Source organism: Corynebacterium sp. NPDC060344 (assembly GCF_042725215.1).
Taxonomy (GTDB): Bacteria; Actinomycetota; Actinomycetes; order Mycobacteriales; family Mycobacteriaceae; genus Corynebacterium.
Genome location: NZ_JBHXCS010000009.1, coordinates 1 through 57,671, shown reverse-complemented (window position 1 = coordinate 57,671; position 57,671 = coordinate 1). Strand labels below are relative to the sequence as shown.

Here is a 57,671-nt window from a genome sequence, read left to right as displayed (position 1 = left end):
GGCACGGGCCGCGCGTCGGCGCCCCACGGTTCCCGCAGGTAGTCGCGCCGCCGCCGCTGCGACTCGACTTCGGCCCACGTCGCGGTGAGCTCCTCGAGCCCGCGCGCCCACGCCAGCACCGGCGCCGCGGCGGCCTCCCCCACGTGCGCGAATTCGATGGGTTCCACGTCGTCGATGGCGGGGAATCGCGGCGCGACGAGCTTGTCCTTGCCGGGCTTGGCCTTTTCCTCGGCGACGCGGTCCTTCAGTTCCTGCACGTGCGCGCGCAGGGCGGCGACGGTCGCGGGCAGGTCGACGCGGGGCCCGGGGGTCTGCTTGACGACGTCCGCCTCCTCCCCCACGACCAGCACCGCCGCCCCGGCGAACAGGCTGGCCAGCGTGCCGGCGGCGGCGTCGGATGCGGGGTCGACGAGCCACGCGCCGGAGAGCCGGTCGCCGGTGAGCTGCGGCGCGAGCTGCACGTGCCACACGGCGATCTCGCCGGAGCCGTTCGCATCCCCGGCTCCATCGGCGCCCTCGGCGGCACCGGCACCACCGGCAGCGCCCGGCGCGCCGACGACGGCGATGGTGGTGGGAGAGACGGGAGTGGTGGCGGTGTTGTCGCTCATGACGGAGAGGATACTGTTTGCCCCATGTTCGGATTCCTGAGGAAGAAGAAGAAAGACCCCGTCTACATCGCCGCGGAGCACACGGACACGCCGATGTCCGGCGAGATGACGCGCCTGGTCGCCCAGGAGCTGCCGCTGCTCGACAGCGTCAGCCGCACGCGCGTGTACCGGCTCCTCGAGGACTACGACGGCCCCACCATCACCTCTCAGGAGGAGATGCCGGCCGAGCTGCGCGAGCTCCTCGACCTGTAGGTCGGCGTGTAGGCCCCTCCCGGGCTTTGCGACGACGATGCCCGCGCGGGCCGTCGTCAAGCAAGAAAGAAGCCGGGGATTCTCAGGTATTTCTACGCCCGCTCGCGGGGCGCGCCCCCCTGTGGACTCATGCCGCCGGGAGTAGCCTGTTCCGTGATGTCTGCACACAACAACGGCACGTCCAGCACCGACGCTTCGAACGGTGCCCCCGGAGCCGTCTCCACAGAAGCCAGGACCCTCACCGGCTGGGGCCGCACCGCCCCCTCGACCTCGGAAGTCCTGTCGACCTCCGACGTCACCGAGATCGCCGCAGCGGTCCGCGCCGTCGCCGAGCAGAACGACGGCAAGCCGCCGCACCTCAAGCGCGGCGTCATCCCCCGCGGCATGGGCCGCTCCTACGGCGACCCCGCGCAAAACGCCGGCGGCCTCGTCGTGGACATGCAGGCCCTCAACCACATCCACTCCATCGACCCCGACTCGGCCATCGTCGACGTCGACGGCGGCGTCACCCTCGACCAGCTGATGAAGGCCGCGCTGCCCTACGGCCTGTGGGTCCCCGTCCTGCCCGGCACCCGCCAGGTCACCATCGGCGGCGCCATCGGCCCCGACATCCACGGCAAGAACCACCACTCCGCCGGATCCTTCGGCAACCACGTCGCGTCGATGGAGCTGCTCGTCGCCGACGGCCGCATCCTCCACCTCGAGCCCGAGGGCTCCGAGGACGACCCGTCCGGCGAACTGTTCTGGGCGACCGTCGGCGGCATGGGCCTGACCGGCATCATCCTCCGCGCGAAGATCCGCATGACCAAGACGGAGACGGCCTACTTCATCGCCGACGGCGACCTCACCGCCGACCTCGACGAGACCGTGGCGTTCCACTCCGACGGCTCGGAGCACAACTACACCTATTCCTCCGCGTGGTTCGACGCCATCTCCCCCGAGCCGAAGCTCGGCCGCGCCGCCATCTCCCGCGGCTCGCTGGCCACCCTCGACCAGCTGCAGGAGCTCGCCCCGAAGCTGGCGAAGGACCCGCTGAAGTTCAACGCCCCCCAGCTGGTGACGGTGCCCGACATCTTCCCGTCGTTCACCATGAACAAGCTGTCCATGATCGCCATCGGCGAGCTGTGGTGGCTGAAGTCCGGCACCTACAAGAACCAGGTGCAGAATCTGACGCAGTTCTACCAGCCGCTCGACCTCATCGGCGAGTGGAACCGCGGCTACGGCAAGAACGGCTTCCTGCAGTACCAGTTCGTGGTGCCCATGGACGCCGTCGAGCCGTTCAAGGACATCATCCGGGACATCCAGAAGTCCGGGCACTACTCGGCGCTCAACGTGTTCAAGCTGTTCGGCGAGGGAAACCGCGGCCACCTGTCGTACCCGATGCCCGGCTGGAACGTCTGCGTCGACTTCCCCATCAAGCGCGGCCTCGGCCCGTTCCTCGACGAGCTGGACAAGCGCGTCATGGAGTTCGGCGGCCGCCTGTACCTGGCCAAGGAGTCCCGCACCTCCGCGGAGAACTTCCACGCCATGTACCCGCAGATGGGCGAGTGGCTGCGCATCCGCAACGACATCGACCCCACCGGCGTGTTCCAGTCCGACATGAGCCGACGCCTCGAGCTGCGCTGACCGCGCGTCCCCGAGCAGCGACAACAACTTAGGAGCAACGAACATGATCAACGCCGTGGGCGTCCCCCAGTCCATCCTGGTGCTCGGCGGCACCAGCGAAATCGGGCTTGCCATCACCGCCGCTTTCCTGGAGAAGGGCCCGGCCAAGGTCACCCTCGCCGCGCTTGCCGACGACCCCGGCCGCGAGGCCGCCGTCGCCCAGATGCGCGCCGCGGGCGCGACCGACGTGCGCGTCATCGATTTCGACGCCATCGACTTCGACTCGCACCCCGACGTCGTCGACGAGGCGTTTTCCGACGGTGACGTCGACATCTGCATCGTCGCCTTCGGCCTGCTCGGCGACGCCGAGGAGCTGTGGCAGAACCAGCGCAAGGCCGTGCAGATCGCGCAGATCAACTACACCGGCGCCGTGTCCATGGGCGTGCTCGTGGGCCAGAAGTTCAAGGCGCAGGGCCATGGGCAGTTCATCGCCATGTCGTCGGCGGCCGGCGAGCGCGTCCGCCGCTCGAACTTCGTCTACGGCTCCACGAAGGCCGGGCTCGACGGCTTCTTCCTCCTCCTCGGCGAGGCGCTGGAAGAGTACGGCGTGAAGTCCCTGGTCATCCGCCCGGGCATGGTGCGCACGCGCATGTCCGCCGGCGTGAAGGAAGCGCCGCTGACGGTGAACAAGGAGGACGTGGCCACGCTGGCCGTCCGCTCCGTGGAGTCCGGCAAGTCGCTGGTGTGGGCGCCGCCGACGTTCCGCTGGGTCATGATGATCCTGCGGCACATCCCGCGCCCGATCTTCCGCAAGCTGCCGATCTAGGCGTTCCGCCGCGCGGGCCCGGGCAGCGCTCCGGCGCGCGGGCCCGGGCAGCGCTCCGGCGCGCGGGCCCGGGCAGCGTTCCGGCGTGCGGGGTCCGGGCAGCGTTCCGGCGCCCGGGGTCCGGGCAGCGTCCCCGCTCACCCCGGCCCCGCTCACCCGCCCCGAACCGCTAACCCACCCCGAATGGCTTAACCCACCCGTTGCAGCTGGTGGGTTAAGCCATTCGAGGTGGGTTTGCTCATGTGGAGCGAGGTCGGGGTCCGCGGCATATGCCAAACTGGGGCGCATGGCAGACAGCACCCCGGCGCCCACCACCGCGTCCACCCCCGACCCCGGCGCGACGGCAACGGCGACGGCGAGCCGGGCGCACCACGGCGGCTCCTTCGCCACCGACCCGGTCGGCGAGGTGTTCGCCGACGACCAGCTGTCCCTGAAGCACGCGGCGATCGGCATGGTCGCGGCGACGATCGGCGGCGCGGCGCTCGCATTCGTCGCATGGTTCGTGCTGCGCAGCATGTCGCTGCCCGCCTTCGGCGGCTCGATGGTCACCCGGGCGATCTCGTCGGCGGTGACCGTGGTCCTGCTGCTCGCCGTGACGGTGCTCCTCTACTTCTGGGCCACCCGTGGCGCAGGCGCCCGGCCCCGCTGGATGGAGCTGCTCACCTACGCCGCCGCGTACCTGTCGCCGGCGGCGCTGGTCGTGTCCACGCTGGCCATCCCGCTGGGCTCGACGCGGCTCTACCTCGACGGCATCAGCATCGACCAGGAGTTCCGCACCGAGTATCTGACCCGCATGACCGCGGAATTCGGGCTCAACGACATGGCGTACATCGACGTCCCGTCGTACTACCCCGCCGGCTGGTTCTTCGCGGGCGGCCGTCTGGCCAACCTGCTGGGCATGCCCGGCTGGGAGATCTTCCAGCCGTGGGCCCTGATCACCCTGGCCGCCGGCGGCTGCCTGCTGGTGCCCGTGTGGCAGCGGCTGTCCGGCTCCCTGCCCGTCGCCGCGGGCATCGCGCTGCTGACGACGGCCATCACCATCTCCACCACCGCCGACGAGCCCTACGCCGCCATCGTGGCCATGGGCCTGCCGCCGCTGGCGATCATGGCCCGCCGCGCACTGGCCGGCGCCTGGTCCGCGCTCATCGGCGTCATCGTCTTCCTCGGATTCTCCGCGACGTTCTACACCCTCCACACCGCCGTCGGCGCGCTGATCGTGATCACGCTGACTGCGGCGGTGTGCGTGGCGGAAAGGTCGTGGCGTCCCGTCGTCAAGCTTGTCGTGATGGGCGCGGGATCCATGCTCATCGCCGCCACCGTGTGGGCCCCCTACCTGTGGGCGACGCTGACCGGCGCGCCGTCCTCCGGCGCGACCGCCATGAACTACCTGCCCGACAACGGCGCCCGCGTGCCGCTGCCCATGTTCGCCGCGTCCGTCATCGGGCTGATGTGCCTGCTCGGCCTGATCTGGATGCTCGTGCGCGTGCTCGAGCCCGACACCCGCGCCATGATCATCGGGCTGGCCGTGATGTACGGGTGGGTCGTCGCGTCGATGATCGCCACGCTGGCCGGGCGAACCCTGCTCGGCTTCCGCCTGGAGACGCCCATCACCCTCATGCTGGCCACCGCCGGCGTCTTCGCCATCGCCGACATGAAGCTCAACGGCGTGGAAAAGCTCTGGCCCGAGGCCATCCGGCCCTCCGTCGCGCGGGCCATCAGCGCCGTGCTCGCCGCCGTGATCTTGCTCGCAGGAGTCGGCTACGCGCAGTCCATCCCCAACCGCCTCCACGGGCCCATCGACCTGGCGCACACCGACACCGACGGCTACGGCGAACGCGCCGACCGATTCGCCCCCGACGCCGGCGCCCACTTCCCCGCCGTCGACGCCGCCCTGCGCGAAGCCGGGCTCGACCCCGCCCAGTCCGTGGTGCTCACCGACGAACGCAACTTCCAGGCGTTCTTCCCCTGGTACTCGTTCCAGGCGCTGACCAGCCACTACGCCAACCCTCTCGGCGAGTTCGACCGCCGCAACGGCGCCATCGGCGAATGGGCGGACATCACCGACCCCGACGAGCTCATCGCCGCCATGGACGCCGACCCGTGGCGCGGCCCCGACGCCATCATCGTGCGCGGCGACTCCACCGACCCGGATTCGCCGTACACCCTCGACGTGGCCGACGACATCTACCCCAACAACCCCAACGTCCTCTTCCGCGGCGTCGCCTTCGATCCGGCGGCGTTCGAGGGCCGCTGGAGCACCACCCAGGTAGGCCCGTTCGTGGTCCTGATTAGGCAATAGGGGGCTTTTCCGTAAACTGGGTTTCCGTGTCTGCCGAAACCAGTGAAATCAAACGGAGCCCGGACCCGGACGAACCCGTGGTCACCGTCGACCGCATCGAGCGCCCGCCGATGGACGGCCCGAAGCCCCCGCAGGGCGTTCGGATCGCCGCCATCGCCGCGGGCATCATCGGTTTCCTGTGCTTCGTCGCGCTCCCCTTCCTCCCCGTCACCCAGACGCAGTCGACGCTGAACTGGCCGCAGAACGGCAGCCTCAACTCCGTCGACGCGCCCCTGATGGCGCAGGCCCCCGTGTCGCTGGACATGGACGTGCCGCTGTCGCTGGTGGACGAACTGCCGGAGGACCGCTCCGTGCTGGTCGGCACCCTGCCCCCGATGTCGAAGAACCCGACGGCCGAGGGCATGCAGGTGCGCCGCACCGACAACACCGTCGACGTGATCTTCCGCGACCGCGTCGTGCTGTCGCTCAACGAAGAAGAGGTCGGGGCCAACCGCGGCGGCGTCATCACCATCCGCTCCACGCACGAGGCGACCGAGGCGTTCATCGCCGGCGCCGTCGATGCGGAGGGGCAGCCGCTGCGCGGCGTCGTGGAGGAGGACGTCCGGCCGCAGACCACCGGCGTCTACACCTCCCTGCGCGCCGACGGCGACGCGGCGGCCGCCGTGGCCTCCGGCCTCGACGTCACCGTCGAGATCGACAGCCGGTACACGTCGAAGCCGACGGTGATCAAGTACATCGTCATGTGGCTCGGCCTGCTGCTGGCGCTGGTGTCGTTGTGGACGCTGTGGCGCATCGACAAGGTCGACGGTTCCTCGCCGACCCCGTGGCTGCGCAAGGACGCCTGGCGCGTCCGCCCGCTCGACGCGCTGGTCGGCTTCATCCTCGTGGCCTGGCACTTCATCGGCGCGAACACCTCCGATGACGGCTACATCTTCACCATGGCCCGCGTCTCCGACGAGTCCGGGTACATGGCCAACTACTACCGCTGGTTCGGCGTTCCCGAGTCGCCCTTCGGCGCCCCGTATTACGACCTGCTGGCGCTGATGGTCAAGGTGTCCACCGCCTCGGTGTGGATGCGCCTGCCGGCGCTCATCGCCGCGCTGGCCATCTGGTTCGTGCTCTCGCGCCTGATCATCCCGCGCCTGGGCAAGGACATCGCCGAGCGGCGCGTGGCCTACTGGTCGGCGGCCGGCGTGCTGCTGGCGTTCTGGCTGCCGTACAACAACGGCCTGCGCCCCGAGCCGGTCGTCGCCCTGGGCGCCCTGCTGACGTGGGTGTTCATCGAGCGCGCCATCCTCACCCGCCGCCTGTTCCCGGCGGCCATCGGCGTGGTCATCGCGACCCTGTCGCTGAGCTGCGGCCCCACCGGCCTCATGGCCGTCGCCGCGCTGCTGGCCGGCTTGCCGATGCTCGTGCGCATCGTCGTCGAGCGCCACAAGGCCCTCGGCGGCGGCGCCGCGGCCCCGCTGATGCAGACGGTGCCGTTCCTGGCCGCCGGCACCGCGATCCTCGTGGCCGTCGTCGGCGACCAGACGCTGGCGTCGGTGCTCGAGTCGACCCGCGTGCGCGGCGTCATCGGCCCGTCGATGCCGTGGTACGAGGAGCCGATTCGCTACTACTGGCTGATCCTCCAGTCCGTCGACGGCTCGTTCACGCGCCGCTTCGCCATGCTCGCCGCGCTGATGGCGCTGGTGATCACCATCGCCGCACTGCTGCGCCACCGCACCGTCCCCGGTGCCCTGGCCGCGCCGTCGATGCGCCTGGTGTTCATGTTCGCGGGCACCATGTTCTTCCTGACGTTCACGCCGACGAAGTGGACCCACCACTTCGGCGTCTACGCCGGCATCGGCGCGGCGCTGGCCGCCCTGGCCGCGATGGCGATTTCCCACTGGGCCGTCGGCTCGCGCCGCAACCAGGTGCTCTTCGCGGGCGTGGCCATCTTCATGCTGGCCTTCTCGCTGATGGGCATCAACGGCTGGTGGTACGTGTCGTCCTACGGCGTGCCGTGGTTCGACAAGACCGTGCAGCTCAAGGGCATCGAGGCCGGCAACATCGTCATGGCCATCGCCCTGATGGTGCTCGCCGCCGGCGCGGTGCTGCAGTTCATCCAGGAGTTCCGCGGCAAGGACCGCAAGCCCTCGACGCTGGCCGCGCGCCTGCGCCTGGGCACCGTGGCGGCGTCGCCGTTCGCGGTGGTCACCTTCATGGTGGTCATCTTCTCGGTGCTCAGCCTGGGCAAGGGCTTCGTGTCCCAGTACCCGGCCTACTCGGTGGGCCTGGGCAACCTGCGCGCCCTGACGGGCCAGACCTGCAACCTGGCCGAGGACATCCTCGTCGAGCCCAACGCCAACGACGGCTACCTCACCCCGGTCGGCGGCGTCTCCCTCGGCGATTCCCTCGATCCGGAGGGCAACGCCCGCGGCTTCGACGCCAACGGCCTGCCGGCCGAGATGACCGCCGACGCGGTGTGGGTCAACGATGGCCAGGCGAACACGGACCGCAGCGAGAACCCGGATTCCAACTGGGTCTCCGGCGGCGAGAACGCGTCGACCGACGGCGGCGTCGAGGAGGAGGCCGGCGTCAACGGTTCCCGCGCGTCGCTGCCGTACAACCTCGATCCGAAGCAGATCCCGGTGCTGGGCTCCTACTCGGATGAGATCCAGGTCCCGGGTTCGCTGGAGACGTCCTGGTACGAGCTGCCGGAGCGCTCCGAGGACGAGCACCTGATCGTCGTCACGGCCGCCGGCCGCATCTACCACCACGACATCAACGGCGTGGAGCAGAAGGGCCAGAAGCTGGTCGCCCAGTTCGGCCGCTGGACCGGCGCCGAGTGGGAGACGATGCACGAGGCCGAGCCGCTGGACATCGGCCCCGCCCCGACGTGGCGCAACCTGCGTTTCCCGGTGGATCAGGTGCCGGAGGGCGCCACCGCCGTCCGCCTGGTCGCCGAGGACAAGAACCTGTCGGGCGACGAGTGGATCGCGGTGACCCCGCCGCGCCTGGCGCAGATGCAGACGATGGGCGATTACATCGGCGCGGACACGCCGACGCTGCCGGACTGGGCGGTCGCGTTCCAGTTCCCGTGCCAGCGCCCGTTCGATCATTTCGCCGGCGTCGCGGAGATCCCGCGCTACCGCATCATGCCGGATCGCGAGCTGAAGGTCTCCTCCACGGATACGTGGCAGGGCCAGGCGGCGGGCGGCGTGCTGGGCATGGTCGACGTGGTCAACCATGCGGTGGCGCTGCCGACGTACCAGATCCACGACTGGGCCCGCGATTGGGGCTCGATCGAGGAGCTGACCACGCGCGCCAACGGCGATGACGTCCGCCCGGATGTCGCGGTGATCGACCACGAGCGGATCACGCGTTCCGGCCTGTGGTCGCCCGGCCCGATGATCGCGGAAGAGGAGTAGTCCTCCCGGGCGCGGGTGTTGCTTGACGACGCCCACGTCCCCGCCCCCGGCCCCGAGCCCGGGTGCCCCGTTTTCCGCGGGGCGCCCGGGCTCCGGCGTTTCCGGGGTGTGGCGGGGAATGCGGGTGGGCCGGGTGCGGCGGGTGCGGCGCCCTCTCGAGTCCGGCCTCGTGTCCGGCGGCGGCGCCCGGTTTCGCGGACAATGGGGCGGTGAGCAACTTCGACGGCAGTGGATCTGATGGCATTCGGGACGGCGGCGCCGGATCTGACGGCGCCAATGGAGAAGGCGCCGGAGGAGAGGGTGCCGGAGAGAACGGCCGGGCGCCCATCGTCGTCGCGGCGGTGGTGGTCACCGATGATCGCGGCCGCGTCCTGACGGTGCGCAAGGCCGGCACCGACCGCTTCATGCTCCCCGGCGGCAAACCCGAGGTGGTGGGCGAAGGGGGTGGGGGTGGACGTCGTGAAGCTCCCGCCGAGACCGTCGTCCGAGAGTTCCGCGAGGAACTCGGCGCGGACCTCGACCCCGCCCACCTGAGCGACTGGGGGGTCGTCGCCGACGCCGCGGCGAACGAGCCGGGGCACGTGGTGGTGGGGCATCACCAGCGCTACCTCGGGCCCGTGCCGGAGGTCGCGCCGCGGGCCGAGATCGCCGAAATCCGCTGGATCGACCCGCATGTGCCGACCGGGCGGCTCGCGCCGATGCTGGAAAACCACACGCTGCCGAGGCTTCGCGACGGCCACCCCGCCCGCGTCATCTCCGCCGTCACCGTGTTCGCCGGATCCGCCGACGGGACCGACCCCGCGTGGCGCGAGGCGGCGACGGCACTGGGCGCGGAACTCGGGCGCGAGCGGGTCGAGCTGGTCTACGGCGGCGCGTCGATAGGCCTGATGGGCGCGGCCGCCGATGCCGCGCTGGAGGCCGGCGGCGGCGTGACCGGGGTGATCCCGACGCTGCTGCGAGACCGCGAAATCGCGCACCGCGGCCTGACGCGCCTGGAGACCGTGGAGACGATGGCCCAGCGCAAGGACCGGATGTACGCCCTCGGCGACGCGTTCGTGGCGCTGCCGGGCGGGGCGGGGACGCTCGAGGAGTTTTTCGAGGTCTGGACCCGCCAGCACATCGGCATCCACCAGCAGCCCGTCGCGCTGGTCGGGCCCGGCGGGTTCTGGAGGCCGCTGGTGGCGCTGCTCGAGTCGCTCGTCGACGGCGGGCTGGTGCACCGGAAGCACCTGGAGTCGCTCGTCGTCGTCGAGGATCCCGCCGAGCTGCTGCCGGCGCTGTGCGCGTGGCGGGCGCCCGGCACGAAGTGGGCGTAGGCGGGCGGCCTTGAGCGGCCCGCGCCGCCGCCCCCTCCCGACTCCTCGCTGACCCCTCGCCGCCGCCTCGCCGACCCCTCGCCGGTGCCTCGCGCCGCCGCCCCGCGCAGAGAAAGAGGTCCAGTGAACACTTAGACGTGGTTGACCACCACTTTCTGTTCACTGGACCACTATTTGTGCGGAGATCCCGACCCCTCGCCGACTCCTTCCACTCCTTTCCGCCTCTTCCCACGCAGAAACCTACGTTCCGTGCAGATACCCACGTTTGAACGTAGGTATCTGGCCGAAACGTAGGTATCTCCGCGATCCGCGCGGGTCCGCGCCGCCGGGGTCCCTTCCCCAGGACCCCGGCGGCGCGGTGATGCGGTGATGCGGTGGTGCGTCGGAGCGGCGGCGAGCCTCTCGTGCTCGCCCCGCGAACCGGGGCCCCTTCCCCAGGGCCCCGATCTCGCGCGGTCGGGCGGATGCGGTCGGGCGGATGCGGTCGGCTCGTGCTTCCCGACGATCGCCGTTTAGCGGTTCGCCCCCGCCAGCAGAGCGACGACGTCGGAGTAGGTGGCCAGGGTCTGGACCTGCTCCGGCTTCGAGTCGGCGTCGTCGCCGGCCTCGCCCACCTCATCGGCCTCGTCGGTGGCCGGGGCGGTCTCGGCGATGTCGCCGAGCTGGCCCTCCGGAACGTCGCCCGACTCGATGGCGCGCTCGAGGAAGGCGATGAGGGTGTCGATCTGATCCTCGTCAAGGCCCGCGGCCTCGGCGGCGGAGCGCACGGCGGCGATGGAACCGGCGTTGTCGGTGCCATTCGCGCCATTCGCGCCGTCGGTGCCGTCGGTGCCGTTGCCGTCATCGGAGCCGGCCTCGATGGCGGCGATGATCGCGTCGACGAGCTCGGACGTGGCCAGCGGGGAATCCGCCGGGGCAGTCGTGTCACCGCCGATGACCTCGGCCTGCTCGCCGGCGCCAGCATCCGCGCCGGTACCAGCACCGGCATCCGTCCCAGCCCCGTCACGGTCGCCGCCGATGATCGCGTCGGTGCCCAGACTGCCGGCGCCGTTGGCGGCGCGGCCGGTCGGCGGGGAGACGGCGTCGGCGCCGACTCCGGTGTCGTCCTCGACGGTGGCGCGGCGGGCGCCGGCGGCCTCGGCGTCGGTGGTCGAGTCGGTGGTGTCGGTGCCGGTGGTGGCGGGCTTGTCGCCGCGGGCGATGCCGTCGAGCTGGGCCTTGGTGCCGTTGAAGGTGTTCAGGTCGACGGGGGTGTTGATGCCCGGCACGCGGCCCGTGCTGGAGCGCTGCCAGAACAGGGGCTCGTCCCAGCCGCCGGGCACGTCGGTGGGCGGCTGGTCCTGGTAGGCGGCCAGCCACAGCGGGTAGCCGTTGAGGGCGGTGGAGTTGCCCATCTTGTTCACCCAGAACCACCGGTAGGTGTAGATCATGGGCGTGGTGCCGGTCTTCAGCTCGACGCGCTGCATGAACGCCGACGCCCACTTCTCCAGGGCGGCGGGCGTCATGCCGGCGTCGAGTTCGAGGTCGAGCACGGGCGGCAGCGCCAGGGAGCCGGCGGGCTGCAGCTTGAGGGCCTGCGCGTAGGCGTCGGCCTGGATGATCGCGTCGCGGTCGGGGTGGGCCTTGTGGTAGCTGCCGATGATCAGGCCGGCGTCGTGGGCGGCCTTGGAGTCTTCGGCGAAGTAGGGGCTCAGGCCTTCGGCGCCGTCGGTGGCCTTGATGAAGGCGAACTTTTCGCCGGATGCCGCGACCTTGTCCCAGTCGAGCTTGATGCCGCCGGGGCGCTGCCACTTGGACACGTCGATGCCGGTGGGGGAGGTCGCGGTGAAGGCGTCGGCGGGTGCGGGTGCCACGAGGCCGAGGGCCATGGGCAGGGCGGCGGCGAGGGCGACGAGTGCGCCCGCGCGGCCGCGCCGGGTGCGCCGCAGGGACTCGGGGAAGGTCGCGGTGCGGAGGTTCATGACTGGTGACTATACGGCACTTTTGCCCCATTAGTCACACAAGTAACATGAGTAACATGCCCCACCCAGTATTCAACCTGGGCTTTTCCACAACATTTTTGCTTAATGACGCTTACGCGCCCCCCATCCGGCCCCATTCACCCGCCAGGCGTTTCGCGGAAATCCAGCACCAGATCAGCGCCGCCAGCCACAGGAACCACATGACCCCGAACGGCCACGCGCCCCACTCCGAGGGCCACGCATAGTTCCACAGGAAGTGCATGACGAACGCCGCAAACGTGGCTCCGAGGCCGATGAGCCAGCGGGTGGGCGTCGTCAAGCGGGGATGCAGCAGGGCCACGCCGACGCCGAAGCCCGCGACTCCCGAGAAGAAGACGTGCAGGCCAGGGCCGGCGACCGCGCGCACGAACCACATGAACAGCATGCCGTCGGCGTCGGAATTGGCGTCGGCGAGCGCGCCGGCGGCGCCGTACTGGACGGTTTCGATGAGCTCGAAACCCAGGCCGACGAAGATGCCCACGAGCAGGCCGTCCCACGGGCGGTGCCACAGGCGCGGCAGGGCCAGGAGGATCAGTGCGATCCCGAGGGTCTTGCCCACCTCCTCCGGCCACGCGCCGGCCAGCGACCCTTCGGCCGATTCCCAGCCGATGCCGCCGGCGATGACGGTCATCGCATCGCCGGTGACGGCGATGAAGACGAAGGAGGCGAGGGCTCCCCACGCCAGCGGCAGCAGCGGCCACGCGCCGGCCGGGCGCCACAGGCGGCTGCGCGAGAGCAGCCACCACAGTACCGCGATGACCAGCACCGACACCGCCGTGCCGAACGCCAGCGACATCGGCGTCGCGCGGCCCAGGACGAACATGGTCAGGGCGTTGACCGCGAGGCCCGCGGCGATCAGGGGCACGAGAATGAGGAAGGACCAGCGGATTCCAGAGTGGGCGCGGTCGGTCATCGGGCACCGCCTTCGCGGACGTCAGCGAGGATCGTCGCGGCAGCATCCTCGACGGCGCCGTACGGGTCGTCGATGTCGGGGTCGGCCGAGATGACCGCGACGAGGGCCTCGCCGCCGGGAGCCTCGTCCGAATCGGAGTCGGAGTCAGAGTCAGAGCCCTTGTCGGAGCCGGTGTAGGAACCGGCACCGGACTGGGAGTCAGCGGCGGTTGCGGGATCGGTGTCGTCGCCAAGCACGATGACGGCGTGGACGACGCCGTCGGAACCCTCGACCGGAGAGCCCGACCAGGCGATGAGGCCGGGCGCGTGCGGCGTTTCGGCGGGGCTCATGTCGGGGGCGGGATCGTCGGCGAGGATCTTCGCGCGGACGGCGCGGATGCCGAAACGCTCCAGGTCCTCGACGTTTCCGGCCGAGCGGGTCTCGATGACCACGTCCCCGCACGCGAACTGGTGCGCCCCCACGGTCAGCGAGAACTCGCGCTCGCACTCCGGGTCGCCGTCGCGGACGTCGAAGGTGGCCTCGAATGCCGCGTCGTCGCCGCCGAGGGTGACGGAGCGGGTGGTCTCGATGGCGTGGCCGCCGCCATCGTCGCCGGCGGACATGCCCTTGGCGATCGCGATCGGCGCCACCGTCGCGGCCAGCGCCACGGCCGTCAGCGCCGCGACCATGCGGCCCGTGGAGACGGTGCGGGCCGTGGATCTGAATCGGTTCTGGTTCATTGGCTCATAATGCCACGTTCTTGCCCGGAGTTGATCACCGTTCGATTGTGAAACTTCCCGGCCAGGGCGTTTTCGAACACCCGATCCGGGGGCGTCCCTACACTGGGCCGCATGACAGACGAGAACGTGAACGCCGACACCGCCGCCGACAACAAGGGCGCCGCAACCGCCGACACCTCCGCCGCCGCCTCCGCCGACACCATGGGCGCCGCGACCGCCGCCCCCTCCCCCGCCGACGACCTGTACCGCCACGTCAACGGCGAGTGGATCGACTCGCACGTCATCCCCGCCGACCGCGCCGTCGACGGTGCCTTCCACAAGCTGCGGGAGGATTCGGAGGCCGCCGTCCGCGCGATCGTGGAGGATGCGCCGGTGGATTCGCGCATCGGCACGCTCTACGGCGCGTTCATGGACGAAGCGGCGATCGAGGACGCCGGCATCGACGCACTGGCGCCGGACATCGCCGAGCTCGACGTCGACGACCGCGACGATCTCGGCGAAGCCCTCGGCCGCCTCGACCGCAGCGGCGTCACCGGCCCGGCGGCGTTCTGGGTGGAGAAGGACTCCAGCTCCGACGAAGCCATGCTCTACCTGGTCCAGGCCGGTCTCGGCCTTCCGGACGAGGCCTATTACCGCGAGGAGTCCCACGCCGAGACGCTGGCCGCCTACCGCGAGCACGTCGAGGCGATGCTGCAGCTCCTCGAGGATTCCACCGTCTCCGCAGGCAACTTCGAGGGCTTCGACGGCCTCGATTCCTTCCCGCTGCACGACCTGCCCGACGCCGCCAAGCGCATCGTCGACTTCGAGACGAAGATCGCCTCCGGCCACTGGGACGTCGTCGCCAGCCGCGACGCGGTGCGCACCTACAACCTCACCGACATGACCGACCTGCCCGCCGGATTCCCCTGGGCGCGCTGGTTCGCGCAGATGGGCGTCTGCGCCGAAACCGGTGGTGAGGGCGAAAAGGGGGTCGACCGGATCGTCGTCATGCAGCCCACCTACCTGGAGCACCTGGCGGGCCTGTGGCGCGAGACCGACCTCGACGACCTGCGGCTGTGGGCGCTGTGGCGCGTGCTCAAGGCCCGCGCGCCGTACCTGGGCGCGGCGTTCACCGAGCAGAATTTCGAGTTCTACGGCAAGACCCTGTCCGGCGCGGAGGAGCTGCGCGCCCGCTGGAAGCGCGGCGTCGGCCTCGTTGAGGGGGCGCTGGGCCAGGAGGTGGGCAAGGAATACGTCGCCCGCCATTTCCCGCCGGAGCACAAGGAGCGGATGCTCGAGCTCGTCGACTACCTCACCGCCGCCTACCGCGAGCGCATCACGGACCTCGAGTGGATGACGCCCGCCACCCGCGAGCGCGCACTGGAGAAGCTCGCCCAGTTCAAGGCCAAGATCGGCTACCCGGACACGTGGCGCAGCTACGAGGGCCTCGAGTTCACGGGGTCCCTGCTTGACGACGTCCGGCGCGCATCCGCCTTCGGCCACGACTACGAAGTGGCCAAGCTGGGCAAGCCCGCGGACCGCGACGAGTGGTTCGCCACCCCGCAGACCGTCAATGCCTTCTACAACCCCGTGGTCAACGACATCACGTTCCCCGCGGCGATCCTGCAGCCCCCGTTCTTCGACCCGGACGCCGACGCCGCCGACAACTTCGGCGCGATCGGCGCGGTCATCGGCCACGAGATCGGCCACGGCTTCGACGATCAGGGCTCGCAGTACGACGGCCACGGCAACCTCAACCAGTGGTGGACGGACGCCGACCGCGCCGCGTTCGAGGGGCTGACGGACAAGCTCGTCGAGCAGTTCGACGGCCTGGTGCCCACCGGCCTGCGCGAACGCGGCGAGACCGGGGTCGGCGTCAACGGCAAGTTCACGCTCGGCGAGAACATCGGCGACCTCGGCGGCCTGGGCATCGCGGTCGTCGCCTACCGGCGCTGGCTCGCCGACCAGGGCCGGGAGACCGACGTCGCCAAGGATCCGGCGGCCTACCGTGGGCTGTTCCTGTCGTGGGCGCTGGTGTGGCGCACCGCCATCCGGCCCGAGATGAGCCGCCAGTACCTGGCCATCGACCCGCACTCGCCGGCAGAGTTCCGCTGCAACGTCATCGTCGGCGACATCGACGAGTTCCACGCCGCCTTCGACGTCCAGCCGGGCGACGGCATGTGGCGCGACCCCGCCGAGCGCGTGACCATCTGGTAGCAGCACGTTCGTTCCGGCGCCCGGCCCATCCCCCCAGTTGGGCACCGTTTTCCACGCCTCGCTCCCGAGCGTTTACAATTGTTCGGAGAGATGCCGGAGGGGGCGGCGGGCCGTCGCAAAGCAAAAACCTGACGCGACGCCCACCGCCCGCGCCCCCGCCCGGCCGACGAGGAGGACCCGTGGACGCCCGCGACGTGCAGGCCCTGGCCGCGGTGAAGCTGTACTACGGCGAGGGGCTCACGCAATCCGACGTGGCCAAGGAGCTCGGCGTATCCCGGCCGACCGTGTCCAAGCTGCTGACGCTCGGGCGCGAGCGCGGGTACGTGTCCATCACCATCCACGACCCGCGCGAGGAAGCGTCCGAAGCCGGCGGGCGGCTGCGCGACCGGTACGGCCTCGCCGACGTGCGCCTGGCCCAGCCCGCCCGGCCCGGGTCCGACGTCCTTCTGCGCGAACTCGGGCGGATCGGCGCGGAGCTTCTCGACGAACTCGTCGTCGACGGCACCATGCTCGGCGTGTCGTGGGGGCGCACCATGTACGCCGTATCGCGGCAGCTCAAGCGCAAGGACGTGCAGGGCGTCGAGATCATCCAGCTCAAGGGCGGGATGAGCCACTCCGACAAATCGACCAACGACATCCGCACCATCGGCGGCTTCTGCACCGCCTTCGGGGCGTTCGCGCGGACGCTGCCGCTGCCGGTCATCTTCGACTCCGTGGAGACCAAGCGCATCGTCGAGCAGGACCGCCACGTCGCCCACATCCTGCAGCTCGGGCGCGAGGTCGACATCGCGCTGTTCACCGTCGGCGCCATCGAAGCGGATTCGCTGGCGCTGAACCTCGGGCAGCTTTCCGACGTCGAACGCCAGCTCCTCCGCGACCGCGCCGTCGGAGACGCCTGCTCCCGGTTCTACCGCGCCGACGGCGGCGTCGCACTTCCCGAGGTCGACGCCCGCACCGTCGGCATCACCCTCGCCGACCTGCGCCGCGTGCCCACCAGGGTGTTGGTCGCCGGTGGTTCCGACAAGACCGAGGCGATCGAGACGGCGCTGCGCACCGGGCTTGCGACGCACGTCGTCATCGACGAGGCCACCGCCGCCCGAGTCCTCGAGGCGTAGCGGGGCGGGGGCGGGGCCGCGGGGGCGCTCGCCTCGCCTCCCGAGGGCCGGCCGGTCCGGGGCGGTGATGGCACGGTGGGCCCTTCTTCGCTCCAGATAGACATCCAGCGACCGTCGTAACGCCCCTCCTTCCCTTCCATCTCCGCAAATAGACGCCCAGTGACCAGAAAGACGTGGTTGACCAGGTCTTTCTGTCCACTGGGCGTCTATTTGGGTTGGGCACGGTCGAAATGGAGCTCCGGCACGGCCGGGGAGAAGCTGATGTGCGGCTGGTGGGGCGACTGGGGCCGCTGGGGCGAGAATCGTGCAGGAGCGCAGCCTCATGGCCCCGCCGTTATCCGCGCATCCAATGGAGTCCGGCTCCATTATCCGCACATCCGATGGAACCGAATGCCGCCGAACCGCGTCTAACACGATGGGCCCCTCCCGATGGGGCCCGTCGCGGGGGGACGGAGGCGTCGTAAAGCAGACCCTCCCGAGCCGACCTCGGCCCACCACCCGCGCGACCAACCGACGACCGGGGGAACAACCACCATGACCACGACCGAAACCTCGATGCAGACCCACCCGAGCGGCCTGATCCTTCGCCGCGACCAATCCGACCTGGGCGCCGACGAGATCCGCCGGCGATTCCGGGCGGGCGAGATGGTGCGCATCGCCCGGGGCATCTACATACGGCGGGCGAAGCTCCCGCGCCACGAGGATTTTCGGCTGCGGGCGGCGGCGGCCGGGCTGCTGCATGAGGGGAGCATCGTCACGGGGCCGGGCGCGGCCTCGCTCTACGGCGTCGCGACGCTGTACCCGCCGAAAATGATGATCGACGTCCTGTCCCCGAAGGTCGACGGCACCGCCACCAGCGGATTCTGCCGCCTGCGCGGCACGACGGGCGACGAGGCAGCGCACACCGCCCGCGGCATCCGAGTGACCACGCCCGCGGTCACCGCCATGGAAACGGCTCTATTGCACGGGGCACGGATGGGGCTCGTCGTCGCGGAGTCCGTGCTGTGGGCGGGTCGATGCACCAAGAAAGAGCTTGCCGACGCCTACGCCCGAACCGCCCGCCGCAAAGGTCGCGGCGCCGCACGATTCGTCGCCGAGTCGGCCGACGACCGCAGCCAATCGGTGGGTGAAACGCTGACGTACTGGTGCATCCGGCAAGCCGGGTTGCCCGAACCGCTCCAGCAGGTCGAGATCGTCGATGAGGCCGGGGAGTTCGTGGCGAAGGTGGACTTTTTCTGGCCCGAGTTCGGGATCATCGTCGAGTTCGACGGAGACGTGAAGCTGTCCGGGGAATACGGCGATCCGGAAACCGTGGCGCTGAAACGATTGGAGCGGGACACGGCCTTGACGAACTTGGGGATGCGGATACTCCACGTCAAGTGGGCCGAGGTGTTCTCCGGGGCCGGGGCGAAAACGATCCGCGAGTTCTTCATGCATTTCTCGAAACTCCGAGGCGGTTACCTCGGCGGGTGGAGGCTCGCCGATCTCAAGCGGTAGGCGTCGGCGAGGTAGGTCGCGGCGGGACTGGCGGGGTCGGGGCTGGCGGGGTCGGGGCTGGCGGGGTCGGGGCTGGCGGAGTCGGGCGGAGCCAGGGCTGGGGACGGACGGCGCCTGGCGGAGCCGGGCGAAATTGGACGGAGTCGGGGCGGGGGCCGGGCGAAGTTGGACGGAGTCGGGGCGGGGGCCGGGCGAAGTTGGGGCATCCAAGGCAATTGGCGTCCGGAACGGCCGGTGGCGCGGCTCCCCGATCACAAAATAGACGTGGAGTGGACAGAAAGAGCTGGTTAACCAGTACTTTCTGTCTACTCCACGTCTTTCTGCGGGGTGAGGGGTGGGAGGGGCCGCCAGGATCCGGGGCCGCGCCCCGGGGGGCCGCGCCGAGCCCCGGGCCGCCGTGCCCGGCCGGCGCCCCGCGGCTAGAAGGCGATCACACCGACGATGGCCGCGTTGAGCAGGTTGACGCACAGGCCGGCGAACAGGGCCAACGGGCCGTTCTTGGCCACCTCGCCACGACGCTCCGGGGCCAGCGCGCCGATCGAGCCGATCTGAATGGCGATGGACGACAGGTTGGCGAAGCCGGCGAGGGCGAACGTCGCGATCATCACGGACTTCGGGTCCAGGCTGTCGACGTGCTCGCCGAAGGAGGTGTAGCCGACGAACTCGTTGAGGATCGTCTTCTGGCCGATGAAGTTGCCCACCAGCCCGGCGTCGTCCCACGGCACGCCGATCAGCCACGCCACCGGTGCGAAGATGGCGCCGAACAGCCCCTCGAGGGACCAGTTGTCCTGGCCGAACAGCCCGCCGATGCCACCGAGCATCGCCGACAGCATGGCGATGGTCGCGATGAACGCGATGAGCAGGCAGCCGACGATGACGGCGATGCGGCCGCCGTTCATGGCGCCGGCGCCGAGGGCGTCGATGACGTTCTTGGATTCGGTGTCGCGGACGTCGCGGACGGAGGCGTCGAGGTCGGATTCCTCGGTCTCGGGCCAGAACGCCTTCGCGATGATCAGCGAACCGGGCGCGTTCATGATCGACGCGGCCAGCAGGTACTCCAGCGGCGCGCCGAGCAGGGAGTAGCCGATCAGGGTGGAGCCGGCGACGGAGGCGAAGCCGCCGGTCATGCAGGTGAACAGTTCCGACTTGGTCAGCCGCGGCAGGTAGGGCTTGATCACCAGCGGCGCTTCGGACTGCCCGAGGAAGATGACGGTCGACGCCCACACGGACTCGACCTTCGACGTGCCCAGGATGAACTTCAGGGCCGTGCCGACGTAGTCGACGAAGTACTGCACGACCCGCAGGTAGTACAGGGCGCCGAGGATGGCGCCGAGGAAGATGATCACGGGCAGGACGTTGAGGGCGAAGACGAACCCGTTGTCCTCGCCGAACAGGCCGCCGAACACGAACGATGTGCCCTCGCCGGTGAAGTCGATGAGTTTCTCGATCGCGTGCGCGGTGCTCTTCAGCGCCTGGAAGCCGGGCTCCCATTTCAGCACGAGCAGGGCGAAGGCGACCTGCATGAGCAGGCCGACGCCGAGGGTGCGCCAGTTGATGGCCCTGCGGTGCTTGGAGATGGTGATGGCGACGCCGAGGATCAGGATGATGCCGAGCAGGCCCTGTAGCCGTTCCATTGTCTCGTCCGTTCTGTGGAGGGTGGTGCTCTGGTGGGGGTCCCGGAGGCGGTCCGGGGGCGGGCCCGGGGAGGGGTCCCGGGGGTTACTTCAGGTCGTCGGGCCCGAAGGCGTACGGGAGGATCTCGGCGAAGTCGATGCTGATGGGGGCTCCGGGCTTGACGACGCCCACCTCCCCGCCATCCGCCGCCGCCGTGGGGGCGCCGTCGCCGGGCCGGGGGCCTTCGACGATGACGCGCTCGCAGCCGAATTCGTTGAGCACCTGGCGGCAGGCGCCGCAGGGGTGGCACGGCGCGGCGTCGCGGCCGACGATGGCGCAGGCGACGATGCGGGAGTCCGGGCCGTGCTCGGCGACCATGCGGAACACGGCGGTGCGCTCCCCGCAGTTGGTCAGGCCGTAGGAGGCGTTTTCGACGTTGCATCCGGTCACCACGGTGCCGTCGTCAAGCAAAAGCGCCGCACCCACCGGAAACCCGGAGTATGCGACGTACGAGTGCGCCGTGGCGGCGCGGGCGCGTTCCAGCAGTTCGGCGTCGGTGATGGACATGACTGCCTCGATCCTTTCGGGGAAACCGTTGCGGGATTCCGTTCGGGAAGGGCGCTTGCCGTGCGGCGCCGGCGGGCGGGGGTCGGACCCCGTGACGTGCACCACATTAGAACTATTGGAAAACGCCCTGTTGACAATTGTTCTAGGCCCCACGATAATCGAACCCGAACAAGTCCACAAGACCAAAAAACCGGGCACCCGCGAACGGTGCGCGGCCGCCGGACACCGGCCGCCGACGACTCCCGCGCCCGCCCGGCCGAGCATCGGAGGAGCGAGGACGATGGCTGAAAAGTTCGACGTCGTAGACGTGATCAAGGTCAAGCGCGATGGCGGGGTGCTGCCGGACGACCAGATCGACTGGGTGGTCGACGCCTACACCCGCGGCATCGTCGCCGACGAGCAGATGGCGGCGCTGGCGATGGCGATCTTCATCAACGGCATGGAGCGCCCCGAGATCGCCCGCTGGACCAACGCGATGATCCGCTCCGGGGAGACCATGGACTTCTCCTCGCTGGGCAAGCCGACCGCCGACAAGCACTCCACCGGCGGCGTCGGCGACAAGATCACCCTGCCGCTGGCGCCGCTGGTGGCCAGCTTCGGCGTCGCCGTGCCGCAGCTGTCCGGCCGCGGCCTCGGCCACACCGGCGGCACCCTGGACAAGCTCGAGGCCATCCCCGGCTGGCGCGCCGACCTGAGCAACGACGAGCTGATGGCCATCCTCGGCGATCCCGGCTGCGTCATCTGCGCCGCGGGCTCCGGCCTGGCGCCGGCGGACAAGAAGCTCTACGCGCTGCGCGACATCACGTCGACGGTCGACTGCATCCCGCTGATCGCCAGCTCGATCATGAGCAAGAAGATCGCCGAGGGCACCGATTCGCTGGTGCTCGACGTCAAGGTGGGGTCGGGCGCGTTCATGAAGGACGAGGCCATGGCCCGCGATCTGGCGCGCACCATGGTCGATCTGGGCAAGGACGCCGGCGTGGACACCGTGGCGCTGCTCACCGACATGTCGGTGCCGCTGGGCCGGTGCATCGGCAATGCGCTGGAGGTCCGCGAGTCCGTCGAGGTGCTGGCGGGCGGCGGTCCGGATGACGTCGTCGAGCTGACGCTGGCGCTGGCCCGGGAGATGCTGTCGGCTGCGGGCCAGCCGGATGCGGACGTGGAAAAGGCGCTTGCCGACGGTCGCGCGATGGACACCTGGAACGCCATGATCCGCGCACAGGGCGGGGATCCGGAGGCGGCGCTGCCGACGGCGCGCCACACCCACGACGTGGTCGCCGAGTCCGATGGCGTGGTCACGCAGCTCGACGCGCTGGCGCTGGGCGTCGCGTCGTGGCGCCTCGGCGCCGGCCGCGCCCGCAAGGAGGACCCGGTGCAGGCCGGCGCCGGCATCGAGCTCCACGTCGACCTCGGCGAGACCGTGACCAAGGGCCAGACGCTGTTCACCCTGCACACCGACGACGAGGACCGTTTCGACCGCGCCCTCGAGTCCGCCATGCCCGGCGTCGCCGTCGAGGCCGGCGGCACCGCCCCAGAGCGCACGGTCATCATCGACCGGATCTCCTAGGCCCCAGAAAACGTAACCCTCATTCGCGCGGCCGCCGCCGCGCACCACGAAAGGACTTCCCCCATGACTTCCCGAGCCGACGTCGCCCGCATGATCGACCACACCCTGCTCAAGCCGGAGGCCACCCCCGACCAGGTCAAGTCGCTGATCGACGAGGCCGCCGAGCTGAACTGCTTCTCCGTGTGCGTCTCGCCGAACCAGCTGCCGGTGTCCACCCCGGAGGGCGTCGCCGTGGCCACGGTCGTCGGCTTCCCGTCGGGCGCCCACAAGCCGGAGATCAAGGCCGCCGAGGCCGCCCGCGCGGTGGAGGATGGCGCGGACGAGGTCGACATGGTCATCAACCTGTCCAAGGCCGCCACCGGCGATTGGGATGCGGTCGAGGCCGACATCCGCGCGGTGCGCGAGGCGATCCCGAACGCGCTGCTGAAGGTGATCATCGAGTCCGCCGTCCTCGACGACGACGCGATCGTCGCGGCGTGCCGGGCGTCGGAGTCGGCGGGCGCCGACTTCGTGAAGACCTCCACCGGTTTCCACCCCGCCGGCGGCGCCTCGGCGCACGCCGTGAAGATCATGCGCGACACCGTCGGCGACCGCCTGGGCGTGAAGGCCTCCGGCGGCATCCGCGACGCCGCGGCCGCCGAGGAGATGATCGCCGCGGGCGCCTCCCGCCTGGGACTGTCCAGCTCCGCGACCGTGCTCGAGGGTCTGGAATAAGCGCCGATGACGGACACCGATCCCCGCACCGCAGATAACGCCACCACCAACACCCCGGCCGACGCAACCACCACCGATAGCGCCACCAACGCCGCCACCATCACCGACCCGGCGGTCCTCGCCGCCGCCCGCGAGTGGCTGGCGCACGACCCCGACGACGCCACCCGCGACGAGCTGTCCACGCTGATCCAGCGCGCGGAGTCGGGCGGGTCGGCGCCCGCCGAAGACGCCAAGGCAACCGACTCCTCCGACGCCGCCGCCGAGCTCGCGGACCGGTTCTCCGGCCCGCTGACCTTCGGCACCGCCGGCCTGCGCGGCGAGGTCGGCGCCGGCGAGTCGCGCATGAACCGCGCCACGGTCATCCGCGCCACCGCCGGCTTGTGCGCCCACCTGCGCGACATCGTCGGCGACGGCTTCACGGTCGTCGTCGGCTGCGATGCCCGCCACGGCTCGTCGGACTTCCACCGCGATGCCGCGGCCGTCATCGCCGCCGCCGGTGGCCGCGCCCTGGCGCTGCCGCCGCAGCTGCCCACGCCCGTCACCGCCTTCGCCGTCCGCCATCTCGGCGCCGACGCCGGCGTGATGGTCACGGCCAGCCACAACCCGCCGCGCGACAACGGCTACAAGGTCTACCTGGGCGGGCGCGCCGTCGATTCCGACGAGCGCCGCGGCGTCCAGATCATCGCGCCCCACGACGCCGCCATCGCCGCGCACATTGCCGCAGCTCCCCCGGCCGACGAGGTCCCGCGCGACGAGGCCGCCGTCGAGCACCTCGGTTCTTCGCTTGTCGACGACTACGTCGCCCGCGCCACGTCGCTCGCCACCGCAGGGGCGGATGCGCGTGCGGCGGTGAGCGTCGTGGTCACGCCCATGCACGGCGTGGGCGGCGAGACCATCACCCGCGTGCTGCGCGAGGCCGGGTTCACCGACGTCGCCGTGGTCGAGGAGCAGTTCGCGCCGGACCCGGACTTCCCGACCGTCGCGTTCCCCAACCCCGAGGAGGACGGCGCGCTGGACCTGGCGTTCGAGCTGGCCCGCGAGCGCGGCGCCGACGTCATCATCGCCGCCGACCCGGATGCCGACCGCTGCTCCGTGGCCATCCCCGATGCCGGCGTCGACGGCGGCTGGCGGCAGCTGTCCGGCGACGAGATCGGCGCGCTGCTCGGCGAGATGGTCGCAGCGCAGGTGGAGGCCGAACACATGGGCGCGGGGTCGTCGTCAAGCAATGGCGACGCGCAGCCGGCGCTGGCGAACTCGATCGTGTCCTCGCGTCTCAACGCGCGCATCGCCGCAGACCACGGGCTCGCGCATGCGACGACGCTGACCGGCTTCAAGTGGATCGCCGGCACGCCCGGCATGGTCTTCGGCTACGAGGAGGCCATCGGCTACTGCACCGATCCGACGCAGGTGCGCGACAAGGACGGCGTCACCGCGGCCGTTCGCGTCGCCGATCTGGTCGCCGCGCTCAAGGCCGGCGGACGTGGCCCGGCCGATCTCCTCGACGACCTCGCCCGCGCCCACGGCCTGCACAAGACCGCGCCGCTGACGTTCCGCGTCGACGACGTCGCCCTCATCGCCGAGGGCATGGCGCGGCTGCGCGCGAACCCGCCGGCGACGCTGGCCGGGTCCGAGGTCACCGCCGTCCACGATCTTTCCGACGGCTGGAACGGCCTCCCCCCGACCGACGGCCTGATGCTGCTCACCGCCGACGACGACCGCGTCATTGCCCGCCCGTCCGGCACCGAGCCGAAGCTGAAGTGCTACCTCGAGGTCATCGTGCCGGTGGAGGGTGCTGGTGCCTCGAGTGGCGACGATGCTGCCGTCCCGGTCCCCCACGACGAGGCCGCCGCCCGGTTGCGGACCATCGCCGCCGAGCTGTCGGAGGTCCTGGGGATGTAGCGCGGATTCGCCACGCCCCGCTGCCCGCGGCGCCCCGACCCAAATCCGGTCGGATTCCAGCCGAATTCCGGGCTGATTCCGGGCCACCCCGACATGAACGACACTAACTGCCGACGCTTCCGCGATTTCGTTGCATCAAATCGCGGAAGCGTCGGCAGTTAGTGCCATTTACTACGGGGTCCGCCGACCACTCGGCGATCTACTGGCCGTTCACCCGAGGGAGGGCCGCCGTTGCCCGCTGCCTGCGCCAACCCGAGGAGGGGCCCCGCTGCCCGCGCCTATCCCAGGTGCGGGCAGTACTGCTTTCCGGCACCGGCCGCCGCTGCCCGCTGCCCGCACCTAACCCAGGTGCGGGCAGTACTGCTTTCCGGCGCCGGCTCCATCCAGGCCAGCCCCGTCCGCGCCGGCCTCATCCCCGCCCACCTCATCCGCGGCGGGACGGTGGCGTTCGTCGAGCGCGCGGAACAGCGCCGTGTTCATGTGGAACGCGAGGACGGCCTCGGACAGGATGCGGTCGCGGACGTCGTCGTGAAGCACGAGGGCGTCGAGACGATCGCGGTACGCGTCGCGGTAGGGCTTGATCTTGCCCAGGGCGGCGAAGTCGTAGAAGCGGGCGCCGTCGCCGTCGATGCCGTAGTGGTCGCGCAGCTTGCGGGCGATGATCTGCCCGCCGGACAGGTCGCCGAGGTAGCGCACGTAATGGTGCGCGAGCAGCGCCGATGCGTCGCGGCGCCGCGCCAGCTCGGTGAGCCGGTTGACGTAGGCGGCGGTCGGCGGCAGCGCCTCGATCGACGAGCGCCAGCGCGGACCGACGAGGAATTCCAGGTCGCGCTCGATCGCGTCGACCCGTTCCAGGCGCACGTCGCGGATCGCCTCGCCCTCGGGGGTGTCGGCGATGGCGCGCACGGCGTCCTCGAGCGCGCCGTAGATGAACCACAGCTGCCCGGCGAGGTCGGCGGTGGCGCAGGCGCCGAGGTCGCCGTAGTCGCCGTCGAGCAGGGCGGTCATGAAGCCGGAGTTCTCGGCGTCGTCGTGGGCGGCCGCGGTGGCCTCCCGCAGTCGTGCGGTCAGGCTGTCGGTGGTCGTCTGGAGCATGTCGCCCCTCCTAGCTGGTGGTTGTCGGTTGATTGGTTGGTTGGTTTCTCGCTTGACGACGAACCGGCACGATCACCGGATTACCTCCGGAGTCGGCCAGCACTTCGACGTCGAGGCCGTAGACCTCGCCGATGAGTTCGGCGGTGAGCGTCTGCGCCGGTGGCCCGGCGGCGACGACGCGGCCACCGTCGAGGACGATGACGTCGTCGGCGTGCGCCGCCGCTGCCGCCAGATCGTGGAGCACCACGACGACGGCCGCCCCGGCGCGCGCCCGGCCGGCGATGACCCCGAGCATCGACTCGGCATGCCGCAGGTCGAGGGCGGCGGTGGGCTCGTCGAAAAGCAGCACGGGGGTGTCCTGCATGAGCACCCGCGCGCAGTGCACGCGGGCGAGCTCGCCGCCGGACAGGACCGTGACGGGCCGGTCGAGCAGATGCGCGACGTCGCATTCGGCGACGACGCGGGCGCGCAGCCCCGGGTCCGGCTCGCCCCACGGGCTGCGGCCGAATTCGATGACCTCGCCGGCGGTGAACGGCACGGTCGCGGGGTGCGATTGGGGCAGCACGGCGCGCACCCGGGCGCGGTCAGCCATCGCCATGAGGTGCAGGTCCGCGCCATCGAAGGCGACGGTCCCGGCCTCCGGCGCATCGTCGCCGGACAGCGCCGACAACAGCGTCGACTTGCCTGCGCCATTCGGCCCGACCAGTGCGGTGACGCGGCCGGCGGATGCGCGGAGGTGGACGTCGTCAAGCAACACCCGTCCCGCCCGGCGCACCGTCACCGACCGCGCGACCAGGCCCTGACCGGACGCGGACGCCGGCGCGGCGGGCAGGATCTCGCGGAGATCGGGGGCCCTCATCGCCGCACCGCCCGTCCGCCGCGCAGCAGCAGCCAGAAGAACAGCGGGCCGCCGACCAGGGACGTCAGCATGCCCAGCGGCAGGTCGGCGCCGATGACGAGCGTGCGCGCGGCGAGGTCGGCGAGCGTGGCCTCCAGCGCGCCGCCGAGCAGCGACGCCGGCAGCAGCGCCGAATGGCCGGGCCCGAGGATCAGCCGCAGCGCGTGCGGCACGACCAGGCCGATGAACACGATGATGCCCGAAAACGCGACGCCCACCGCCACGACCAGGGCCGTCAGCACGATGACGATGCGCCGCAGCTTCACGACGTCCACGCCCAAATGACCCGCCTGCGCCTCCCCCAGGCCGAGGAGGTCCAGGCGCCGGGCCAGGGCCCACATCACCGCAGCGGCCGGGAAAGTGACGGCGGCGACGATGGCCGCCGAGGTCCAGTCGCCGCCGGCGAAGCTGCCCATCTGCCAGAAGACGATGCGGTCGCGGGCGGCGGGCTCGGCGATGAACGTCATGCCGGAGACCAGGCCGCCGCACACGGCGTTGACGGCGACGCCGACGAGGATGATGCGCGCGACGTCGCGGCCGCCGCGGGCGGTGGCGGCGACGATGGCGGTGGCGATGGCCCCGCCCGCGAAGGCGCCGGCGGCGATCGCCCAGTCCGCCGCCGCGGCGCCGAGGGCGGCGGGCAGCGCGGCACCGCCGGCGACGGTCACCGCGGCGGCGCCGACGGCCGCGCCGGAGGAGACGCCGACCAGGCCGGGTTCGGCCAGCGGATTGCCGAACACCGCCTGCAGCGCCACGCCCGCGATGGCCAGGCCGGCGCCGACGAGCAGCGCCAGGGCGATGCGGGGCAGGCGGACCTGCCACATCACCACGTCGGCGTCGCCGCCGGCGCCGATGATGGACTTCAGCGAATCCACCGCGCCCGTGCCGAACTGGCCGATCGTCGCCGACCACAGCACCGCCCCGACCAGCGCCGCCGCGAGGACGGCGTGGACGATGGCGGCCTTCCGGCGGCGGGCGGCCGCGGCACGGTCGATGCCGTCGGGGCCGGAAGTCGTGGGGCCGGAGTTCATGGCGGCGGGAGTCACGGGGGCGGGAGTCACGGGGGCGGTGCCGTCGGAGCGCCCGGAATCCGCGGCGCCACCGGAAGAGGCGGCGGAGGCGGGGGCGGCGGGCCGTCGTAAAGCGGAACCGGTCGAGGCGGGCAGGACGGAGGTCATGAGCCCGCCTTCCCGTAGAGCGCGTCGGCCATCGCGGCGACGACGCGCGGGGTGTCGGGGCCGAAGGACAGCAGCTGCGAATCGGGGACGTCGAGGACGCTGGTGCTCTTGCCCGCGGGCGTCTGCGCCATACCGGGCAGCGAGGCGAGGCCGGCGGGGCCTCCGATGGAGTCGAGGCCGTGGCTCATGACGATCACCGTGTCCGGCGCCGCCTTGACCAGCGCCTCCGGCGTCAGCGGCGTGAAGGAGCCGTCGATGCCCAGGCCTTCGGCGGCGTCGGTGCCGCCCAGGCGCTCGATCAGTGCGGACGCGCCGGAATCCGGGCCCGCGATCATCGCGACGGTGGTGCCGCGCAGGTAGAGCACCATCATGCGGCGGCCGTCGGCGCGGTCGCGGGCGTCGCGGGAGGCCGCGTCGAGCTTTGCGACGATCTCCCGCCCAACCTCGTCCGCGTGCTGCCCCAGGCCCACCGTCGTCGTAACCTGCTCGGCGAGGGTGGCGATGGTGTCGGGCGTGCGCTCGTCGGGGATGCGGACCACGGCGATGCCGGCGTCGGCGACGGTGTCCAGGACGCGCGAGGGGCCGATGGAGCCGTCGGTGATGATGACGTCCGGGCGCAACTTGAGAATCGACTCCGCGTTGATCGTGTGGCCGCCCGGCGTGACCTGCGGGAGGTCCGCGGCGCCAGGGAAGTCGGTGGCGGTGTCGCGGCCGACCAGGCGATCGCCCAGGCCCAGCGCCCACACCATGCGGGACAGCGCGCCGGCGCGGTCGAGGGTGAGGATGCGCTCGGCCGAGGCGACCTCGACCGGCGTCCCGTCCCAGTCGACGGTCACCGGCAGCTGCGGCGACGGATCGTCGACGAGGACCTCCGGCGCGGCCGGCGGCAGCTGCGCCGAGACGTGGCCGGCGGGGGTGGCGGCGGAGTTGGCGTCGCTCGAGCCGGAGGTGTTGCCGGAGTTGGAAGCGGCGGAGTTGGCGGCGGCACCCTCCCCCGCTTCCGTGCCGTTGGCGTTCGGGCCCGCGCAGCCGATGAGCCCCGCGATGAGCACCAGGCACACCAGTGCGGCGGCGATGGCGCCATTGCGCCTGGTCAGTGACGTCGGCATGGGGCTCCTGTATCGGGTCGGTTGTATCGGATCGGATGTGGCGGGCCGGGCGTATCGGGGCCGATGTAACGAGGTGGATGTAGCGGGTCGGATATAGCGGGTCGGGTGTATCGGGTCGGTGGATGGCCACGACAACAGCGAGGTGAAGGACCAGCGGTTCAATCGTGACCCACCCAACAAATGCACAGCCTACGCTTAGTTAGGCTTGCCTTGCCGGTGGATGTTAGCATGAGCGTCGCTTAAGTCACACCACATCGAGGAGAACCCAATGAAGAACACCGCCGCCGCCCGATCCGCCCGCACTTCCCGCGCCTCCCGCGTCTCCCGCGCCGCTCGTGCGCGTCGCGGACTGCTCGCCGCCCCGGCCATCGCCGCCGTCGCGCTGCTGGCCGCCTGCTCCGGCGGCGACGGTGACGCTTCCGCCGATGCCGGCGCCGAGACCTCCGCCGACGCCACCACCTCTGCCACTGCCTCGGCCGCCGCAGCGGAGAGCACCTCCGCCACCGAGTCCACCGGCGCCAATGCCGCCACCACCGCCGAGGCCAGCGCCAACGGAGTCACCGCTCAGGTCTCCCCGGCGCAGGACATCGCGGACGGCTCCGAGATCACCATCACCCTCTCCGGCCTCAACCCCGCTTACGGTGGCTACTACCTGGGCATTTGCGGCGACCGTCCCGAGGGTTCGCCCGCCCCCTCCTGCACCGGCGACCGCGCCGTGCCGGGCACCCAGGCGTGGCTGTCCAACCGCGGCGGCTCGCAGCCGGTGCCGGAGAACGGTGAGGCGTCGGTCTCGCTGACCGCGAAGGCCGCCGGCGAGAACCTCGATTGCCGCACAGATTCCTGCACCCTCAAGGTCTTCGGCGATCACTCCGAGGGCTTCGAAGACATCGTCGACGTGCCGGTGACCTTCGCGAAGTAGCCACTGGCGGCGCCGCGGCCGCCAAACCCCGACATGAACGACACTAACTGCCGACGCTTCGGCGATTTGATGCAACGAAAAGGCCGAAGCGTCGGCAGTTAGTGCCCTTCACCCCGATTTCTTCGTCGCGCCGGACCGGATATCCGGGCGCTCCTATGCTCGACAGCATGAGCCCCGCCGCCGCCGACCCCACTCGAGCCGCCGCCATCTCCACCGACGCCGACGCCACTCGAGCCGCCAGCTCCCCCTCCGCCGACACGCCTCGCCGCCACTCGATTGTGCTGCTGCCCGGCGACGGCATCGGCCCGGAGATCGTCGACGCCTGCCGGCCGGTGCTCGCGGCGGCCTTCCCCACCTGGGATTTCACGGACGCAGCGATCGGTTGGCAGCGGTGGTGCGCCGACGGCGATCCCGTCCCCGCGGCCACGTGGCGCGCGCTCGAGAACGCCGACGCCGCGCTCATGGCGGCGATCACCTCCAAGCCCGCCCGCGAGGCCGACGCCGAACTCGCCGCCCACCTCCGCGGCACCGGGCTCACCTACCGCTCCCCGGTCTTGCAGCTGCGCCAGCGCCTGGACCTCTTCGCCAACGTCCGCCCCGTCGAGGACCTGCTGGGCGCCACCGCCCGTGACACCACCACCCCGCAAGCTACCCCCCGCTTCGGTTTCACCGTCGTCCGCGAGAACACCGAGGGCCTCTACTCCCACGATTTCTCCATGCGCGGCGCCGATTGTGCGGGGCTGTGGGACGTCGTCAAGCACGACCCCACGGTGACCCGCTCCACGCCCGCCGACACGGCAGTCGCCCTGCGTGTGACCACGGCTTTTGCTTGGCGACGGCTCCTCCGCACCTCCGCGGCCCTCACCGGCCGGGCGGCCGACCCGTCGCTGCGGCGCGTGACGGTGGCCGACAAGCCGAACATCCTGCGCGAATCCGGGGCGATCATCCGCGACGCCGTCGACGAGGTCGCCGCCGAATTCCCCGGCGTCGAATTCGAGATCGCCAACGCCGACGCCGTGGCCATGCGGATGATCACCTCGCCGCGCAGTTTCGACGTCATCGCCGCCGAGAATCTGCTCGGCGACATGCTTTCCGACGTCGGCGCCGGACTCATGGGTGGCCTGGGCCTGCCGTCGTCGGGCAACATCGGCGCAGATCACGCCGTGTTCGAGCCCGTGCACGGGTCGGCGCCGGACATCGCGGGACGGGGCATCGCCAATCCGGCGGCATTCTTGCTGTCGGCCGCGATGTGCGCCGAGCACCTCGCGGACAAGACTGCGACGGAAAGAACAACGGCACCCGGGACGGCGGGAGCGGCAGCAAACGAGGCGACGACCCCGGACGGCGCCGCCGACCTGCGCGACGCTGCATCGCGCCTGCGCAGGGCCGTCATCACCACGCTGCGCGAGGATCCGACACCCGATCTCGGCGGGACCAACACCACGGCGGGCTTCGCGGCGGCGGTTCGCGATGGGGTGGCCGGGACGTCGTAAAGCAACCGCCCTCAACAGCCGCAAACCCACCCGGAATGTCCTAACCCACCCGGTATGACGGGTGGGTTAAGTCATTCGAGGTGGGTTAGCCGGGCGGGGCTACTGGAACTGGCTGAGATCGATGCTCTGCAGCGGATCGGACTCGCGGGCGTCATCCTCCGGCGGCAGCGGGACCTCGCACAGGACCGTCGTCGCACCGGAAGGATCGGCGATCGTGGCCAGCGGGCCGAACTCGGTGTCCTGCACGGGAACGAGCACCTCGCCGCCGAGCTCCTGCGTGCGCAGGACGGCCTGGCCGATGTTCTCCACGCCGAGGTACGCGAGCCAACCGGTGAAGGAACCCTGGTCGCCCGGGCCCGCGGCCTGCGGACCTGCGACGAGACCCGCGAACGGCGCGCCGGCCTCCATCGCGATGGCGTAAACGCCCTGCTCGGTGCGGGCGCGCACGGCGACCTCCCAGCCGAAAAGCTCGTGGTAGAAGGACACGACGTCATCGAAACCCCCGACATCGCCGGCGATGAGCTCGAACCACACCGGGGCGCCCGGCTCGCCCGCCGCGACGAACGCCTGCTCGCCCGGCTGCTCCAGCAGGCCCACCAGCGCGCCGGCCGGATCGACGATGACCGCCATCGCGCCACCGTCGACCAGCGCCACCGGCTCGCGGACGACGTCGGCGCCCAGGCCGCGGGCCTTCTCCACGACGGCCGCAACATCGTCGACGTGGAAGTTGACGCGCCACTGGTCGGCGGTCGCGGCCGCGGCGGAATCAGCCTGGTCAGCGGCCTGATCGCTGGCCTGATCGGCGCCGAAAAGCACCGACACCGGCATGCCCATCAGCTTGGCCACACGACGGCCCTCGCCCTCGCCGGCCGCCGCGAACTCCCACCCCATCAGCTCGCGGTAGAACCGCTCCGACTTGCGGGGAGCGCTGGAGACCAGATCGACGCGGACGGGCATTCCGAACTCGGCGGGGAAAGCGGGCATGAGGATCCTCCACGGGTACTGCAGACACATCTGCGCGGGGGTTCGCGCACGTCGGGCCATGCTACCGGAGGCCCCGCCGCACACGGCCCGCAGCCGTGGGGACATCCGCCACGCGTACACGGCCCGCAGCCGCGTCGACTCCCGCCACGCGTACTCCGGCACCGGCCGACGGCGCTGCGGGACACACAGCGCCGATTTTACGTTTTCGCTGGTCAAGGACGCGGTAACCGTCGTCAAGCAAGCCGGAACGGACTGCGGGGAGAACCTGAGAGGGACCTATTCAATAACGTCCCGTGCGTGGCCGTCGAACGAGCCACGCACGGGATGAGATTGAACTTTTGGCCCCTCGATTCTTCAATCTCAGCCCGTACGTCCCCCTGGAACGAGCCACGTACGGGACGAAATTGAATCGATGGGGTGCCACCAACGGTTTATCGGGGTTGATCCGGGACGGTGGCGGCGAACAGGAGAGGTCGCCGCCTAGACCTGGACGTTGCGCCACTTCTCCGGATCGAAATCGTCGTCGGCGGTGGCCTCGTCGAAGTAGTCGTCGTCGATGTCCTCCGGGCGCGCGACGCGGGCGGCGGCACCGGCGACGGACACGACGTCGCCCGGGTGCAGCTGGCGGCCGCGGCGAGTGTCGACCTCCCCGTTGACCTCGACCTGCCCCTCGGCGATGACCTCCTTGGCCAGGCCACCGGTCTCGACGAGGTTGGCCAGCTTCAGGAACTGGCCCAGACGGATGGACTCGTCGCGGATGGCGACATCATAAGGTTCCATGCCCCCAGCATGGCACGCTTTTCGGGCCGCGAGCGACACACGGCCGAGCAGGCGCCGGCGCCGATAAGTAGACCACCCGGTTCGTATTTGCGGGAACTTGTTTGCCCATCAACCAAACGCGCAGTTCCACCCCTTGCCGCCGTGTCGGAAGTTGACAGACCGTTCGGTCTATTCAAAGATGAGGGCCATGTCTTCCGCCGTCTCCACGACACTCAGCGCCTTCCCCGCCGACGCCACGGCCGCGTCCACCGGGAACACCGGCGCCGCATCGTCGACGGCACCGACCCTGACCACCCACGCCCCGGTAACGACGCTGCCGGTCGCCGACATCGACCCGACCGCCGCGTTCCGCCTGCCCACGTCGCCGGCGGCCCGGCTGCATCACCAGATCCGCCTGCAGTGGCCGATCACGCGCCCCGAGTTGGCGGCGTCGACGGGCCTGTCGCAGCCGACGGTGGCGCGCGGGGTCACGGCGCTCATCGACGCGGGCCTGGTCGAGGAGCGCCCCGACCTGATCACGGGCACCGGCACGGGCCGCCCGCGCACGCCGCTGGCCCCGGCGAAGTCGCCGTGGCTGCACGTGGGCGCGCATTTGGGGCTGCGCACGACGCACATCGCCATCTTCGACACGGTCGGCCGCGTCCTGCGCGAGACGGATCTGGATCTGCCGCTGGACGCGCTGGGCCCGGACGAGGCCATCGATTCGATCATCGCGGGCATCCACCGCCTGCGCACGGGCATCGCGCGCCCGCTGCGCACGGTCGGCGCCGCCCTGTCGGGCCATGTCGCCGCGGATGGCTCGGTGACGTCGCGGTCGTACGGGTGGGGCAAGACGGACCTGGTCGGGCTGCTTTCCGACGGTCTCGGCCTCCCCGCCCTCGCCGCCCCCGACGTTGCGGCCATGGCCGCGTCCGAGCTGGCCGCCACTCCGCTGCGCCCCGGCGGCGGGCACTTGCCGACCTCCCTGTACTTCTACGCCCGCGAGCTCATCGGCCTGGCGTGGACGGTCGATGGCGCGGTGCATCGCCCCGCGCACGGGGATGGCTCGATCAGCCACCTGCGGCCGTCGGAAAGCGATCTGCTCGGGGGCGCGACGCTGCGCGAGGCCGTCGGCTCGACCGGCGTGCTCGCCTCCGCCCGCGAGCACGGCGTGCGCGCGGGCACGATCGCCGAGCTCATCGCCGCCGCGAACTCTGACGCCACCGCCCGCGCCATCCTCGACGAGCGCGCGCGGCTGCTGGGGCTGGCGGTGGCCGGCGTCGCCGACATCGTCGATCCCGCCCACGTCATCCTCGCTGGCGCGGCGTTCACGGACGATGCCGTTGGCCTGCGCGTCACCGCCCGGACCATCGCCGCGAACTCCCCGGTGCGCCGCGACATCCGCGTCTCCCGCGCCCGCGGAACCATCACCCGCGACGCCGCCCGCGCCGTGGCACTCGACCCCCTGCACACCGACCCGCTGAGCCTCGCCTGAGCCGCGTCCGGCACAATTGGCGCCCATGTCCGAGGAAAACGCTGGACCGTCGCCGGCGGCGAACCCGCCGTCGCACGGCACCGACTGGGGAGTGCCGGACACCGACGGCAGCCACAGCCGGCCCCCGAGGCGCACCAACCGGGTCGCCGCCGCCTTCGCCACGTTCGCGTCCAAGTCGCCGGAGCGGCCGCCGCTGCTGCACATCCTCACCGCCACCGTTGCGGTGACGCTGCCGCTGCTCATACTCGGCGCCGCCGCCGACGCCACCCACCTGGCGCTGCTCATCCCGCCGATGGCCGCCACCGCGGCACTCATCGTCGGCGGCCCCGACCTGCCGCTGGCGCAGCCGCGCAACGTGATGCTGGGCCACTTCATCGGCGGCATCATCGGCCTGGCGCTGGCCGCGTGGTTCGGCGGATCGGTGCTGGTCGGCGGGCTCGCCGCGGGCGTGGCCTTCGGCGTCATGCTGCTGCTGCGCTGCGCACACTCGCCCGGCGCGGCCACCGCCATGCTGGTGGTCACGCTGCCGCCGGAGTTCCCCGCCCGCTTCATGCTCGTGCTCATGGCCTCGGGCGTCATGGTGATCACCGCCGGGCTCGTGGCCAACCGGGTCCGACGCCTGCAGTACCCCGCCTACTGGTGGTGACCCCTCCCGCACCGTCGTGAGGGGGCGGGGCGGTGGGCGTCGCAAAGCAACGGCCGGGCAACAACCCAGGGAAGTTTGCCACCCGAAACCGTGAACGGGTCTACGCTGGCGCCCACAGGCCGTAAGTCCCGTTCACCTCGCGGATGCGGGACCGGCGGCGAACCAGCCCCGACTCCGGAAGCGACGGTGATCGACGTGTCCGCCAGCAACGACCGCAAGAAGAAGAACAAGAAGGCGCAGGCCAAGCCCAAGAAGGTTCAGGCCAAGAACAAGGCCGAGCCCAAGCCCAAGAAGAAGGCCCCCGCCCACGACCCCGCGGCCATGCGCCCGGGCGTCCCCGGCCCCGAGCCCGCCGCCTACGCCGAGCCGACCGACCCTCGTGCGCCGCTGCCGCCGAAGGACGACCAGACCTCGCCGAAGCCGGCAACGCCCACCGGCTGCCCGGTCCACGCCGACCGCCCCGACTTCGCGCAGCAGGGCGAGTACCTGACCACCCCGCAGGGCGTCCGCCGCGCCGAGACCGACCACTCGCTCAAGGCCGGCGCCCGCGGCCCGGTGCTGCTGCAGGACCACCACTTCCAGGAGAAGCTGCAGCACTTCGACCGCGAGCGCATCCCGGAGCGCGTGGTCCACGCCCGCGGCGCCGGCGCGCACGGCGTGTTCCGCTCCAATGGCAAGGCCGCCAAGATCACGCGCGCGGGCTTTCTCAAGGAGGGCGCGGAAACCCCGGTCTTCGTGCGCTTTTCGACGGTCGCCGGCTTCCGCGGTTCCATCGACACCGCCAGGGACACCCGCGGTTTCGCGGTGAAATTCTACACCGACGAGGGCAACCACGATCTGGTGGGCAACAACATCCCGGTGTTCTTCATCCAGGACGGCATCAAGTTCCCGGACGTCGTGCACTCCGTGAAGCCGCAGATGGACCGCGAGATCCCGCAGGCGCAGTCGGCGCACGACACCTTCTGGGACTTCGTGTCGCTGCACACCGAGACGACGTTCCACACGATGTGGAACATGTCCGACCGCGGCATCCCGCGCTCGTACCGGATGATGGAGGGCTTCGGCGTCCACACCTTCCGCCTGATCAACGACGCCGGCGAGACGTCGCTGGTGAAGTTCCACTGGAAGCCGAAGCTCGGCGTCCACTCGCAGCTGTGGGAGGAGGCGCAGCTCTCCGGCGGCGCCGACCCGGACCTGCACCGCCGCGACCTGGCCGACGCCATCGAGGCCGGCGCCTTCCCCGAGTGGGACCTGGGCGTGCAGGTGTTCCCGGACACCCCGGAGGAGACCTTCGAGGGCATCGACCTGCTCGACCCGACGAAGCTGGTGCCGGAGGAGCTCGCGCCGGTGGAGATCATCGGCACGATGACCCTCAACGGCAATCCGACGAACTACTTCGCAGAGACCGAGCAGGTGGGCTTCTGCCCGTCGAACATGGTCCCGGGCATCGAGACCACCAACGATCCGCTGCTGCAGGGACGCCTGTTTTCCTACAAGGACACGCAAATGCACCGCCTGGGCGGGCCGAACTTCACGCAGCTGCCCATCAACCGGCCGCATGCGCCGGTCAACGACATGCAGCGCGACGGTTTCGGCCAGCATGCGGTGCCGGGCGGGGCCAGCGCGTACCACCCGAATTCCGTCGACGGCGGCTGCCCCTTCCTCGCCGACCCGGAGACCGCGGGCGGCTACATCGAGGTGCCGCAGGAGATCGCCGACGCGATCAAGACGCGCGAGAAGCCGGCGAGCTTCCACGATCATTTCTCGCAGCCCCGCCTGTTCTGGAAGTCGCTTTCCGACGTCGAGCGCGACCACATGATCGACGCCTACACCTTCGAGCTGTCCAAGTGCTTCGACGAGACCATCCGCCGCCGCGTGGTCGCCGAGGTTCTGGCGCACATCGACCAGGAGCTGGCCGAATCGGTGGCCACGGGCCTGGGGCTGCCGGCGCCGGAGCCGGTGAAGGATCTTCCGGAGCCCGAGCCGTCGCCGGCGCTGTCGCAGATCCGCGGCCCGTTCCCGCTGGACGGCCGCCAGGTGGGCATCATCGCCGATGACACCACCGACGCGAAGGCCCTGGAGAAGCTGATCACGGGCATCGACGAGGCGGGCATGGTGCCGCTGGTCATTGCCGACCACGCCGGGCGCCTGGGCACGAAGAAGAACGGCGGCGGCTCGGGCACAGCCTCGGGTCCCGTGGTGCAGCGCACGACGTTCAACACCCGGTCCATCGAGTTCGACGCGGTCATCGCCGCGGCCGACGTCGATGCCCCGGAGATCGCCGTGCTGCTGGGCGAGGCGTTCCGCCACCTGAAGGCCATCGCGGCCTTCGGCGACGGGCAGAAGCTGGTCAAGCGCCACGTCGACGCGAAGGCGCCGGGCATCGTCATGGCCGACTCGGGTGCGAAGGCGCTGAAGTCGCTGCTCAAGCTCATGCCGGAGCACCGGGTGTGGGATCGAGCGTGAGCCGGACCCCGCACCACCGCACCACCCTGCCGCTGCCCGGTTCGGGCGACACGGCCGCGCGGTTCCTCGCCCTGTGGGAGGGCTGCCGCGCGGACGTGTCGGAGGGCCGATTGGCGGAGGCCGACCACGACGCCGACGCGATCCTCGCCGAGATCGGCGACGGCCGCCGCGTCGCCGACGGCGAGTTCTGGGGCGTGTGGGCCGCCGAGCCGCCGCACCCGGTGCTCGAGGCCCGGCGCGACCCTGCAGCTTCCGGCGCCTGGCTCCTCGACGGCGTGAAGCCGTGGTGTTCGGGCGTCGGCCGGTGCACGCATGCGCTGGTCACCGCCCGCGTCGACGGCGAGCCGCGCCTGTTCGCCGCCGACCTGCGCCATCCCGGCGTGACCGGCACGGCGGACAAGTGGGTCAACGCCGGCATGGCGGCCACGGACACCGGGGAGGTCACGTTCGATTCGGTGCCGGCCGTCACGGTCGGCGGGCCGCGCGATTATCTCGATCGCGCCGGTTTCTGGCACGGCGGCATCGGCGTCGCGGCGTGCTGGCTGGGCGGGGTCGCGGGGCTTTACGACGTCCTGGCCCGCACCGCATCCCGCCACGGCAAGCCCCACGCCCTGGCGCATCTTGGAGCGGTGGACGCGGCGTTGTCGGCGGCGCGGTGGATGATCATCGGAGCCGCGCACGAGATCGACGCGAGCCCCGACGATGCCGATGCCGCACGGATCCGCGCGCTGCGGGTGCGGACGATGGCCGACCGCATGTGCGCCGACGTCATGGACCACGTCGGCCGGGCGATCGGCGCGGGGCCGCTGGCCCATGACTCCGAGGTGGCGCAGAGGTTCGCCGATGTCGCCGTCTACACGCGGCAGTGCCACGCCGAACGCGACGAGCAGTGGCTCGGCGAACTGAGGTTGGCGGCGGATGATGCCGCCGGGGACGGGGACGAAGACGGAGACGGCGGCGCAAAGGGCGGCGAACGATGAGCGTTCCCAACGGGCCGCGGCTGGCGGCCACCGATGACGCCGGAGTGACCACTGCCGGCCAGTGGCGCGAGGCGCTGGCCGAGCACCCCGCTCCGGCGATTGCGCTGGACGCCGGCCGCCTGGTCGTCGTCGCCCCTCACCCCGATGATGAGGTCCTCGGCCTCGGTGCGACCATGGCCGCCCGCTCGGCGAGGTCGGCGGAGGCGTTGGCCGAGGTCACGCCGGGCGCGGATGGTTCCGGGGCGCTCACTTCCGATGTGGTCGTCTGCGTCTCCGATGGCGCCGCGTCGCACCCGGGGGAGGTGGCCGAGGGGGAGATGAGGGGCCGTCGTCAAGCGGAATGCGAGGACGGCGCGCGCGAGCTCGGGATCGACCTGCGGATGCTGGGCTTGCCCGATGGCGGGCTCGACGCGACGGCGGTCGACGCCGCGCTGCACCCCGCGCTCGACGAGCTGGAGCCGGCGACGGTGGCGGTGACGTGGTCCGGCGACGGGCATCCCGACCATCACGTGTGCGCCGAGTCGGTGCGCCGCTGGTGGGAGGGGCGCCGGGGCGGCGGCGACGGGTCCGGCGCGGCCGTGTCCCTGCTCGAGTTCCCCGTGTGGATGTGGCACTGGGCCAAGCCCGGCGACCCCGACGTGCCGTGGGCGCGGTTGCGGCGCGTGGGACTGTCGCACCTGGTCGGGGTGATGGGCGGTGACAGTGGTGCCAAAAAGAGCCACGCCGACATCGTCGCCGATGCCTTCGCCCACAAGCGCCGGGCGCTGGCGGCGCATGCGTCGCAGTTGGCGCCCCAGTCCGATGCGCCGGATGCGACGGTGATCCTGCCGGAAGCCGTGGTCGAGCGCTTCTTCCTCGGCGACGAGTGGGTGTTCACGCCGTGAGCAGGGACTACATGGACCGCGACTACTTCGAGGGCATCTACGCCAGCGGGCCCGACCCGTGGGGCTTCGAGACCAGCGACTACGAGCGCCGCAAGTACGACCTGACGCTGGCGGCCCTGCCCCGCCGCCGCTACCGCCGCGCGCTGGAGCCGGGCTGTTCCATCGGGGTGCTCACCGCCGATCTCGCGCGGCTTTGCGACGCCGTCGAGGCGTGGGAGCCCATCGCAGCTCCCCGCACCGCCGCCGACGAGCGCACCCCGGACCACGTCACCGTGCGCGACGCCGTCCTCGGGGAGTCCGCGCCCCTGCCCGGCGAGGCGATCGACCTGATCGTGTTGTCGGAGGTCCTCTATTATCTGCCGGCGGAGGGGCTGGAGGTGGCCGTCGACAAGCTTCTTGACCAGGCAGAACCCGGCGCCGACATCGTCGCCGTGCACTGGCGCCACCCGATCGAGGGCATGGAGCTCGACGGCGATGGCGTGCACGGGCGGCTCGCGGCGATGGAACGTCTCGACGTCATCGGCACGTGGACCGAGGCGGATTTCCGCATCGGCGTGCTGCGGCTGCGCTGATCTGCGCCGAGCGGGCAGCCCCCGGATCAGGCCCCGTCGGCGGCGAGCGCGTCGAGGTAGCCGGACATGCCGCCGCCGGTGCGCCGCGACACCCGCGCGGAGGTGACCACGCGGCAGTCGGACACGCGCACGACCTGCGCCCCGGACGCTTCCAAGCGCGCCACGAGGTCGACGTCCTCGGACTCCGCCAACGGCCTGAAGCCGCCGACCCATCCATACGCCGACCCGCGAACGCCCAGGTTGGCGCCGTGCACGTGGTCGTGGCCGGGCGCGTCGAGGTAGAGCTTCTCGAACATCGGCCGCACCACCCCGGGCCGCTGCCCCCAATCGGCGACGCCGATGGTGCCGACGACCGCGTCGGCACCCGCATCGGCGTGCGCCAGCTGCGCCGCGAGCCACCCCTCGTCGACGATCGTGTCGGCATCGGTGTGCGCCAGCCACACGTCGCCGCGCAGGTCGCGCGGGTCCACGCCGGTCGCGCGGGCGGCGCCGACATTGCGGGCGTCGATGGTCCGCTTGACGACGCCCACCCCTCCCCCGCCCGCCGGCACCTCCCCCGAGGTGCCGTCGGTGCAGGCGTCGAGGATGACGCGGATCTCCGTGGGCAGCGACGTCGCGCGGGCGGCGGCGAGCACCGAGTCAACGCAGGCGGCGATGAACTCGCGCTCGTCGTGGGCGGGGATGACCACGACGATCCGGGAGATGGGTCGGGGCGCGGCGGTGCCATCTGCGTTCATGGCCACCCACTTTCCGACGCCGCGGGGCATTTCCCCGCCTCATTGGTAAATATACTTCACCACACCGAACGGCGGCGGGGCCGCTCCCGGGGCAGGGGCGGGATGGGCGGGGCGGTGGACGTCGCAAAGCATGCGGACCGTTAGTGCATTTTGGTCAACACTCTGGTTTCGGCGGCCACAAAAGGCCAGGTGGTCACAAGTGCTACTCGGGAGCGTTGACCATATGACACGACGAGCTCCGCGCCGCGCCCCACACACCCGGCCCCGCACGCCCTCCGGCATTTTATTCCGTATCCCGGTTGCGTAATATCTTTCCCATGACCCCGCCCTCCACGACCGCCCGCCCACACCGCGCCTCCTGGCACCGGAAAGCGGGGCGGCCGGTGCGGTGGTGGTTCGCGGCGATCATCGTCGCCGCGATGATCCACCCCTTCCTCGCGGAGGGGCGCTGGCTGATGGTGCACCTGTTCACGCTCGGCGCGGTGACCAACTCGATCCTCGTGTGGGGCCGGCATTTCACCGAGAAATTGCTGCGCATCGGCGTCCCCGCCGAGGCCCGGCGCGTCCAGCTCGCCCGGATTTACCTGCTCAATGGCGGCATCGTGGTCACCATCGCAGGCAAGCTCGGCGGGTGGTGGCCGGTGACCGTCGCCGGCGCGACCGTCGTCGGCCTGGCGGTGGCGTGGCACGCGGTGTCGCTGGGGCGCGACCTCGCCGCCGGGCGCGAGCGGCCCTTCGCGGTATCGGTCGCCCACTACGTCGCGTCCGCCTGCCTGCTGCCGGTCGGCGCCGCGTTCGGGGCGCTGTTGGCGTCGCCGGCGGGTGAGTCGCTTCACGACGGCCTGCTCCTCGCCCACGAAGCCGTCAACCTCATCGGCTTCCTGGGGCTTGCCGCGTCGGGCACGCTGATCACCATGTTCCCGGCGCTGTGGCGGACGAGGATGTCGCCGCGCTCCCACCCGAAAGCATCGCTGGCGGTGCAGCTGGCGGGCATCGCCGTGACCACCGTGGGCGCGCTTGCGGGTCTGAACTGGGCGGCGTCGGCGGGCCTGGCCATCATCGCCGCGGGCTGGATCATCGCGGCGGTGCCGTGGGCGCACAACGTCATCGCCGTGGCGAAGGATCCCCGCGACCGCCTGTCCTACCCCGCACTGTCGGCCGCGGCGGCGGTGGCGTGGCTGATCGGCACGCTCATCGCTGCGTCGGCGATGGCCCTCGACGACGGGTTCGTCATGTCCGCGCTGACTCTTCCGCTGCTCATCGGCTTCGGCGCGCAGCTGCTCATCGGCGTGATGAGCCAACTCCTCCCCGCCACCATCGGCGGCGGTGCCCGCGCGGTGAACGCCGGCATGGCGGAGCTCGATCGGGCGGGGGCGTTCCGGTGGGCGATCATCAACGGCGGCCTGGCGCTGTGGCTGCTGCCGCTGCCGTCGTGGACGAAGGTGGCGCTGTCGCTGCTGGTCGGTGCCGCGTTCGTCTCCTACCTGCCGCTGGTCGCCCGCGCCGCCAAAGCGCAGGTGGCGGTGCTCAAGGCACGGCGGACAGGGCAAACGCAGCAGGTGGGTACCGATGGCGCCGGCGGGATGAGCGAGCCCCTCGAGCTGACCCGCCGAGACGATGAGCCGACGTCCGGATCCCGACGCCTCGGCGCGCAGACCACGGCGGCGCTGGCGGTGCTGGCGCTGGTCACCACCGTCGGCGTGGCATTGTCCGGCGGCGGGATGGGCGGCTCAGCAGGGATCGGCGGCTCCGGCATCTCGGCGGCCGCCGACGTCACCCCGACCGGCGAGACCGTCGAGGTCACCGTCACCGCCCGCGACATGGCCTACGAGCCCAACGTCATCGAGGCCAATCCCGGCGACCGACTGGTGATCACCATGGTCAACGCCGACGAGCAGGTCCACGACCTGCGCCTGGCCACCGGCGAGGACACCGGCCGCGTCGCCCCCGGTGACTCCGCGACCATCGAGGTGCCCGTCGTGCCCGGCGACGTCGACGGCTGGTGCACCATCGCCGGCCACCGCCAGATGGGCATGACCCTGACCATCGACGCCGGCGGCCCCGCATCCTCTGACTCCTCTGACGCCTCCGACGCCGCCAACTCCGCGGCCGGCTCAGGCCACGGCGGCCACACCAACCACGGCTCGGGCGCCAACTCCGCGGCCGCCGATCACGCGACGCCCGGCGCGCTCGGCACCGTCGGCGAGCTTCCCGGCCCGGACTCCCCCACCATCGACCCGATCCTCGACGCAGCACCCGACGCAGACGTCCACGAGATCACCCTGCGCGCCAGCGAATTCACCGGCTACGCCGCCCCCGGCATCGAGCAGGAGCATTGGGTCTACAACGGGGCCCCGCTCGGCCCGACGCTGCGGGGCAAGGTCGGGGACGAGTTCGTCGTCACGCTCATCAACGACGGAACCATGAGCCACTCCGTCGACTTCCACTCCGGCATGGTCTCCCCGGACGCGCCGATGCGCGACATCGCCCCAGGCGAGCGCCTCGAATACCGCTTCCGCGCCGAGCACGCCGGCATCTGGCTGTACCACTGCGCCACCGTGCCCATGAGCCACCACATCGCCGCCGGGATGCACGGCGCCGTCATCATCGACCCGCCGGACCTGCCGCCCGTCGACCACGAGGTGCTGCTCGTCCAGTCCGAGGGCTACTGGGGCGACGCCGGCCCCGACACCGCCAAGGTCATGGCCGAGACGCCCGACGCCTACCGCTTCAACGGCTACCCCGACCAGTACCTCGCCCACCCCATCCGCATCCGCGCCGGCGAGACCGTGCGGTTCTGGCTGCTCGTCGCCGGCCCGAACAAGGGCATGAGCTTCCACGTCGTGGGCACGCAGTTCCACCGCATGTACAAGGAAGGCGCATTGCAGCTTGACGACGGCCCCGGCGCAGGCCAGGCGCTGTTCCTCGCCGCGGCACAGGGCGGGTACGTCGAGGCGCGCTTCCCCGAGCCGGGCACGTACACCTTCGTCGATCACCAGATGGTGCACGCCGAGATGGGCGCCCGCGGCCACGTCATCGTGGAGTAGCGGCGGGCGCGGGGGTCTCAAAGCAAAAGGCCTGGGCCGTCCCCGTTAGTGCCGGATTCCTCCAATGTATATTTCAAGCCATACTCGGACCTGCGCCTTTGCCGATCCCCGCGAAAGTCTGGAGTATCCGAGCACTAACTCGATCAGCGGCGCGGCCCCCGCAGCCAATCAGCGACCGTCAACGCCACTCCGCCGATGGCGGTGGCCAGAGCGATGGCTCCGTAGGCCATGGCACGGCTGGTTTTCGCCTCGATGGCGGTGGCGCCCATGCCGCCACCCGAATCGACGAGCATTTCCATGGAATACATGCCGTTGATAATGCCGATCACGCACGCGATCGAGACGCAGAACAGCGCGAGCGCCAGCCAACGCGCGGGGGTCACGCCAGCTTCACGGCGGTGCCGGACACGGTCACCATGAGCATGCCGTTGTCGGCGCCGAGCACCTCGTAGTCCAGGTCGACGCCGACGACGGCGTCGGCGCCCAGCGCCTGCGCGCGCTCGTACAGCTCGGCCAGCGCGGTCTCGCGGGTGGACTCGAGCTCCTTCTCGTACGCCTGCGCGCGCCCGCCGACGAGGTTGCGGAAGCCGGCGCCGAGGTCCTTGAACATGTTCACGCCGGAGATCGCCTCGGAGGAGACGATGCGGATGTAGTGGGCGATCTCGCGGCCCTCGACGGTGGGGGTGGTGGTCATGATCATGGCGCCGAGCATACGCCCGCAAACGCCGCCGCGCCCCGGGTGAATCCGGTGCACGGCGGCGTCTCTGCCAGCGGTTTTGCTACACGCCCATCGGCATGTCGGCGGGCTCGACGGCGCGGGGCAGGTTCGACTCGCCCATGAGGTGGCGGTCGACGGCCTCGGCGCAGGCACGGCCCTCGGCGATGGCCCACACGATGAGGCTGGCGCCGCGGCCGTTGTCGCCGGCGACGAAGACGGGGCCAGTGAAGGCGTCGTCGTACAGCGCATCCGGGACCACCGTCGCGCGGTAATCGTCGTCGCGGACCATGCGGCCGCGCTCGTCGAAGGCGACGCCCAGCTCGGCGACCACGCCGCCGCGCTCGGGACCGGTGAAGCCCAGCGCGATGAGCACCAGGTCGGCGTCGATGTCGAAGTCGGTGCCCTTCATGGGCACGCGGCGGCCCTCGACGACGGCGACCTCGTTGGCCGACAGGCCGGTGACCTTGCCGTCCTCGCCGTGGAAGGAGACGGTGTTGGCGTTGAACACGCGCTTGCCCAGCGTCTCGCCGGACACGCGGGCATCCAGGCCCAGCGCCGCGGTGGCCTCCGGCGGCTCGGAGCCGGAGATGACGTACTCGCCTTCCTCGTGCGCCGTGGCCACGCGCCACACCAGCGGGAACATCGGCCACGGGGTCGACGCCGCACGGGAACGCGGGGCGCGCGGGCGGATGTCGAACTGCGTCACCGACGCCGCACCCTGGCGCAGGGCGGTGCCGAAGCAGTCGATGCCGGTGTCGCCGCCGCCGATGACCACGACGTTCTTGCCCTTGGCGTCGATCTCCGGGGACAGCTCCTCGCCGTCGGCCTGCGCCGCGGCGACGCGGTTGGCGTGCGGCAGGTAGTCCATCGCCTGGTGGATGCCGTCGAGGTCGCGGCCGTCGACCGGCAGGTCGCGCGGCAGCGTCGCACCGGTGGCCAGCACCACGGCGTCGAAGTCGGCCAGATCCGCGGCGCTGGGCGAGACGCCGCAGCGGAACTCGGTGCCCTCGGCCTCCATCTGCTCCAGGCGGCGGTCCAGGTACTGGGCCTCCATCTTGTAGTCCGGCACGCCGTAGCGCATGAGGCCACCGGGCTTGTCGTCGCGCTCGAAGACGGTCACCGCATGCCCGGCGCGGGTGAGCTGCTGGGCGGCGGCCAGGCCGGCGGGGCCCGAACCGATGACGGCGACGGCCTGGCCGGTGTCGAAGCTCGGCGGGATCGGCTCGACCCAGCCCTCCTCGAAACCGCGCTCGGCGATGGCCAGCTCGATGTCCTTGATGGTCACGGCGTCGTCGTTGATGGCCAGGACGCAGCCGCCCTCGCACGGCGCCGGGCACAGGCGACCGGTGAACTCGGGGAAGTTGTTCGTCGCGTGGAGGCGGTCGAACGCCTCGCGCCACCGGTCCTGGCGCACCAGGTCATTCCACTCGGGGATGATGTTGCCCAGCGGGCAGGCCGAGTGGCAGAACGGCACGCCGCAGTCCATGCAGCGGGTCGCCTGGGTCTCGATGTGCCCGGGGGCGGGGTGCTCGTGGACTTCCTTCCAGTCCATCAACCGCAGCGGAACGGGGCGGTGGGCCGGCTCCTCGCGGCGGTGCTTCATGAATCCCTTGGGATCAGCCATTGTTCACTGCCTCCATGATCGCTTCGTTGACGTCCAGGTTCTCTGCTTCCGCGCGGGCGACGACGTCGAGCACGCGGGCGTAGTCGCGGGGCATGACCTTGACCATCGACGCGGGGTCGGCGTCGGCGGTGGAGCCGGTCAGCTCGCGGTGGCGGCCGATGATTCCGGTGAGCCATTCGATGTCGTCCGCGTCGGGTTCGAGCAGGTCGACGAGCTCGGGGTTGATGCGGCGGGCGACTTCGTCGGCTTCGGAGGCCTTGAGGAAGGCGATGCCGCCGCTCATGCCGGCGCCGAAGTTGCGGCCGACGGAGCCGAGGACGACCACGCGGCCGCCGGTCATGTACTCGCAGCCGTGGTTGCCGATGCCCTCGACGACCGCGGTGGCGCCGGAGTTGCGCACGCAGAAGCGCTCGCCGACGGTGCCGCGGATGAAGATCTCGCCGCTGGTCGCGCCGAAGCCGATCACGTTGCCGGCGATGGTGTCGGTGGCGGCATTGGCCGTCGGCGGTGCCGACTTCGAGGGCTTGACGACGATCCGGCCGCCGGACAGTCCCTTGCCCACGAAGTCATTGGCGTCGCCCTCCAGGACGAGCTCGACGCCGGAGGGCACGAAGGCGCCGAAAGAGTTGCCGGCGGAGCCGGTGAGCTCCACGCTGAGCGAGCCGTCGTCAAGCCCCTTGGCGCCCGTGGCGCGCGTGACCTCGTGGCCCAGGCGCGTGCCCGTCGACCGGTCGACGTTGGAGATCGGGTACGTCAGCTTCAGCGGGCCGGCCGAGCCGGACGCGCCGCGTCGGGCGGCCATGAGCAGCGCCGACGAATCGGCGATGATCTGCTGGTCCAGGGTGCCCTCCAGCCCGTGCTCCTGGTCCTTCGTGCAGCGCGGGTCCTGCTCCATCCACGGGCTCTCGGCGACGTGGAGGATGCGGTCGAGGTTGAGCTTCGCCGCGCGCGGCAGCTCCGACAGATCCGAGCGCGGGCGCAGGCACTCGGCGTGGCCCACGGCCTCGTCGATGCTGCGGAAGCCCAGCTCGGCGAGGTATTCGCGGATCTCCTCGGCTATGAAGGTGAAGAAGTTGACCACGTGCTCGGCGCGGCCCGTGTACTTCTTGCGCAGCTCCGGGTTCTGGGTGGCGATGCCCACGGGGCAGGTGTCCAGGTGGCAGACGCGCATCATGACGCAGCCCTCGACGACCAGCGGCGCGGTGGCGAAACCGTACTCCTCGGCGCCGAGCAGCATGGCCACCATGACGTCGCGGCCGGTCTTGAGCTGGCCGTCGCACTGCACGCGGATGCGGTCGCGCAGGCCGTTGAGCATCAGCGTCTGCTGGGTCTCGGCCAGGCCCAGCTCCCACGGGCCGCCGGCGTGCTTGAGGCTGGTCAGGGGCGAGGCGCCCGTGCCGCCGTCGTGGCCGGAGATGAGCACCACGTCGGCGTGGGCCTTGGACACGCCCGCCGCGACGGTGCCGACGCCCAGCTCGGAGACGAGCTTGACGTGGATGCGCGCGTTCGGGTTGGCGTTCTTCAGGTCGAAGATCAGCTGCGCCAGATCTTCGATGGAGTAGATGTCGTGGTGCGGCGGCGGGGAGATCAGGCCGACGCCCGGGGTGGTGATGCGGACCTCGGCGACCCAGGGGTAGACCTTCGACGGCGGCAGCTGGCCGCCCTCGCCGGGCTTTGCGCCCTGGGCCATCTTGATCTGGATGTCCGTGCAGTTGGACAGGTAGTGGCTGGTCACGCCGAAACGGCCCGAGGCGACCTGCTTGATCGCGCTGCGGCGCCAATCGCCGTTGGCCTCGCGGGCGAAGCGCTTCGGGTCCTCGCCGCCCTCGCCGGAATTCGACATCGCGCCGAGGCGGTTCATGGCGATGGCCAGCGTCTCGTGCGCTTCGGCGGAGATGGAGCCGTAGCTCATCGCGCCCGTCGAAAAGCGCTTGACGATGCTCGACACCGGCTCGACCTCGTCGATCGGCACCGACGGGCGGTCGGAGACCATGTCGAACAGGCCGCGCAGGGTGGCCAGGCGCTTGGTCTGGTCGTCGACCTTGCGGGTGTAGTCGCGGAAGACCGCGTACTGCCCGGTGCGCGTGGCGTGCTGCAGCGTGAAGATCGTCTCCGGGTTGAACAGGTGATACTCGCCCTCGCGGCGCCACTTGTACTCGCCGCCCAGGTCCAGGTCGCGGTGCGCCTGCTCCTCCGGGCGAGGCAGGAAGGCGCTGCGGTGGCGGGCCTCCACGTCGGAGGCGACCTCGTCCAGGCCGACGCCCTCCAGCGGGGAGGTCGCGCCGGTGAAGTACTCGTCGAGGAAGTCCTGCGCCAGGCCGATGACGTCGGCCAGCTGCGCGCCGCGGTACGACTGCACCGTGGCGATGCCCATCTTCGACATCACCTTGAGCACGCCGCCGGCGGCCGCGCGGCAGTAGTTCGAGCACGCCTCGTCGAGGTCGAGGTCGCCGAGCTGGTTCTTCATGCGCAGCTCGTCGATGGTCTCGAACGCCATGTACGGGTTGATCGCGTCGGCGCCGAAGCCGATGAGCATGGCCATGTGGTGGACCTCGCGGGCGTCGCCGGCCTCGATGATCAGCGAGGCGCGCGAGCGGGTCTTCTCCGCCACCAGGTGGTGGTGGACCGCCGAGGTCAGCAGCAGCGACGGGATCGGCGCGAAGCGCTCGTCGGACTCGCGGTCGGACAGCACGATCAGCGACGTGCCGCGGTCGATGGCCTCGGAGACCTCGCGGCGCACGCGGCGGATGGCGTTGCGCATGCCGCGGCCGCCCTGGGCGACCGGGTACAGGCCGGAGATGACCGCCGACTCGAAGCGGGAGAAGCGCTCGTCCTCGTGGGCGTCGACCAGGGTGACGAACTCGTGATTGTCCAGGATCGGCTGGTCCAGGCGGATGCGGCGGGCGGCCTCGGCGGTCGGGTTGAGCACGTCGGCCTCCGCGCCCAGCAGCGTGTACATGCTGGTGACGGACTTCTCGCGGATGGAGTCCAGCGGCGGGTTGGTCACCTGGGCGAAACGCTGCGAGAAGAAGTCGAACAGCATCCGCGGCCGGTTGGACAGCGCGGCGATGGGGGTGTCGGAGCCCATCGAGCCCAGCGCCTCGGCGCCGGTCAGCGCCATGGGGCGGATGATCAGGTCGACGTCTTCCTCGGTGATGCCGAAGACGCGCTGGCGCAGCACCGCGCGGCGGTGCGGCATGTACTCGTAGCGCTTCTGCGGCAGCTCCGGCGTGGTGACCAGCCCGTCCACGACCCACTGCTCGTACGGGCCGGTGGCGGCGAGCTCGGCCTTGATCTCGGAGTCGTCGATGATGCGGCCGGCGGCGGTGTCCACCAGGAACATCTGGCCGGGGCGCACGCGGGTGCGCTGGACGATGTGCTCCGGCGCGATGTCCAGGACGCCGGCCTCCGACGCCATGACCACCAGGCCCTCGTCGGTGACCCAGATGCGGCCCGGGCGCAGCCCGTTGCGGTCCAGGGTGGCGCCGATGACGGTGCCGTCGGTGAAGGCCACCGCCGCCGGGCCGTCCCACGGCTCCATCAGGCAGGAGTGGTACTCGTAGAACGCTCGGACCTCCGGGTCGAGGTCGTCGTCGTGCTCCCAGGTCTGCGGGATCATCATCATGACCGCGTGCGGCAGGCTGCGCCCGCCCAGGTGCATGAGCTCCAGGGCCTCGTCGAAGCGGGCGGTGTCGGACCCGTCGGGGTCGCACACCGGCAGGACGCGGTCGATGTTGCCCAGCTCGTCCGAGCGGATCAGGGCCTCGCGGGCGCGCATCCAGTTCTCGTTGCCGCGCACGGTGTTGATCTCGCCGTTGTGCGCGACCATCCGGTACGGGTGCGCGAGCGGCCACGAGGGGAACGTGTTCGTCGAGAAGCGGGAATGGACGATCGCCAGCGCGGACGTCAGCTCCGGGCGGCGCAGGTCACCGTAGAAGCCCGCCAGCTGCGGGGTGGTCAGCATGCCCTTGTAGACGATCGTGCGGCTCGACAGCGACGGGAAGTACACCGTGTCGCCGCCGGCGCCCTGGCCCGCGCCGCGGTCGCCGAGCTCGCGCTCGCAGCGCTTGCGCACGAACCACACCTTGCGGTCGAGGTCGATGCCGGTGAGCTGGCGGCCGTCGCGGCCCGTGGCGGAGACGAAGATCTGGCGGAACACCGGCATCGCGTCGCGGGCCATCGAGCCCAGCGCGGAGTCGTCGACGGGCACGTCGCGCCAGGTGATCAGCTCGACGCCCTCTTCGGCGCAGATGTCCTCGACCGCGCGGATGGCGTCGAGGGTGGCCATGCGCGCCTGCGGCAGGAAGGCGATGCCGGTGGCGTACGCGCCGGGCTCCGGCAGCAGCACGCCGGCGTGCGACAGTTCGGCGCGGTAGAAGGCGTCGGGGATCTGCATGAGAATGCCCGCGCCGTCGCCGGTGTTCTTCTCCGCGCCGGCGGCGCCGCGGTGGTCGATGTTGACCAGTGCCTGGATGGCCTTGTCCACGATGTCGCGGCTGGCGCGGCCGTGGATGTCGGCGACGAAGGCGACGCCGCAGGCGTCGTGTTCGCGGGAGGGGTCGTACAGGCCCTGGCGCGCCGGGCCGGACGCGAGGGTGGTCGCGGCCGCGCCGGTGCGGCGGCTGTCGTTCGGGCTCGTGGCGTCGGTCATTGCCGGCCCCTTTCGTGGCTGGTGTCCTCTCGGACCTCATGGGCGTTTCGTGTCGCGTGCGCCGCGTCCGGTGGGTGCCCGGTGGCGGTGCGCGCGTGGCTTCGTACAAGCAGCTTCGGTGGTCGGGGCCGTAATGACATAACCGAGCCCCGGCCATTTTCGCAGGTCACGCGACCACTGTGACATGGGACACAATCTTGTTCCGGCCTGATTACCGCCGGGCAACCACCGTTTAACCCCGCCGAAACAAACCGGGGGTGGCGCCGGTGCCCGCATCTCTCCCCCGGCGCACGCCCCGAGCCACCCTTCGAACACGCGGGCCAATTCCGCGCCACCCGCCCGCGGGGCCGTCCGGGCGGTGCCATAGGGTCACGGCATGTCCTCCCGCAGCCGCCCCTCCGCACGCCCGCGCCGCTTGTCCGCGGCGCTCGCGGCAGTGGTTGCGGCGGGCGTGGCCCTGTCCGGCTGTGCGGTCGTCGACGACGATGGCTTTGCGACGTCGCTCGACGACCTCCTCGGCGCACCTTCTTCTTCCGACGCATCTTCGTCCGGCGCCGACTCCGGCGCTGACTCGGCGACCGGTTCTGACACAGACTCCCCCGCAGGCTCAGCGCAGGCGCCGCAGCCCAACGACGCCTCCGCGGATCCGCCGCCTCCCGCGCCACTCGACCCGGGCGCCGCACCCGGTGGAGGGGCGGATGGAGGGGGCGAGGGGGCGTCGCAAAGCAATGGAGCGGGACCCCTGGGCGCGATCCGTGCCCAGCTGTCCCAGCTCCAGGTCAAGGGGCGCGCGCCGAAGACGGGGTACGACCGCGTCCTGTTCGGGCAGCGCTGGTCCGACGACGTGCCAGTGGCACTGGGGCGCAACGGCTGCGATACGCGCAACGACATCCTGCGGCGCGATCTCGTCGACGTCGCCATCAAGCCGAACACCAACGACTGCGTGGCGCTGGCCGGGACGCTGCACGACCCGTTCACCGGCGCCGCGATCCCGTTCGAGCGGGGGTCGCGGACGTCGAGCGCCGTGCAGATCGACCACGTCGTGGCCATGTCCGACGCCTGGCAGAAGGGCGCGCAGGGCCTCGACGAGGAGACCCGGCGCGCGTTCGCGAACGACCCGCTGAACCTGCTCGCCGTCGACGGGCCATCCAACCAGCGCAAAAGCGACGGCGACGCCGCGACGTGGCTGCCGCCGAACTCCTCGTTCCGCTGCCAGTACGTGGCGCGGCAGGTGGCCGTGAAGCACCGCTACGGACTGTGGGTGACGCCGGCCGAGCGCGAGGCGCTGGACCGCTGGCTGGGGACGTGCGCTCCCGTCGATGATGCCGCGCTCGCCGCGCTCGTCGAGGGCGCGGTGGCGGAGCGGCGGTAGGTAGGTGCGGTGGCGATGGCGCACCGGCGTACGGTCGCTCACCGAAGTGATTTTCCTCGAGTGCAATGTCTTGCAACGTCCAAGGACGGAGGGGCCAATGAAGTCGATCAAGTACACCACCCTTCGATTCGGGCGCGTCGAACTCGCGTCGGATTCCCTGGGCACGAAGCTCCGGGTGATCCAGCATGAGAGCCCTCGTCGCTGGTCGGTACCGGGCAGCAGTACCGATGTTCCGATCGACGAAGGACGCCGCCACTGGACACGGGAGGAAAAGGTGGCGCTGAGCGGCCTGGCACTCGAACGGGCAGCCGACGTCCTCGACGCCGAGTACCCCGGGGGCCATGCCCAAGCGACCGCCGACCTACTGGAATGGCTGCTCGCCGAAGGCCCCTCCTGAGACAATCGCCGTTCACCCCCGCATGGTGGCTCGGTTCTTGAAATAGTGTCATCTGGATCACAAAGGCCGGTAACGTGAAGTCATGGACACCAATGACGACGCCACCCGATCCCCGCAGCACGGCGACGACGTCGCCATGAAGAACACCGAGCGGGCCGACGACATCGACAAGGTCGCCGCCGCGGCCGCCGCCGAAGACACCGCACCCGAGGACGGCAGCTCCGGCGCCCGCCCCGGCCGGGACCGTGACAGGGACCGCGACCGGGATAAGAAGGACAAGCCCGAGACCGTCGGCAAGGGCCCCGCGAAACTGCCCACCGAGGCCGATCCGGCCGTGGCCAAGGACCTGCAGAAGCTCCTGGACGGCAAGTACGCCGAGGACCGCGACCGCGTCCGCGCCATGCTCGACGACGAATTCTTCCGCCCGCAGTACGGCCTTCCCCTCGACGAGGCCCGCGAGGCCGTCCTCGCCCGCCTCGAGCGCCTGCGCGACACCGGCATGCCCAAGGGCGTGTTCAGCGCCGCCCACGGCGGCACCGGCGAAATCGGCGCCACCCTGACCGGCATGGAGATGGTCGGCCACGCCGACCTCGGCGTGATGGTCAAGTCCGGCGTGCAGTGGGGCCTGTTCGGCGGCGCCGTCGAGGCGCTGGGCAGCGACCGCCACGTGGGCCTGGTGCCGCAGATCATCAACCTGGACCTGCTCGGCTGCTTCGCCATGACCGAGCGCGGCCACGGCTCCGACGTGCAGAACCTGGAGACCACCGCCACCTATGACGCGGAGACCGACGAGTTCGTCGTCCACTCCCCCAGCATGTCGGCGCAGAAGACCTACATCGGCAACGCCGCCCGCCACGGCCGCATGGCCGCCGTCTTCGCGCAGCTGCACACCCCGGGCAGCGCCACCGACGCCAACCACGACCCCGCCGAGTCCCACGGAGTGCACTGCATCCTCGTGCCCATCCGCGACGAGGACGGCAACCCCATGCCGGGCGTGACCATCGGCGACCACGGCTACAAGGGCGGCCTGCCCGGCGTGGACAACGGCACGATCCTGTTCGACAACGTCCGCGTCCCGCGCGAGAACCTGCTCAACCGCTTCGGCGACGTCGACGAGCGCGGCAACTACTCCTCGCCGATCGAGTCCCGCAACCGCCGCTTCTTCACCATGCTGGGCACGCTGATCCGCGGCCGCGTCTCCGTCGGCGCCGCCGCCGGCGCCGCGACCCGTTCGTCGCTGGCCATCGCCCTGCGCTACGCCACGCGCCGCCGCCAGTTCGAGGGCGTGCCGGGCAACGAGAAGCGCCTCATCGAGCACCGCTCGCACCGCCTGCGCCTGCTGCCGCGCCTGGCCCGCTCCTACGCGCTGGCGCTGCTGCAGAACCAGATCATCGAGCGCCTCGACGAGCAGGACAGCCTCATCGCCGCCGGCGAGTGGAACGTCGCGGAGCCGACCGACGAGCAGCAGTGGAAGCAGCGCGAGATGGAGTCCCGCGCCGCGGCGGTGAAGGTGGCCGCGACCCGCCACGCCACCGACACCATCCAGGAGTGCCGCGAGGCATGCGGCGGCGCCGGCTACATGTCGGAGAATCTGCTGACCATCCACAAGGCCGACTCGGACGTGTTCACCACCTTCGAGGGCGACAACAAGGTGCTCATCCAGATGGTGGGCAAGGAGCTGATCACGGCCTACGCCCGCGGCCTGTCCGACCTCGACCCGATGGGCATGCTGCGCTTCGGCGTGGAGAACGTCGGCGACATCCTCCGCCGCCGCACGCCGCTGGCCCGGTCGGTGCAGACGCTCATCGACAGCGTCACCGACCGCGAGGAGACCGACATCTTCGACGCCGGCTACCAGGTCAAGCTGTTCGAGGACCGCGAGTCCAACCTGCTCAAGTCGCTGGCCCGCCGCCTCAGCGGCGCGAAGAAGATGGACATCGAGGATGCCGTCGCCGCCGTCGACGCCGCCCAGGACCACCTCATCGCCTGCGGTTGGGCCCGGGTCGACGCGATGCTCCTGGAGGCCCTCGTCGAGGCCGAGGCCCTGCTTGACGACGGATCGGCCGCCAAGGACGTCTTCGTGCAGATCCGCACGCTGTTCGCCTTGACCACCATCGACGCCCACTCGGGTTGGTACCAGGAGCAGCGCGTGCTCAACGGCCTGCGCACCAAGGCGGTGCGCGCGGCGATCAACGACCTCGTGGATTCGCTGGGCCCCTGGTCGAACGTCCTCGTCGATGCGTTCGCGATCCCCGACGCACTGGTGTCGGTCCCCATGCTGGACGACGCCGGGGTGGATCCGCGCGAGACGTCGTAAAGCAATCGCCCCGGGAACCGGGCCCGCGGGAGACCAGCCCGCGGACGGCCGGGGACGCGGCGACAGTTGTGTTGGGCGACGGAATTTTCTGCGATCCGTCGCCCTTCGCGCGTCGGTGGACTACGCTGCAACTGCAGTGACGCCTGTGGCGGAAGTTGCCTACAGCGCACCCGAACGCGCCCTTTTTGTGACCGGCGCGTAACATTTCAGCCCATAATTCAGATGTCCCTCGTAGCATGTGTGCGACGCGCCACTTTTTGCGGAACTCCCCGGCTCCGTATTAGTTTGACTGTCAAACAAGCTGGCCGCCCGCCGCACCACGATGAATAACACCGTTTCCCCGCGAAGCGACCAGCCCGCAATCCCCCTTGGAGGAACAGACACAATGACCGCCGAGATCAACACCGCACCGAAGCTGCCGCTGCAGTTCAAGGTCAACACGATCGCGAAGTCCGTCGCCCCGCTGATCAAGTCCGGCGCGCTGTACATGACCCCCAAGACCGCGCCGTTCTGCCTGAAGTGCGTCAAGCGCTGGGGATTCGCCGTCGGCGGCCTGATCACCATGAGCGCCCACCGCTACCCCGACCGCCTCGCGCTGGTCGACGACGAAGGCGAGCTCACCTACACCGAGCTGCGCGACAAGGCCTGGTCGCTGGCCCGCGCCCTCAAGGACCGCGGCATGGGCTCCGGCTCCCGCTTCGGCATCGTCGCCCGCAACGGCCGCGGCATCATCCTGCCCATGTCCGTCAAGGGCCTGCTCGGCGCCGAGATCATGATCATGAACATCGGCTCCTCCGCCCACCAGATCTCCGGCCTGCTCAACGAGACCAAGATCGAGTACCTCTTCATCGACGAGGAGTTCCTCGACCGCGTGCCCGAGGACATCGGCGACACCACCATCGTGGTCACCCACGTCTTCGACAAGAACAACCGCCCCGACGTGCCCGAGGGCTACCTGTTCATGGACGACCTCATCGAGGCCGACGGCACCTCCGAGCTGGAGGAGAAGCCGGAGCAGGGGCGCATCATCATCATGTCGTCCGGCACCACCGGCATCCCCAAGGGCGTCCTGCGCAACGAGCCCAAGACCCCCGCGACCCTCGGCGCCGTCACCGACCGCATCCCGTGGCGCCGCAACATGGTCATCCACCAGTCCGCGTCGATGTTCCACGCCTGGGGCTGGGCCAACGTCATCGTCGCCATGGTCACCGGCGCGACGCTGGTCACCCAGCGCCAGTTCGAGCCGAAGGGCGCGCTGGAGCAGTTCGACAAGTACGGCGTCAACGGCCTCGTGTCGGCGGCGATCTTCCTGCGCATCCTCAACGACTACCTCGACGAGAACCCGCGCCCGAACCCCGGCCCGTTCGAGTTCATGGTCTCCTCCGGCAACGCCATCCCCGCGTGGCTCGTGTCGGCGCTGACCAAGCGCTTCGGCCCCGTGGTCTGCAACTTCTACGGCTCCACCGAGGCCGGCCTGACGTCCATCGCCTCCGGCCCGGAGCTGGCGGAGCGCCCGGACACCGCCGGCCGCCCGGCCATCGGCGCCCGCGTGCGCATCCTCGACGAGAACGACAACGACGTCCCCGTCGGCGAGATCGGCCGCATCCACACCGCCCAGGAGCTGGCGTTCACCGGCTACATGGCGCAGCAGCGCGACAAGTTCCGCACCGTCGACGGCCTGCTGGAGATCGGCGACCTGGGCCGCATCGACGAGGACGGCTTCCTCTACGTCTGCGGCCGTTCGGACGACATGGTGATCAAGGGCGGCGAGAACACCTTCCCGCGCGAGGTCGATGAGGTGCTGGGCGCCCTCGACGGCGTCGAGGACCTGCACACCGTCGGCGTGAACAACACGAAGACGCTGCTGGCGGAGCTGCACACGTTCGTCATCCGCAAGAAGAACGAGGCCGGCGACGCCCTCGATCCCGACGAGATGCGCCAGGTCGTCCGCGAGAACCTCGCCGAGCACTCGGTGCCGGAGCACATCCACTTCGTAGATGATCTGCCGCGCAACGCGACCGGCAAGGTCGTCCCGCGCCTGCTTCCGGTCCCCGAGCAGGACTAGCGGCGCCACCACCACCGGCAACGCCGGCACCGCCACCACCGCCGGCACCGCCGGCAACGCCGCCACCTCCGGCAACGCCACCCGCACCCGCAGAAAGACGCGGGGTGGACGGTTAGACGTGGTCGACCACGTCTAACTGTCCACC

Annotated in this window: 42 protein-coding genes (1 of these 42 running past the window's edge); 25 read left to right on the top strand and 17 right to left on the bottom strand. The window is 70.9% G+C overall.

What is annotated here, in order from left to right; translation table 11 throughout:
- A protein-coding gene (locus ACFWGD_RS10815) for a hypothetical protein (RefSeq protein WP_377778708.1) crosses the window boundary here: on the bottom strand, positions 1–608 show its 5' portion. 22 nt of this gene lie to the left of the window's left edge; only the first 608 of its 630 coding nucleotides appear in the window; it begins with the start codon at positions 606–608; its stop codon lies beyond the left edge, outside the window.
- A 24-nt stretch (positions 609–632) separates the two neighbouring features.
- Between ACFWGD_RS10815 and ACFWGD_RS10810 the strand changes: the two genes are divergently transcribed.
- The 6 genes from ACFWGD_RS10810 (at position 633) to ACFWGD_RS10785 (ending at position 10,319) form a co-directional block, all read left to right on the top strand.
- Positions 633–860: a hypothetical protein gene (locus ACFWGD_RS10810; protein WP_377778707.1), complete on the top strand. Its 228-nt coding sequence runs from the start codon at positions 633–635 to the stop codon at positions 858–860.
- Between the two features lie 156 nt (positions 861–1,016).
- Entirely contained in the window at positions 1,017–2,486 is a 1,470-nt protein-coding gene (locus ACFWGD_RS10805; protein ID WP_377778706.1) for an FAD-binding protein, read from the top strand.
- Between the two features lie 43 nt (positions 2,487–2,529).
- Positions 2,530–3,291 carry a decaprenylphospho-beta-D-erythro-pentofuranosid-2-ulose 2-reductase gene (locus tag ACFWGD_RS10800; protein WP_377778705.1) on the top strand — a complete coding sequence of 254 codons (762 nt, stop codon included), beginning with the start codon at positions 2,530–2,532 and terminating at the stop codon, positions 3,289–3,291.
- A gap of 286 nt (positions 3,292–3,577) precedes the next feature.
- Positions 3,578–5,590 carry a galactan 5-O-arabinofuranosyltransferase gene (locus ACFWGD_RS10795; RefSeq protein ID WP_377778704.1) on the top strand — a complete coding sequence of 671 codons (2,013 nt, stop codon included), beginning with the start codon at positions 3,578–3,580 and terminating at the stop codon, positions 5,588–5,590.
- 26 nt (positions 5,591–5,616) lie between these two features.
- Positions 5,617–9,003 (top strand): arabinosyltransferase domain-containing protein, encoded by a 3,387-nt coding sequence (locus ACFWGD_RS10790; protein WP_377778703.1) that lies wholly within the window; start codon positions 5,617–5,619, stop codon positions 9,001–9,003.
- A gap of 209 nt (positions 9,004–9,212) precedes the next feature.
- Positions 9,213–10,319, top strand: coding sequence for a TIGR00730 family Rossman fold protein (locus ACFWGD_RS10785; RefSeq protein WP_377778702.1), 1,107 nt, complete (start codon positions 9,213–9,215; stop codon positions 10,317–10,319).
- Positions 10,320–10,831: 512 nt separating this feature from the next.
- On the opposite strand, the gene ACFWGD_RS10780 is transcribed toward ACFWGD_RS10785, so the two are convergent.
- The 3 genes from ACFWGD_RS10780 to ACFWGD_RS10770 form a co-directional block, all read right to left on the bottom strand.
- Positions 10,832–12,280 (bottom strand): glycoside hydrolase family 25 protein, encoded by a 1,449-nt coding sequence (locus ACFWGD_RS10780; RefSeq protein WP_377778701.1) that lies wholly within the window; start codon positions 12,278–12,280, stop codon positions 10,832–10,834.
- Positions 12,281–12,392: 112 nt separating this feature from the next.
- The gene (locus tag ACFWGD_RS10775; RefSeq protein WP_377778700.1) at positions 12,393–13,232 is read right to left on the bottom strand and encodes a PrsW family intramembrane metalloprotease; all 840 of its coding nucleotides are present in this window, start codon (positions 13,230–13,232) and stop codon (positions 12,393–12,395) included.
- Entirely contained in the window at positions 13,229–13,951 is a 723-nt protein-coding gene (locus ACFWGD_RS10770) for a hypothetical protein (RefSeq protein ID WP_377778699.1), read from the bottom strand. Before ACFWGD_RS10770 ends, ACFWGD_RS10775 begins: the two co-directional genes overlap by 4 nt.
- Before the next feature lie 201 nt (positions 13,952–14,152).
- Between ACFWGD_RS10770 and ACFWGD_RS10765 the strand changes: the two genes are divergently transcribed.
- The 3 genes from ACFWGD_RS10765 to ACFWGD_RS10755 all read left to right on the top strand — a co-directional run bounded on the left by ACFWGD_RS10765 (position 14,153) and on the right by ACFWGD_RS10755 (position 18,759).
- Entirely contained in the window at positions 14,153–16,147 is a 1,995-nt protein-coding gene (locus tag ACFWGD_RS10765) for a M13 family metallopeptidase (protein ID WP_377778736.1), read from the top strand.
- Between the two features lie 179 nt (positions 16,148–16,326).
- The gene (locus tag ACFWGD_RS10760; RefSeq protein ID WP_377778698.1) at positions 16,327–17,262 is read left to right on the top strand and encodes a sugar-binding transcriptional regulator; all 936 of its coding nucleotides are present in this window, start codon (positions 16,327–16,329) and stop codon (positions 17,260–17,262) included.
- A gap of 534 nt (positions 17,263–17,796) precedes the next feature.
- Positions 17,797–18,759, top strand: a complete 963-nt coding sequence (locus ACFWGD_RS10755; protein WP_377778697.1) for a hypothetical protein — start codon at positions 17,797–17,799, stop codon at positions 18,757–18,759.
- 419 nt (positions 18,760–19,178) lie between these two features.
- Here the strand turns inward: ACFWGD_RS10755 and ACFWGD_RS10750 are convergent, their stop codons facing one another.
- Both ACFWGD_RS10750 and ACFWGD_RS10745 read right to left on the bottom strand, forming a co-directional pair.
- The gene (locus ACFWGD_RS10750) at positions 19,179–20,393 is read right to left on the bottom strand and encodes a NupC/NupG family nucleoside CNT transporter (RefSeq protein ID WP_377778696.1); all 1,215 of its coding nucleotides are present in this window, start codon (positions 20,391–20,393) and stop codon (positions 19,179–19,181) included.
- Positions 20,394–20,478: 85 nt separating this feature from the next.
- Positions 20,479–20,940 carry a cytidine deaminase gene (locus ACFWGD_RS10745; RefSeq protein WP_377778695.1) on the bottom strand — a complete coding sequence of 154 codons (462 nt, stop codon included), beginning with the start codon at positions 20,938–20,940 and terminating at the stop codon, positions 20,479–20,481.
- Positions 20,941–21,220: 280 nt separating this feature from the next.
- Between ACFWGD_RS10745 and ACFWGD_RS10740 the strand changes: the two genes are divergently transcribed.
- From ACFWGD_RS10740 to ACFWGD_RS10730, 3 genes are all read left to right on the top strand, one after another.
- Positions 21,221–22,507: a thymidine phosphorylase gene (locus ACFWGD_RS10740; RefSeq protein WP_377778694.1), complete on the top strand. Its 1,287-nt coding sequence runs from the start codon at positions 21,221–21,223 to the stop codon at positions 22,505–22,507.
- 63 nt (positions 22,508–22,570) lie between these two features.
- On the top strand, positions 22,571–23,221 hold the full coding sequence (gene deoC / locus ACFWGD_RS10735) for a deoxyribose-phosphate aldolase (protein WP_377778693.1): 651 nt from the start codon (positions 22,571–22,573) through the stop codon (positions 23,219–23,221).
- A gap of 6 nt (positions 23,222–23,227) precedes the next feature.
- Positions 23,228–25,120 (top strand): phospho-sugar mutase, encoded by a 1,893-nt coding sequence (locus ACFWGD_RS10730; RefSeq protein ID WP_377778692.1) that lies wholly within the window; start codon positions 23,228–23,230, stop codon positions 25,118–25,120.
- A 339-nt stretch (positions 25,121–25,459) separates the two neighbouring features.
- Here the strand turns inward: ACFWGD_RS10730 and ACFWGD_RS10725 are convergent, their stop codons facing one another.
- The 4 genes from ACFWGD_RS10725 to ACFWGD_RS10710 form a co-directional block, all read right to left on the bottom strand.
- Complete coding sequence (locus tag ACFWGD_RS10725) at positions 25,460–26,215, bottom strand: heme oxygenase (biliverdin-producing) (RefSeq protein WP_377778691.1); 756 nt, start codon at positions 26,213–26,215, stop codon at positions 25,460–25,462.
- A 10-nt stretch (positions 26,216–26,225) separates the two neighbouring features.
- A complete protein-coding gene (locus ACFWGD_RS10720) occupies positions 26,226–27,074 on the bottom strand; it encodes an ABC transporter ATP-binding protein (protein WP_377778690.1) in 849 nt (282 codons plus the stop codon).
- Positions 27,071–28,144, bottom strand: coding sequence for a FecCD family ABC transporter permease (locus ACFWGD_RS10715; RefSeq protein WP_377778735.1), 1,074 nt, complete (start codon positions 28,142–28,144; stop codon positions 27,071–27,073). The genes ACFWGD_RS10720 and ACFWGD_RS10715 overlap by 4 nt, the downstream gene beginning before the upstream one ends.
- 143 nt (positions 28,145–28,287) lie before the next feature.
- Complete coding sequence (locus tag ACFWGD_RS10710; RefSeq protein WP_377778689.1) at positions 28,288–29,400, bottom strand: hemin ABC transporter substrate-binding protein; 1,113 nt, start codon at positions 29,398–29,400, stop codon at positions 28,288–28,290.
- A 268-nt stretch (positions 29,401–29,668) separates the two neighbouring features.
- Between ACFWGD_RS10710 and ACFWGD_RS10705 the strand changes: the two genes are divergently transcribed.
- Complete coding sequence (locus ACFWGD_RS10705; protein ID WP_377778688.1) at positions 29,669–30,319, top strand: thiamine biosynthesis protein; 651 nt, start codon at positions 29,669–29,671, stop codon at positions 30,317–30,319.
- Positions 30,320–30,486: 167 nt separating this feature from the next.
- A complete protein-coding gene (locus ACFWGD_RS10700; protein WP_377778687.1) occupies positions 30,487–31,812 on the top strand; it encodes an isocitrate/isopropylmalate family dehydrogenase in 1,326 nt (441 codons plus the stop codon).
- Between the two features lie 99 nt (positions 31,813–31,911).
- On the opposite strand, the gene ACFWGD_RS10695 is transcribed toward ACFWGD_RS10700, so the two are convergent.
- Both ACFWGD_RS10695 and ACFWGD_RS10690 read right to left on the bottom strand, forming a co-directional pair.
- On the bottom strand, positions 31,912–32,796 hold the full coding sequence (locus ACFWGD_RS10695; protein ID WP_377778686.1) for a VOC family protein: 885 nt from the start codon (positions 32,794–32,796) through the stop codon (positions 31,912–31,914).
- 480 nt (positions 32,797–33,276) lie between these two features.
- On the bottom strand, positions 33,277–33,576 hold the full coding sequence (locus ACFWGD_RS10690) for an RNA-binding S4 domain-containing protein (protein ID WP_377778685.1): 300 nt from the start codon (positions 33,574–33,576) through the stop codon (positions 33,277–33,279).
- A gap of 187 nt (positions 33,577–33,763) precedes the next feature.
- Here ACFWGD_RS10690 and ACFWGD_RS10685 point away from each other — a divergent pair, with 187 nt between their 5' ends.
- The 6 genes from ACFWGD_RS10685 (at position 33,764) to ACFWGD_RS10660 (ending at position 40,598) form a co-directional block, all read left to right on the top strand.
- Positions 33,764–35,050, top strand: a complete 1,287-nt coding sequence (locus ACFWGD_RS10685; protein WP_377778684.1) for an ROK family protein — start codon at positions 33,764–33,766, stop codon at positions 35,048–35,050.
- Between the two features lie 25 nt (positions 35,051–35,075).
- On the top strand, positions 35,076–35,696 hold the full coding sequence (locus tag ACFWGD_RS10680; protein ID WP_377778683.1) for an HPP family protein: 621 nt from the start codon (positions 35,076–35,078) through the stop codon (positions 35,694–35,696).
- A 321-nt stretch (positions 35,697–36,017) separates the two neighbouring features.
- Positions 36,018–38,162: a catalase gene (locus ACFWGD_RS10675; RefSeq protein ID WP_377778734.1), complete on the top strand. Its 2,145-nt coding sequence runs from the start codon at positions 36,018–36,020 to the stop codon at positions 38,160–38,162.
- A complete protein-coding gene (locus ACFWGD_RS10670) occupies positions 38,159–39,142 on the top strand; it encodes an acyl-CoA dehydrogenase (protein ID WP_377778682.1) in 984 nt (327 codons plus the stop codon). Before ACFWGD_RS10675 ends, ACFWGD_RS10670 begins: the two co-directional genes overlap by 4 nt.
- The gene (locus ACFWGD_RS10665; protein WP_377778681.1) at positions 39,139–40,026 is read left to right on the top strand and encodes a PIG-L deacetylase family protein; all 888 of its coding nucleotides are present in this window, start codon (positions 39,139–39,141) and stop codon (positions 40,024–40,026) included. Before ACFWGD_RS10670 ends, ACFWGD_RS10665 begins: the two co-directional genes overlap by 4 nt.
- Positions 40,023–40,598: a class I SAM-dependent methyltransferase gene (locus ACFWGD_RS10660; RefSeq protein WP_377778680.1), complete on the top strand. Its 576-nt coding sequence runs from the start codon at positions 40,023–40,025 to the stop codon at positions 40,596–40,598. Before ACFWGD_RS10665 ends, ACFWGD_RS10660 begins: the two co-directional genes overlap by 4 nt.
- Before the next feature lie 26 nt (positions 40,599–40,624).
- Here ACFWGD_RS10660 and ACFWGD_RS10655 read toward each other — a convergent pair whose 3' ends face one another.
- Complete coding sequence (locus ACFWGD_RS10655) at positions 40,625–41,335, bottom strand: glycosyltransferase (RefSeq protein ID WP_377778679.1); 711 nt, start codon at positions 41,333–41,335, stop codon at positions 40,625–40,627.
- 317 nt (positions 41,336–41,652) lie between these two features.
- Between ACFWGD_RS10655 and ACFWGD_RS10650 the strand changes: the two genes are divergently transcribed.
- Positions 41,653–44,382: a multicopper oxidase domain-containing protein gene (locus tag ACFWGD_RS10650; RefSeq protein ID WP_377778678.1), complete on the top strand. Its 2,730-nt coding sequence runs from the start codon at positions 41,653–41,655 to the stop codon at positions 44,380–44,382.
- 143 nt (positions 44,383–44,525) lie between these two features.
- Here ACFWGD_RS10650 and ACFWGD_RS10645 read toward each other — a convergent pair whose 3' ends face one another.
- The 4 genes from ACFWGD_RS10645 to gltB all read right to left on the bottom strand — a co-directional run bounded on the left by ACFWGD_RS10645 (position 44,526) and on the right by gltB (position 51,375).
- The gene (locus tag ACFWGD_RS10645; protein ID WP_377778677.1) at positions 44,526–44,765 is read right to left on the bottom strand and encodes a hypothetical protein; all 240 of its coding nucleotides are present in this window, start codon (positions 44,763–44,765) and stop codon (positions 44,526–44,528) included.
- Positions 44,762–45,082: a heavy metal-binding domain-containing protein gene (locus ACFWGD_RS10640; RefSeq protein WP_377778676.1), complete on the bottom strand. Its 321-nt coding sequence runs from the start codon at positions 45,080–45,082 to the stop codon at positions 44,762–44,764. Before ACFWGD_RS10640 ends, ACFWGD_RS10645 begins: the two co-directional genes overlap by 4 nt.
- 79 nt (positions 45,083–45,161) lie before the next feature.
- Positions 45,162–46,724 (bottom strand): glutamate synthase subunit beta, encoded by a 1,563-nt coding sequence (locus ACFWGD_RS10635; RefSeq protein ID WP_377778675.1) that lies wholly within the window; start codon positions 46,722–46,724, stop codon positions 45,162–45,164.
- Positions 46,717–51,375, bottom strand: coding sequence for a glutamate synthase large subunit (gene gltB, locus ACFWGD_RS10630; RefSeq protein WP_377778674.1), 4,659 nt, complete (start codon positions 51,373–51,375; stop codon positions 46,717–46,719). Before gltB ends, ACFWGD_RS10635 begins: the two co-directional genes overlap by 8 nt.
- Before the next feature lie 376 nt (positions 51,376–51,751).
- Here gltB and ACFWGD_RS10625 point away from each other — a divergent pair, with 376 nt between their 5' ends.
- The 4 genes from ACFWGD_RS10625 (at position 51,752) to ACFWGD_RS10610 (ending at position 57,526) form a co-directional block, all read left to right on the top strand.
- Positions 51,752–52,747, top strand: coding sequence for an HNH endonuclease family protein (locus tag ACFWGD_RS10625; protein ID WP_377778673.1), 996 nt, complete (start codon positions 51,752–51,754; stop codon positions 52,745–52,747).
- A 97-nt stretch (positions 52,748–52,844) separates the two neighbouring features.
- Positions 52,845–53,144, top strand: coding sequence for a hypothetical protein (locus tag ACFWGD_RS10620; protein ID WP_377778672.1), 300 nt, complete (start codon positions 52,845–52,847; stop codon positions 53,142–53,144).
- Between the two features lie 82 nt (positions 53,145–53,226).
- On the top strand, positions 53,227–55,461 hold the full coding sequence (locus tag ACFWGD_RS10615) for an acyl-CoA dehydrogenase family protein (RefSeq protein WP_377778671.1): 2,235 nt from the start codon (positions 53,227–53,229) through the stop codon (positions 55,459–55,461).
- Positions 55,462–55,846: 385 nt separating this feature from the next.
- A complete protein-coding gene (locus ACFWGD_RS10610) occupies positions 55,847–57,526 on the top strand; it encodes an AMP-binding protein (RefSeq protein WP_377778670.1) in 1,680 nt (559 codons plus the stop codon).
- The last annotated feature ends 145 nt before the right edge of the window (positions 57,527–57,671 follow it).

What these genes read in the sequence shown, in the direction of transcription:
- ACFWGD_RS10810 (WP_377778707.1), top strand. Translation starts at nt 633, where the DNA reads ATGTTCGGATTCCTGAGGAAGAAGAAGAAAGACCCCGTCTACATCGCC.
- ACFWGD_RS10805 (WP_377778706.1), top strand. Translation starts at nt 1,017, where the DNA reads ATGTCTGCACACAACAACGGCACGTCCAGCACCGACGCTTCGAACGGT.
- ACFWGD_RS10800 (WP_377778705.1), top strand. Translation starts at nt 2,530, where the DNA reads ATGATCAACGCCGTGGGCGTCCCCCAGTCCATCCTGGTGCTCGGCGGC.
- ACFWGD_RS10795 (WP_377778704.1), top strand. Translation starts at nt 3,578, where the DNA reads ATGGCAGACAGCACCCCGGCGCCCACCACCGCGTCCACCCCCGACCCC.
- ACFWGD_RS10780 (WP_377778701.1), bottom strand. Translation starts at nt 12,280, where the DNA reads ATGAACCTCCGCACCGCGACCTTCCCCGAGTCCCTGCGGCGCACCCGG.
- ACFWGD_RS10775 (WP_377778700.1), bottom strand. Translation starts at nt 13,232, where the DNA reads ATGACCGACCGCGCCCACTCTGGAATCCGCTGGTCCTTCCTCATTCTC.
- ACFWGD_RS10770 (WP_377778699.1), bottom strand. Translation starts at nt 13,951, where the DNA reads ATGAACCAGAACCGATTCAGATCCACGGCCCGCACCGTCTCCACGGGC.
- ACFWGD_RS10765 (WP_377778736.1), top strand. Translation starts at nt 14,153, where the DNA reads ATGGGCGCCGCGACCGCCGCCCCCTCCCCCGCCGACGACCTGTACCGC.
- ACFWGD_RS10755 (WP_377778697.1), top strand. Translation starts at nt 17,797, where the DNA reads ATGACCACGACCGAAACCTCGATGCAGACCCACCCGAGCGGCCTGATC.
- ACFWGD_RS10750 (WP_377778696.1), bottom strand. Translation starts at nt 20,393, where the DNA reads ATGGAACGGCTACAGGGCCTGCTCGGCATCATCCTGATCCTCGGCGTC.
- ACFWGD_RS10745 (WP_377778695.1), bottom strand. Translation starts at nt 20,940, where the DNA reads ATGTCCATCACCGACGCCGAACTGCTGGAACGCGCCCGCGCCGCCACG.
- ACFWGD_RS10740 (WP_377778694.1), top strand. Translation starts at nt 21,221, where the DNA reads ATGGCTGAAAAGTTCGACGTCGTAGACGTGATCAAGGTCAAGCGCGAT.
- deoC (WP_377778693.1), top strand. Translation starts at nt 22,571, where the DNA reads ATGACTTCCCGAGCCGACGTCGCCCGCATGATCGACCACACCCTGCTC.
- ACFWGD_RS10730 (WP_377778692.1), top strand. Translation starts at nt 23,228, where the DNA reads ATGACGGACACCGATCCCCGCACCGCAGATAACGCCACCACCAACACC.
- ACFWGD_RS10725 (WP_377778691.1), bottom strand. Translation starts at nt 26,215, where the DNA reads ATGCTCCAGACGACCACCGACAGCCTGACCGCACGACTGCGGGAGGCC.
- ACFWGD_RS10720 (WP_377778690.1), bottom strand. Translation starts at nt 27,074, where the DNA reads ATGAGGGCCCCCGATCTCCGCGAGATCCTGCCCGCCGCGCCGGCGTCC.
- ACFWGD_RS10715 (WP_377778735.1), bottom strand. Translation starts at nt 28,144, where the DNA reads ATGAACTCCGGCCCCACGACTTCCGGCCCCGACGGCATCGACCGTGCC.
- ACFWGD_RS10710 (WP_377778689.1), bottom strand. Translation starts at nt 29,400, where the DNA reads ATGCCGACGTCACTGACCAGGCGCAATGGCGCCATCGCCGCCGCACTG.
- ACFWGD_RS10705 (WP_377778688.1), top strand. Translation starts at nt 29,669, where the DNA reads ATGAAGAACACCGCCGCCGCCCGATCCGCCCGCACTTCCCGCGCCTCC.
- ACFWGD_RS10700 (WP_377778687.1), top strand. Translation starts at nt 30,487, where the DNA reads ATGAGCCCCGCCGCCGCCGACCCCACTCGAGCCGCCGCCATCTCCACC.
- ACFWGD_RS10695 (WP_377778686.1), bottom strand. Translation starts at nt 32,796, where the DNA reads ATGCCCGCTTTCCCCGCCGAGTTCGGAATGCCCGTCCGCGTCGATCTG.
- ACFWGD_RS10690 (WP_377778685.1), bottom strand. Translation starts at nt 33,576, where the DNA reads ATGGAACCTTATGATGTCGCCATCCGCGACGAGTCCATCCGTCTGGGC.
- ACFWGD_RS10685 (WP_377778684.1), top strand. Translation starts at nt 33,764, where the DNA reads ATGTCTTCCGCCGTCTCCACGACACTCAGCGCCTTCCCCGCCGACGCC.
- ACFWGD_RS10680 (WP_377778683.1), top strand. Translation starts at nt 35,076, where the DNA reads ATGTCCGAGGAAAACGCTGGACCGTCGCCGGCGGCGAACCCGCCGTCG.
- ACFWGD_RS10675 (WP_377778734.1), top strand. Translation starts at nt 36,018, where the DNA reads ATGCGCCCGGGCGTCCCCGGCCCCGAGCCCGCCGCCTACGCCGAGCCG.
- ACFWGD_RS10665 (WP_377778681.1), top strand. Translation starts at nt 39,139, where the DNA reads ATGAGCGTTCCCAACGGGCCGCGGCTGGCGGCCACCGATGACGCCGGA.
- ACFWGD_RS10655 (WP_377778679.1), bottom strand. Translation starts at nt 41,335, where the DNA reads ATGAACGCAGATGGCACCGCCGCGCCCCGACCCATCTCCCGGATCGTC.
- ACFWGD_RS10650 (WP_377778678.1), top strand. Translation starts at nt 41,653, where the DNA reads ATGACCCCGCCCTCCACGACCGCCCGCCCACACCGCGCCTCCTGGCAC.
- ACFWGD_RS10640 (WP_377778676.1), bottom strand. Translation starts at nt 45,082, where the DNA reads ATGATCATGACCACCACCCCCACCGTCGAGGGCCGCGAGATCGCCCAC.
- ACFWGD_RS10635 (WP_377778675.1), bottom strand. Translation starts at nt 46,724, where the DNA reads ATGGCTGATCCCAAGGGATTCATGAAGCACCGCCGCGAGGAGCCGGCC.
- gltB (WP_377778674.1), bottom strand. Translation starts at nt 51,375, where the DNA reads ATGACCGACGCCACGAGCCCGAACGACAGCCGCCGCACCGGCGCGGCC.
- ACFWGD_RS10625 (WP_377778673.1), top strand. Translation starts at nt 51,752, where the DNA reads ATGTCCTCCCGCAGCCGCCCCTCCGCACGCCCGCGCCGCTTGTCCGCG.
- ACFWGD_RS10620 (WP_377778672.1), top strand. Translation starts at nt 52,845, where the DNA reads ATGAAGTCGATCAAGTACACCACCCTTCGATTCGGGCGCGTCGAACTC.
- ACFWGD_RS10615 (WP_377778671.1), top strand. Translation starts at nt 53,227, where the DNA reads ATGGACACCAATGACGACGCCACCCGATCCCCGCAGCACGGCGACGAC.
- ACFWGD_RS10610 (WP_377778670.1), top strand. Translation starts at nt 55,847, where the DNA reads ATGACCGCCGAGATCAACACCGCACCGAAGCTGCCGCTGCAGTTCAAG.